Source organism: Methylobacterium sp. WL64, assembly GCF_008039945.1.
Classification (GTDB): domain Bacteria; phylum Pseudomonadota; class Alphaproteobacteria; order Rhizobiales; family Beijerinckiaceae; genus Methylobacterium.
In genome coordinates this window covers 1-55,363 of sequence record NZ_VRVA01000028.1, presented here as the reverse complement: position 1 = coordinate 55,363, position 55,363 = coordinate 1, and the positions used below count along the sequence as shown (strand labels likewise).

Below are 55,363 nucleotides of genomic sequence, written 5' to 3'. Positions count from 1 at the left end.
CCCGCCGGAGCGCCCTCGACGCCGAGACCGGGCTGATCCGCCTGGAAGCGCGGCTCGACGGCGTGCGGGCCGCCCAGGGCGCGCGCCTCGCCCAACTGGTCGAGCGGGCCGGCGACACGGTCCGGCGCCTGCGCGGACTGATCGGCCGCACCGGCCTCGATCCCGACCGTTTCGACCGCAGCGCGGCGGGCACCGGCGGCCCGCTCGTCCCCCTCGATGCCGGCGCCCTGGACGGCATCGCCTTCGAGACCGGCTTCGACACCCACTTCGACACCCGGTTGACCCTCGCCCGCCGGGCGCTCGACGACGGCGTGCGCCTACACCAGTTCGCCGCGACGCTGCCGCTCGGCCGGCCGATACGCGGCCAGCCAACGGTGTCGAGTCCGTTCGGCACCCGCCTCGATCCGTTCACCCGGGGCCTCGCGCTCCATACCGGGCTCGACCTCAAGGCCGAGTACGGCGAGCCCGCCCGCGCCACCGCGCCCGGACGGGTCAGCACCGCGGAATTCGCGGGCGGCTACGGCAACATGGTCGAGATCGATCACGGCCATGGCGTGGTCACCCGGTTCGGGCACCTCGCCCGCATCGCCGTGCGCCCCGGCCAGCGCGTCGCCGCCGGGGACGTGCTTGGCCTGGTCGGCTCGACCGGGCGCTCCACCGGGGCGCACCTGCACTACGAGACGCGGATCGACGGCGAGCCGGTCGATCCGCAGCGCTTCCTCGAGGCCGGCGCGGACCTCGCGGCCGCGCGCCCGACGGATTGAGCCGGCGCCGGCTTCTGCGATTCATGAGAGCGTCGCGCACATGCGCGTTGCCGAATACCGGCGCTGGGTGGAGCCGCGCCCGGACGAGGAGCGCTGGGAGCTGCGCGATGGCGGGCCCATGCTGATGGCGCCGCCGAGCGCCCGGCACCATGACCAACGACCGCGGCCGCAAGCGCGCCTTCTACGCCACCGTCCCGAGCCTCCAGACCCTGCTGGTCGTCTATCGGGACGAGGCCCGGATCGAGGTCTGGCGCCGGGATGCCGGCTGGACGATGCGGGTCGCCGGGCCGGACGCGTCGATTCTCTTGCCGGAACTCGGTGGCGGCCTGCCGGTGTCCGAGGTCTACGCCCGCGTGGCGTTCTGAACCACCGCTGTTGCGGCCGCGCCCGCGGGTGCTACCATCGCGCCTGGATCGGAGGGCGGCGATGGCTTTGGCCGCGAAGCGCGAAGCGCGCATGGATGTTGCCGAGTTCAGGCATTGGGCGGAGAGCCGCCCGGATGGGGAGCGCTGGGAGCTGCTCGACGGCGACCCCGTGCTCATGGCGCCGCCGCGCGAGCGGCACCAGCGCATCGTCATGAACTTGGCCGGACGCCTGGATGCGCTCGCCGAGCCGCGGGGCTGTCGCGCCATGCCGGGGCTCGGAATCCTCAGTGCGGTGCAGGACGACTTCGTGCCGATCCCCGCCGTGGTCGTGCGCTGCGGGCCATCGCTGCCGGACGGGTACGCCGAAGACCCGCTGCTCGTCGCCGAGGTGCTGTCGCCCTCGACCATGAGCCTGGACCGGGGCCGCAAGATCGATTTCTACCGGACGGTGCCGAGCCTGCAGGTCCTGCTGATCGTCTATTCCGACGAGGTCCGGGTTGAGGTCTGGCGGCGCCGGGGCGACGACTGGAGCGTGCAGGCGCTGGGTCCCGACGGCAGCGTCGCGTTGCCGGAACTGGACGGCGCCGTGCCCGTGCCCGACATCTACCGCGGTCTCGCATCCTGAGCGGCCGCACCCGATCTCAACCGGCCGGCTTCCCCGGCCCAGCAGAGCGTCAAGGCACCGACTTGCCCCACTTCGAAGATTTCTACGCGGCCAAGCTACGCGGCGCCCTCGGCGTGACGGATGCGGAATCGGTGCTCGACCTGCGCGGCACCAACCGGGCGACCGCCGAGGCGTCGCTCAAGGACATGCTGGAGCGCAGCCGCTTCGCCAAGGGCAAGACCGTGGCGATCCGCCTGGACCCGCCCCCGGAGGGCGGTGGCGAGACCCTGTTCCAGCCCGCGGGCCGCCTGCTCCTCGACGCGAAGCGCCGCGGGCTGATCGAGCGCCTGCATACCCTGCCGGCCCAGGACGGGCTCGGCTTCTACGTCGCCCTGGCCGGCCGGGCGGACCGGACGCCGATGTGATTGGGCCGCGTGAACCGGCCCTGTGATCCGGCGCCTGCTGTAGAGCCGGCAACGGATCGCGCGTGGGCATCCGGGCGTTGAACGATCCCACGCCATCGGATCCCGCCCATGCCGTATCTAGAACCCCGACTCGCCCGGTGCCGCGCATGAGGCCCGTCCCCGGTGGCCGCAACACGATCGAGCGCATCGCCCGCTTCGGCTACGGCGCCCGCGGGACCGTCTACGTCGTGGTCGGCGCCCTGGCGCTGCTCGCGGCGATCGGCCAGGGCGGCCGGGCCGGCGACAGCAAGGATGCCCTGCGCGCGGTGCTGGCCGGGCCGTTCGGCGCGGTGGTCGTCGGGCTGATCGCCCTGGGGCTTGCCGGCTTCGCGCTCTGGCGCTTCGTCGAGGGCGTGACCGATGCCGACCGGCGGGGCACGTCCGCCAAGGGGCTGGCGGTGCGCGGCGCCCACCTGGTCAGCGCGGCGATCTATATCGGCCTCGCCGTCAGCGCGGCCTCGCTCAGCCTCGGCCTCGGCATGAGCGGCGGCGACGGCATGCACGACGGCACCGCGTGGCTCCTGTCCAAGCCGTTCGGCCGCTGGCTCGTGGCCCTGGGCGGGCTCTGCGTGATCGGCGGCGGCTTCGGGTTCCTCGGCAAGGCCTGGCGGGGCGACGTCACCGACCGGCTCGCCCTCGACGCCGAGGCCCGCGAGCGCTGGGCCGGCCCGGTCGGCCGCTTCGGCTACGCGGCCCGGGGCATCGCCTTCCTGATCATCGGCGGCTTCCTGGTTGCGGCGGCCTGGCACCAGCGCTCGTCGGATGCGAAGGGACTGACCGAAGCCTTCGCGCTGCTGCGCGCGCAGCCCTATGGCTGGATCCTGCTCGGCCTGGTCGCGGCCGGCCACGCCGCCTTCGGGGCCTTCGGGCTGATCCAGGCCCGCTACCGGCACATCGACGCCCCCGACATCGACCGGGTGGACGATGCGGCCGGGGCGGCAGTCCGGGCTCTGTCGTGAAAGATAAGTCTTTGTAAATTGTCGCCCGTGCCCCATGTAGAGTTCACCCTCCGCGCAATTCCGTGCCCTGGGCGACGACGCGGAGGCGATAATGGCCCGGACTCTTATTACTGGTCGAGCACAAACGGTTACGACCGAGGATTTCAACGAGCGCGTCAGGATCCTGCTGGTCGACAAGATCTACCCGCTCAAGGGTCGGACCTACCAAAAGAACTTCAAGACCGGCTTCTCCGGCGCGATCGTCAAGTAGGCCGTTTCGCCGGCTGGATGCCCCCGAGGCGGCCGGCTGCGCGCTGATCGCTCGCGTTGACAGGGCGGGTGCCGCGGCGGATACCGCGCGGCACCCCATCCGGCCCCCGATGCAGCAGCGCTTCTACAAGATCGCGGTGATGGTGGCCCACGACCTCGCGGCGACCGCCGCCGCCGTGGTGCTCACCTTCCTGTTCCGCTTCCAGGGCGGCATGCTGGCCGAGCGCCTGCACGCCCTGCCGCTCCTGCTGCCGCCCTTCCTCCTCTTCGCCGGCCTGGTCTACGGCCGGTTCCGGCTGTACCGGACCAAGTGGCGCTTCGCCTCGCTGCAGGACCTCGCCGGGATCGTCCGGGCCGCCAGCGTCCTGGCGCTGGCCCTTCTGGTGATCGACTGGGTCCTGGTCTCGGCCGACCTGTACGGTTTCTACTTCTTCGGCAAGATCGCGATCCTTTTGTACTGGGTGCTGCAGATCTTTCTGCTCGGGGGCGCGCGCCTGGCGTTCCGGTACCTGAAGGACAGCCGCTCCCGGCAATCGAGCGCCCGGGCCGCCACTGTGCCGACGCTGCTGCTCGGGCGTGGCGCCGACATCGACGTGCTGATCCGCGCCATCGAGGCGGGCTCGGTGAAGAAGCTGGCGCCCCGGGGGATCCTGTCGCCCCGGGCGGACGAGACCGGGCAGTTCATGCGCGGCGTTCCGGTGCTCGGCGGCTTCTCGGACCTCGAGCGCGTGGTCGCCGACCTCGCGGCGGGCGGCGAGCCGGTGCGGCGGCTGGTGGCGGCCCCGAGCGCCCTCGTGCCGGAGGCCGCCCCCGACGACCTCATCGCCCGCGCCCGACGGCTCGGCCTTCCGCTCGCCCGGGTGGTCGGGCTCGGCGAGGGCGCGCAGGGTCCCGAGCTGGCGCCGCTCGAGATCGAGGACCTGCTCCTGCGCCCCACCGTGGCGATCGACCGGCCGCGGCTGGAGACGTTCCTGGCCGGCCGCCGGGTGGTGGTGACGGGCGGCGGCGGTTCGATCGGCTCCGAGATCTGCCTGCGGGCCGTGGCCTTCGGGGCCGCCGCGGTGCTGGTGCTCGAATCCTCGGAGCCGGCCCTGCACGACATCCTGAGCCACCCGGCGATCCTGTCCGCCCAGGCCACGGTGACCGGCGTCCTCGCCGACATCCGCGACCGGGAGCGGGTCCATCAGGTCATCGCGGCGTTCCGGCCCGAGTGCGTGGTCCACGCCGCCGCGCTCAAGCAGGTGCCCTACCTGGAGCGTGACTGGCAGGAGGGCATCAAGACCAACGTGTTCGGCTCGATCAACGTCGCAGACGCCGCGGTGGCGGCCGGCGCCCGGGCCCTCGTGATGGTCTCCACCGACAAGGCGATCGAGCCGGTGTCGCAGCTCGGCGTCACCAAGCGCTTCGCCGAGATGGTCGCCCAGGCGCTCGACGCCGAGCAGTCGGCCCGCCCAGGCCACCCCACGCGGCTGATCGCCGTGCGCTTCGGCAACGTGCTCGGCTCCGTCGGCTCGGTGGTGCCGGTGTTCAAGGCGCAGATCGCCCGCGGGGGGCCGGTCACGGTCACCGATCCCGACATGGTCCGCTACTTCATGACCGTGCGCGAGGCCTGCGACCTCGTGCTGACGGCCGCCTCGCACGCGGACGGCGAGGGCCGTGCCGCCCCGGAGGCGGATCGCGCCGCGGTCTACGTGCTCAAGATGGGCCAGCCGGTCCGGATCGCCGAACTCGCCGAGCGCATGATCCGGCTGGCCGGGTTCGAGCCGGGGGCGGAGATCGAGATTGCCTATACCGGCGCCCGGCCCGGCGAGCGCCTCAACGAGATCCTGTTCGCCCGGGAGGAGCCCCGGGTCACCCTGCCGGGCATCGACGGGGTGATGGCGGCCCGCCCGGTCTTCGCCGACCGGGCCCGGCTCGACGCCTGGGTGGCGCAGCTGCGGGCGGCCGTCGCGGCGGGTGACCGGGAAGCCGCGGAAGCCGTGTTCGAGGCGGCGGTGCCGCATTTCCGCGAACGCCATGCGCAACGGCCGGCCGGGCGGAATCCTGCCCCGGCCGGGGCGGCGGTCGAGGCCGGGCCTATGGCGGGTGCGGCGAGCGCTGCGATCGGCTGATCGGGCCGGCGGCTCCGACACGACGGAAAGTCCTGGCAGGCCGCCGCGCGATCAGCGCCCCACCTCCGTAAAGAGCTGGGGCAGCTCGGCGATCATCGCCACGCGCGCACGGATCCCGGCCGGCCCGGCCTCGCGCCGGTCGTCCTGGATGAGGCGCGCGAAGGCCACGGTCTGGGGACCGCGGCGTGCCAAGCCGACGAACCATCCATAGCCATGCGCTTCGTCGAGGGAGCTGTCCGGGTTGCGCGGGAACCCGGTGCCGGTTTTGCCGTGGATCTCCCAGCCATCCGAGGGGGCCTCGATCCGGGTAAGGGTTTCGGTCATCGCCAGAGCCGCGTCTGAGACGGGCAGGTCATGCCGGACGAGCCGGCTCAGGAAAGCGACCTGCTCCAGCGGGCTGATCGCCAGGGATGAACTCAGCCACGCTCGCGTCAAACCGTCCGCTTGGCCGGCATCGCCCGACACGTCCGCATTGCCGTACCTGAACCGGGTCACATAGGCTCGGAACCGATCCGCGCCGAGGGCGCGTGTGATCCGCTGCGAGTACCAGACCACCGAATCGCGGATCCAGCTCTCGGGATCGACGGTCTTCCGCCAAGCCGGATTCCAGGCGGCGTCGCCCTCGCGGAACGGGAGGGCCGGGTCGTGCACGTCCGCGAGGAAGCCGCCATCGAAGCCCATCAGACTGATGGCGATCTTGAACGTCGAAGCCGGCGTGACCCGCCGGCTGCAATCGCCGCGCTGGAGCAGGATGCGACCGTCCGTGGCATCGGCAAGCGCGGTACAGACAACGTCACTCGCATGCGTCGGGCCGGCGAGCGCGACAATGCCCAGGGCGAGAATTGCCGAAATCCGCATGTCGATCGTGCGCCTCGTCAGGACGTAGGGCGTGGGCTCGGGCAGGCTGCCGGCGGCGCTCAGCCCCCGTCCCGCGCCAGCCGGGCCAGCCCGTCCCGGGTCGGCGCGGCCGGGCGCCATCCCAGCGCCGCGAGGCCGTCGGCGCGGGCTTCCAGGCCCTCCGCGACGCGGGCGAACAGAGCCTCCCGGCCGGTCAGCCGGCAGGCGAGGCCGAGGAGCCCGGCCGGCACCGGGACCAGGCCGGGCTTGCGGCCGAGGCCGGTGCGCAGCGCCGCGATCATCTCGGCCAAGCTCAACGGGTCCGGGTCGGCGGCGATCAGCGCGGCGCGGAGTGTGTCGGGCGCCCGCAAAACCGCGTCCACGGCGCCCGACAGGCTCTCCAGGGAGATCAGCGAGCGCCGCGCCGCCAGCCCGCCGAGCGGCAGGGGGTAGGGGCTGCGGGCGAGCCGCAGCAGCGCGGCCATATTGCCCTTCACGCCGGTGCCGTAGACCAGGACCGGGCGGAGGGCGACCCAGTCGAGCCCGGTCTCGGCCAGCGCCCGCTCGGCCTCCAGCTTGGAGCGGCCGTAGGCATCGGTGGGCCGGGGCTCATCGCCCTCCCCGACCACGCCGGGCGCGCTGGCGCCGACCTGCGCGCGGATCGAGGACAGGAACACGAACCGGCGCACCCGCGCGCGGGACGCCGCCTCCGCGAGCTTGCGCGTCGCTTCGGTGTTGAGCGTCCGGTAATCGTCCTCGGGGGCCCCCGACAGGGACGTGGTGAGGTTGGCGTGGGCGAGGCCCGCCGAGTGCACCACCGCGTCGACGCCTGCGAGCGCCGCCGCCATGTTGATCGGGCGGGTCAGGTCGCCGACCACCGCGCTCGCGGCGCCCTCCGGCAGCGCGGTCGGCCGGCGCAGCAGCACCCGGACCCGGTAGCCGCGCGCGGTGAGGTCGGCGAGCAGGTGGCGGCCGATGAAGCCGGTGGCCCCGGTGAGCGCGATCAATCCGGTCACGGGCGTGCGGCACCTTCGGCTGGAGCCGGCGCGGGGGCGCGGGCGAAGCGGCGGAGCAGGGCCGCGACCAGGGCGAGCCCAGCCGCGAGCGCTCCGAGCGTGACCGGCCAGGACGGCCAAAGCAAGGTCGCGGCGGCGAGCCCGGCCAGCACGAGGTTGACCCCGAACAGCCGCGCCAGGACGCCGGGGACGGTCAGGCCGTGATCGGTGGCGCGCTGGTAATGATGGCCGCGATGCGCCTCCCAGACCCGCTCGCGCCGGGCCACCCGGGCGGCGAGCGTCAGGCTGGCATCGGCGAGGTAGGCGAGCGGCAGCAGCAGCGCCGCGGCGAGCCCCCCCGCCAGGGCGAGCTGGCACAGCAGCCAGGCGGTGACGAGCCCGACCGGCAGCGAGCCGACATCCCCGAGGAAGAGACTTGCCACCGGCCGGTTGAACGGCGCGAAGCCCAGCATCGACCCGAGCAGGCAGGCCGCCACCAGCGCCGGCAGCGCCGGCAGGTATCCGGCGAGCCCGAGCAGCAGCAGCGCGCCCGAGACCGGGACGATCTCGGCCACCGTCATCCAGTCGAGCCCGTCCATGAAGTTCGTCAGGTTGACGAACCAGATCCCGGCCAGCAGCGCGAGGCCGCGCTCGAGCCACAGGGGCGCCCCGGGCAGCAGACGGCCGTCGAGGTGCCAGACCAAAACGCCGACCACGCCCGCCTGAACGGCGAGCCGCAGGCCGGCCGGCAATGGCCGCAGGTCGTCCACGGCGCCGAGCAGCGCCAGGACCAGGGTGCCGCTCGCGAGCCGGACCCAGTCCGGCCGGCCGCCGATCTCCGGCGCCGCGATCAGCAGCCCCGAGATCGTCACGAGCGCGGTCACCACGGCGATCCCGCCCCCCTGGGGCGTCGGCACGGTGTGGCTCGACCGCGCGTTCGGCCGCGCCAGGGCGTAGCGCTGCAGCACCGGCCGCAACCGCAGGATCAACCCGGCCGACAGGGCGGCCGCGAGCGGGACGGCGAGGAGGAGGATCGTGTCGAGCGCGGACGGCATCGCGCCGTCCTACGCGATCCGGGGCGTGCCCGGGAAGGCGCGCCAGCCCGCCTCCCGGTCGGGATGCGCCTCAATAAACCTGCGCGCCCTCCCGCGGCGGTTCCGCCGGGCCCGACGCACGGTCCAGGCTCTTGTTCACCACCTTGGCCAAGCCGATCATGATCGCGTCGATGGCGTAGTCCTTGGGCGTGTAGACCGCGCGCACGCCCATGTTCTTCAGGACCAGCTCGTCCTCGGGCGAGATAATGCCGCCGACCACCACCGGGATGTGGTCCAGCCCCGCCTCGCGCATCTGGGCGCGGACCTCGCGCACCAGCGGCACGTGGCTGCCCGACAGGATCGACAGCCCGACCACGTGGGCGCCGGTCTCCTTGGCCTTCGCGACGATCTCGGCCGGGGTCTGCCGGATGCCGTCGTAGGTGACGTCGAAGCCGACGTCCCGGGCGCGCAGCGCGATCTGCTCGGCGCCGTTCGAGTGGCCGTCGAGGCCGGGCTTGCCGACCACCAGCCGCGGGGTCTCGCCCAGGCGCTCCCCGAGATCGGCGATCAGGAGCTTGGCCTCGTCGGCCGCCCCGGAGGAGACGGTCTCGGGGCTGACCCCGGTGGGCGCCCGGTACTCGCCGAACACCTGGCGCAGGCGCTCGCCCCACTCGCCCGTGGTGACCCCCGCCTTCGCGGCCTCGATCGAGACCGGCATGATGTTGGCGCCGGAGCGCGCGGCCTGCTCCAGGGCGTCGAGCGCCCGGCCGACCGCCTGGGCGTCGCGCTTGCCCCGCCAGTCGCGGATGCGCCCCTGCGCCTCCATCTCCACCGTCTCGGACACGGAGAAGATCGCGCCCTCCCCGGCGGTGAGCGGCGAGGGCTCGCCCTGCTGCCACTTGTTCACGCCGACGACGATCTGCTCGCCGGCCTCGATCGCCGAGATCCGCTTGGCGTTCGACTCGACCAGGGCGCGCTTCAGGGCGCCGGTCTCCACCGCGGCGACCGCGCCGCCGATGCCGCCGATCCGCTCCAGCTCGGCCCGGGTCTGCACCTTCAGCGCCTCGACCTTGGCCTCGATCACGTGGCTGCCGTCGAAGATGTCTTCGTATTCGAGCAGGTCGGTCTCGAAGGCCAGGATCTGCTGCATGCGCATGGACCATTGCTGGTCCCAGGGCCGTGGCAGGCCGAGCGCCTCGTTCCAGGCCGGCAACTGCACGGCCCGGGCGCGGGCGCGCTTCGAGAGCGTCACGGCCAGCATCTCGATCAGGATGCGGTGGACGTTGTTTTCCGGCTGCTGTTCCGTCAGCCCGAGGCTGTTGACCTGGACCCCGTAGCGAAAAATGCGCTTCTTCGGGTCGTCGATGCCGTAGCGCTCCTGGGCGATCTCGTCCCAGAGCTCGGCGAACGCCCGCATCTTGCAGATCTCGGTGACGAACCGCAGCCCGGCATTCACGAAGAACGAGATCCGGCCGAACACGTCGGAGAAGCTCTTTTCGTCGAATTCCGGGTCGTCTCGCACCGTGTCGAGCACCGCGATCGCGATGGCCAGCGCGTAGGACAGCTCCTGGACCGGCGTCGCCCCCGCCTCCTGCAGGTGGTAGGAGCAGACGTTCATCGGGTTCCACTTCGGCACGTTCTTGGTCGTGAATAGGATCACGTCCTTGGTGAGCCGGAGCGAGGGCGCGGGTGGGAACACGTAGGTCCCGCGCGACAGGTACTCCTTGATGATGTCGTTCTGGGTCGTGCCCTGGAGCGCGTCCAGCGGGGCGCCCTGCTCCTCGGCCACCGCCAGGTAGAGCGCCAACAGCCACGGAGCCGTGGCGTTGATGGTCATCGAAGTGTTCATCTGGGCGAGCGGGATGTCCTGGAACAGGGCCCGCATGTCGCCGAGATGCGCGATCGAGACGCCGACCTTGCCGACCTCGCCGCGCGATAGCTCGTGGTCCGGGTCGTAGCCGGTCTGGGTCGGCAGGTCGAAGGCCACCGACAGGCCGGTCTGGCCCTTGGCGAGGTTGCCCCGGTAGAGCTTGTTCGACTCCGCCGCGGTCGAGTGCCCGGCATAGGTGCGGATGATCCAGGGCTTGTCGCGGCTCGACGTGTCGCCCTTGGTCTCCGCGACGCTCGCGCCCATCGTGGCCTCCCTGTGGTCTTGTTCACTATCCGCGCCCGGGGCGCAGTCTTGGCCGCACCGTAGCGAAGGCAGCCGAGCGCGTCATCCGTGACAGACGGGCAAGACGGCCCGGGAGGGCTCGGAAAGACTTTAAAAAACTTGTGCGGGCCGGCAGCCGGATTTGAAGGGCCCGGCCGATCAGCGCGGCAGCATGAGCGCGCGCGGGGCGCCCTCCTTCGGGCCGTCGAAGAACACCAGCACCCGCTGCCCGTCCGAACGCTCGTCGAGGGGCAGCAGCGCCTCCGGCTTCTCCCGGTCCGGGTAGCCGGGCAGATCGAGGCGCTTGCGCAGCGCGCCCGTGCCGTCCCACGCGAACACCGTATAGTCGCCGGCCGCGACCGCCCCGCCCTCCGGGTCGTGCATCGGCCCCGCCAGGATCAGGAAGCCGTCCGGCACGGCCACGAGGTCGCGCACGCCCCGCTTCTGCCCGCGGCTGTCCGGGCCCAGCGCCACCGTGGCGAGGGTCCCGGCGGCCGGCTTGCCGTCGAACAGGCCGGCGAGGGGCACCGACACGACCGCGGCGCCGCCATCCGCCAGCACGGGGCCGCGCAGGCCGGCATGGAGCCGGCCGGCCCGCACCGCCACGCCCTCGATGGTGACGCCGCCCTCCTCCAGGGCCCTGTCGTGGAAGGGCGCCAGCGCCGGGATGTCGGCGATGATTCGCGCCAGCGCCGCCGTACCGGTGATCTCGGGCTCGGCGCGAAGCTGGCCGGTCTCCGGGTCCACGGCGTTGGGATCGAGGCGGATGCGGAACAGGTGCCGGGTCGCCTCGGCCCGCGCGTCGCCCTCGGCGTCCTGGCCGTGCTCGCGCCGGGGGCGGCCATGCGAGCCGATGACGTAGAAGGCGCCGTCCGCATAGGCCACGCCCTCGGCGTCGAGTTCCAGCGGCTTGCCGTTTCGGGTGGCGTCGATCAGCCGGATGAAGCGTCCGGCCACGAGGCTGCCGTCCCGCAGGATCGCCACCTGGGCGCCCTGCGACTCGTCGTCGGCCACGAGGCAGATCCGCGGGAAGCCGGTATCGGTGGCGCAGGCGATGCCGCTCACATCCCGGGCCTTCTCGCTCCGCTCCGCCTCGGCGGGATGTTTTGGGTCGGGCTCGCCGAGGAGCTTGCCGCTGACCTTCCACGGCTTGGACTGATCCTTTGCCGAGACTGTCACCGGCAGCGCCGCGAGCCCGCAAGCGAGCGCGATCCGGAGCAGACCCGTCTCGGCCGGGCGGCCGAGGATGGCGCTGACGTTGAGCATGGCGCGGCACATCCCCGGAGCGGAGTCTCGATCCGCTCGCGATAGTCCAAAGCCGCTCCCGACGCACCCGACGCGGCGTCGGTCGAGCGGATGCCCTGTGGCCGCAGCGCCGTGTCCGGGCTCATCGGTGGTATAAAGTCTACCGGACGGTCTGGCGTCCCGTTCCGGAAGGTCTCGGGTCCGGTCGGCGGTGAGCCCCCGCCGAATAATACTTGGTCGGTTCGCAAGCCGAATTTGAATACGTCGGCGCCGGCCTTGGGCAGGGCGCTTTTTCACGTTCGAAACCCTCCGATTTCGACTTTCGGCCCACTTGGACGCCTCCGACATCGCCGCTATAGCGCGGGAGAGAACCGCGGCCGTGAGAACAGCGCGGGATGAGAGGAGAGCGAGATGGCTGCGAGCGGTGCGGTCCGTCCGGCGGACGGTGAGGTCAAGGATCTCTACGAGATGGGCGAGATCCCGCCGCTGGGTCACGTGCCGGCCAAGATGTACGCCTGGGCGATCCGGCGCGAGCGTCATGGCCCCCCGGAGCAATCCCACCAGCTCGAAGTGCTGCCGGTGTGGGACATCGGCGACGACGAGGTGCTGGTCTACGTCATGGCCGCGGGCGTGAACTACAACGGCGTCTGGGCGGGCCTGGGCGAGCCGATCTCGCCCTTCGACGTGCACAAGGGCGAATACCACATCGCCGGCTCGGACGCCTCCGGCATCGTCTGGAAGGTCGGCGCCAAGGTGAAGCGCTGGAAGGTCGGCGACGAGGTCATCGTCCACTGCAACCAGGATGACGGCGACGACGAGGAGTGCAACGGCGGCGACCCGATGTTCTCGCCGAGCCAGCGCATCTGGGGCTACGAGACGGGCGACGGCTCGTTCGCGCAGTACTGCCGGGTGCAGTCGCGCCAGCTCATGCACCGGCCCAAGCACCTCACCTGGGAGGAGGCGGCCTGCTACACGCTGACCCTGGCTACCGCCTACCGCATGCTGTTCGGCCACGCGCCGCACACGGTCCGGCCCGGCCAGAACGTGCTGATCTGGGGCGCCTCCGGCGGTCTCGGCGTGTTCGGCGTGCAGCTCTGCGCGGCCTCGGGCGCCAACGCCATCGCGGTGATCTCGGACGATTCGAAGCGCGACTACGTGATGAGCCTCGGCGCCAAGGGCGTCATCAACCGCAAGGACTTCAACTGCTGGGGGCAGTTGCCCACGGTGAACTCGCCCGAGTTCCACGCCTGGACCAAGGAGGCGCGGAAGTTCGGCAAGGCGATCTGGAACATCACCGGCAAGCAGGATGTCGACATCGTCTTCGAGCATCCCGGCGAGGCGACCTTCCCGGTCTCGGCCCTGGTGGTGAAGCGCGGCGGCATGGTGGTGTTCTGCGCCGGCACCACCGGCTTCAACATCACCTTCGACGCCCGCTACGTCTGGATGCGCCAGAAGCGGATCCAGGGCTCGCACTTCGCCCACCTCAAGCAGGCCTCGGCGGCGAACCAGTTCGTGATGGACCGCCGGGTCGACCCGTGCATGAGCGAGGTGTTCCCCTGGGACAAGATCCCCCAGGCCCACACCAAGATGTGGAAGAACCAGCACCCGCCCGGCAACATGGCCTGCCTGGTCAACTCTCCGCGCGCCGGCCTGCGCACGGTCGAGGACGTGATCGAGGCCGGTCCGCTCAAGCGCTGACGCCCCCCCCGGCCTCCGCCCGCATGCGGAGGCCGGATCGCCGGCCCCGGCCACTGCTCGCCTCTTCCTCCCCCCTCTTGCCCCGGGCCCGGCCCGGCGCGAGAACGGCCGCGCTTGTTCCAGCACCCCCGCCGGGGCGATGACCGATTCGGCGTGAGGGGCGCGGACGCGCAGGGTGACGGGCGCAGCGCCCGGACCCGGCATCGGGGGTTATGGCATTGGCCGGCGACGAAGAATCCTACGTGTACGACGAGGCCACGGGCGAGTGGCTCCCGCCTGGCCAGGCCGCCGCGGCGCCGGCCCGGGCCGAGGCCCGCGACGCGGCCGGCAACGTCCTGGCCGACGGCGACGCGGTCACGCTGATCAAGGACCTCAAGGTCAAGGGCGCGAACCAGACCCTGAAGCAGGGCACGGTCATCCGGTCGATCCGGCTCACGGACGATCCCGAAGAGATCGATTGCCGCCACGACACGATCAAGGGGCTCGTCCTGCGCACCGAGTTCGTGCGCAAGCGCTGAGCCCATCCGGAGGAGACGGCGGCGGAGAAATTCTACCGCTTGCGCGTCTCTTCCTGCGGCAGGTGCCGCCCGTAGGTTTCCTGCTTCTCGGCCCGTTCCTGGATCAGGTTGGCATAGGCCTGCCGCATCTCCGGGGAGACGCTGACGCTCTTGCCCTTGGTGGGCTTGCGCTTGGGCGCCTTCTTGAAGGTGTTGCTCGTCTCGCTCATGCCGGGCTCCGCGTCGGACCATGGCGGCGGCGCGCGGCCGGCAGGAGGTCCGAGACGATTCGGAATCCGGGCCGGCCCGCGAGGCCGGACCCCTGCCCTCTAGCGCATCGCGCGGCCGCGTGCACGGGCCTGCGGGGCGGTTCGAACAGATTCCGCGCACGCGCCCGGTCTGGCGCGCGCGCGGAGGCTCTGCCAAGGTTGCCGCGGTGCAAGGTTACCGCGGTGTGTGTCGAGGGCGGCGATGGCTTCGCGCGGGGCAGGATACGATCCGGGTCCGGAGACGCCCCCGTGGGGCCGGTGGACGATGCCTCTGCTGGCGGCCCTGCTGCTCGCGGGCCTGACGGCGCCGGCGTTCGCCCAGGATCGCCCGGTGCCGACCCGGCCGGCCCAGCCCGTTCCGAAGGCTGCCCCCCCTGCCCGCCTGCCCGATCCCGCCTTCGAGGCGACCAGGGTCGCGTTCGAGGCGCTGCCCGAGGCGGAGCGCAAGGCGGTCCAGGACGCGCTGGTCTGGACCGGTGATTTCAACGCCGTGGTCTCGGGGGCGTTCGGGCGCCGGACCTTCGACGCGCTGACGGCCTACCGCGCCCGGGCCGGCGGGGCCGATCCCCTGGAGCCGCGCGGCCGGGCGGCGCTGCTGGCGGCGGGCGCGGCGGCCAAGGCGGCGGCGCGCTTCCGGGTCGCCGTCGATCCGGCGAGCGGTGCGATGATGGGCGTGCCCGAGCGCCTGTTCTCGAAGCGCACGGCCCTGCAGGCCGGCACCCGCTGGCAGAGCGCGGACGGGCGCGTGACCCTGGAATCCCGTGCCATCCCGCCCGGGGGCGAGACCCTGGACGGCCTGTTCGACCAGCTGACCGCGCCGCTGCCCGCCCGCAAGGTCACCTACAAGCTGCGCCGGCCGGACTCCCTGGTGGTCACCGCCGAGACCGGAACCGGCCTGTCCTACGTTCGGTACGATGCCGGGCCGCAGGGCGTGCGCGGCTTCCTGATCGGGTACGACCGGGCGCTCGCCGCGGAGGTCGGCCGTCTGGTGATCGCGGTGGCCAACGCCTTCGCGCCGTTCCCGACGGCTGCCGCCCCCGAGCCCGCGAAGGTCGCCGCGGACCTGCCGCCGGCATCCGCCGCGGCGGTGCCGCCCACGAGCGCCGCCGGCGCGGAGGCCGGGACCGGACTTGTGATCGCGCCGGGGCGCGTCCTCACCGCCGCTTCGGTGCTGGAGGGGTGCCCCGCGCCGCGCGTCGGGGCGGTACCCGCCCGGGTGATCGCGACCGACCCGGCCGGGCTCGCCCTGCTCGAGGCGGCGGGCATCCCGGTCCCGATCCGGGTGCCGGTCCGGACCGATACGCTCGCCGCCGAAGAGGTTCTGATCGCGTTGGCCCCGGGCTCGGACGGGGTTCTGGCCGCGCCAGCCACGGCCGTAGCCGGCGGCGTGATCGCGCCGCTCCAGCCGGGCTCCGCGGGAGCGCCTTTGCTCGACCGGTCGGGGCGGCTCGTCGGGCTCGTCGCCCGCTATCCGGCGGCGGTGCGGCGTGTCGCCGGCATCGTGCCGCCCGCGCGCCTGGCCCTGGTGCCGGCCCAAGCGATCGCGGCGTTCCTGGCCGGCCAGGGTGTGGCCGAGGCGAAGCCGGCCCCGAATTCCGGGCCCGGCGCGGTGGCCCCGGCCGTCGTCGGGATCAGCTGTCGATAGGGCCCGCCTCGCGGACCGGGGAACGTTCCCCGATCCATGAAGCGGGCACGCTGCTTCGGACGCGCCCGCCGAACCGGAGACGCTTCGGCGGGGCTGCGTCCGAGGGGCGCTTACAGGCGGCCGGTCACCAGCAGCACGATCAGCACGATGAGCAGGATGCCGCCGAGGCCGAAGCCGGGGCCGCGATAGGCGCCGCCGCCCAGGAAGCCGCCGCCGCCGAAGGCCAGGATGATCAGGATGATGAGGAGAATGGTAACGAGGGACATAAACAGGCTCTCCGGACGGTCGCTGTTGTTGCGAGCGTGACCGTTGAAACGCTGCGACAATCCGTTCCGTTCAACGCCGGACCGCACTTTTGCGGGGATATTCGCCGGCTGACGCAGTAGATCTCAGGCGTGCCAATCCGGCAACACATCCTGCGGTGCTGCGAGCCAGTCCGGGACCGGCAGGCCGCGCTCGGTCAGGAAGGCCGGATTGAACAATTTCGAGGCGTAGCGCGCCGCCCCGTCGCACAGGATCGTCGCCACCGTGTGGCCGGGACCGAGCTCCCGGGCCAGCCGGATCGCCCCGGCGACGTTGATGCCGGACGAGCCGCCGAGCGACAGCCCCTCCTCCCGCATCAGGCCGAAGACGATGTCCAGCGCCTCGCGGTCCGGGATCCGGAAGGCGTGGTCCGGGGTGAAGCCCTCGAGGTTGCGGGTGATGCGGCCCTGGCCGATCCCCTCGGTGATCGACGAGCCCTCCGCCTTCAGGGTGCCGGTGGTGTAGTGGGCGTAGAGGGCCGATCCCTCCGGGTCGGAGAGCGCGATGCGCACGCCCGGGTTCCGGGCCCGCAGGGCCGCCGCGGTGCCGGCCAGCGTCCCGCCGGTCCCGGCCGCGCAGACGAAGCCGTCGACCCGGCCGCCGGTCTGCTCCCAGATCTCGGGCCCGGTCCCGTCCACGTGGGCCTGCCGGTTGGCGACGTTGTCGAACTGGTCGGCGAAGAATGCCCCGTTCGGCTCCGTGGCGGCGAGTTGCTCCGCCAGCCGCCGGGCGACGTGAACGTAGTTGTTCGGGTTGGAAAACGGCACCGCCGGCACCTCGACCAGGCGGGCGCCGGCGAGCCGCAGGGTCTGCTTCTTCTCCTCGGACTGGGTGACCGGGATGACGATCAGCGTCCGGTAGCCGCGCACGGAGGCCACCAGGGCGAGGCCGATGCCGGTATTGCCTGCGGTGCCCTCCACAATGGTGCCGCCCGGCCGGATCAGCCCCTTCGCCTCGGCATCCTGCACGATGGACAGCGCCGCCCGGTCCTTCACCGACAGTCCGGGATTCAGGAACTCGGCCTTACCCAGGATCTCGCAGCCGGTCTCCTCGGACGCCCGGCGCAGGCGGATCAACGGCGTGCCGCCGACCGCGGAGAGGACATCGGACTGGGCGGTGCGATTCAGGGTCGTCATGGGCTGGAGCCTAGGTGGATGTGCAGCGTCTGCGAGGTTCACCCGAACACATGCCCCCCGTTGATCCGCAGGCCCACCGGGTGGCCGGCCGGATGGCGGATCCCGTCGAAATCCTCCACCGCGAGCACCCGCCCCTCGGTATCGACCACCTCGATGCGCTGGCGGCCCTGGCTGCGGTAGGAGCTGCGCACGGTGCCGGACAGGTGCGCCGCCTCGAACTCGGCGAGCTGCAACTGCCACGGCCGGACGTAGAGCTTGACCGGGCCGATGATCCCGGCCGGCGCGGCGACGGGCGTCTCGCGGCCACGCACCAGGACACGGCCGCCCTCCGCGAGGGCTTCCACCTCGACGTGATCGCCCAAAAACTTCATAACGGTCGCGGAGGCCGGGTGCTCCTGGACCTCGTCCGGGGTGCCGACCTGCTCGAGGCGGCCGCGGTCGAGCACGGCGACCCGGTCCGACAGCTCCAGGGCCTCGTCCTGGTCGTGAGTGACGAAGATCGTGGTCTGGCCGGTGCGGTCGTGGATCTCGCGCAGCCAGCGGCGCAGGTCCTTGCGGACCTGGGCATCCAGCGCGCCGAAGGGCTCGTCCAGCAGCAGGACCCGCGGCTCGACGGCGAGCGCGCGCGCGAGCGCCACCCGCTGGCGCTGGCCGCCGGAGAGTTGCGACGGGAAGCGGTCGCCGAAGCCCGAGAGCCGGATCAGGTCGAGCAGGTCGCCGACCCGGCGCTTGATCTCAGGCTTGGCCGGCCGCTCGGCCCGGCGCCGCGCGTTCAGCCCGTACGCGATGTTGTCGGCCACGCTCATGTGCTTGAACAGGGCGTAGTGCTGGAACACGAAGCCCACCGCCCGCTCCTGCACGGCAAGCCCCGTGGCGTCGTCGTCGCCGAACAGGATCCGGCCCCGGTCCGGCGCGTCGAGCCCGGCGATGATCCGCAGCAGGGTCGTCTTGCCCGAGCCCGAGGGGCCGAGCAGGCCGAGCAGCTCCCCCGCCCGCACGTCGATCGACAGGTCGTGCAGCACCGCGGCCGTGTCGAAGGTCTTCGAGACGTTCTCGACCCGGATCGCCGTCGAGGGACGGTCAGTGGGCGCGGCCGTGCGCAAGGTCGCCCGCGAAGCGCCATTCGAGGAAGGATTTGAGGACGAGGGTGATGAGGGCAAGGACGGCGAGGAGCGAAGCGACGGCGAAGGCGGCGACGAAGTTGTACTCATTGTAGAGGATCTCCACGTGGAGTGGGATGGTGTTGGTCAGGCCGCGGATGTGGCCGGACACCACCGACACCGCCCCGAATTCGCCCATCGCCCGGGCATTGCAGAGGAGCACGCTGTAGAGCAGGCCCCAGCGGATGTTGGGCAGCGTCACCGTGCGGAACGCGTGCAGGCCCGAGGCGCCGAGCGTCAGCGCGGCCTCCTCCTCCGCGGAACCCTGTTCCTGCATCAGCGGGATCAGCTCGCGGGCCACGAACGGGAAGGTGACGAACACCGTGGCGAGCACGATCCCCGGCAGGGCGAACAGCACCTGGAACCCGTGGTCCATGAGCCAGGTGCCGAACAGGCCCTGCGAGCCGAACAGCAGCACGTAGATCAGCCCAGAGACCACCGGCGAGACCGAGAACGGCAGGTCGATCAGGGTGATCAGCAGCGACTTGCCGGGGAACTCGAACTTGGCGATCGCCCAGGAGGCCGCCAGGCCGAACACCACGTTGAACGGCACCGCGATCGCCGCCACCGTCAGGGTCAGGCGGATCGCGCTCCAGGCATCCGGCTCCCGGAACGCCGCCAGGAAGGCATCGAGCCCCTTCGAGAGCGCCTGGGTGAACACCGCGAGCAGCGGCAGCACCAGGAACAGCGCCGGGAAGGTGATCGCGATCCCGATCAGGACGAGCCGGGTTCCGGCGCCCTCCGAGGCGACGGGCTCCGCCCGCGTGGCCGGCGCGACGGTCGGGGAGAAGATCTCAGACATAGCCGAAGCGCCTCCGGCTCCAGGCCTGGATCAGGTTGATGGCGAGCAGGGTCAGGAACGAGATGCCCAGCATGATCGTGGCGATGGCCGCCGCGCCGCCGTAGTCGAACTCGGACAGCTTGATCACGATCAGCAGCGGCGCGATCTCCGAGACGTAGGGCAGGTTGCCGGCGATGAAGATGATCGAGCCGTATTCGCCGACCCCCCGGGCGAAGGCCAGGGCGAACCCGGTGAGCACAGCCGGGATCAGCGGCGGCAGCACCACCCGGGTCAGGGTCCCGAGCCGGGTGGCGCCCAGGGTGGCGGAGGCCTCCTCGATCTCCTTGTCGATCTCGGCGATCAGCGGCTGCACGGTCCGCACCGCGAAGGGCAGCCCGATGAACACCATGGCGATGAAGATCCCCACCGGCGTGTAGGCCGCCTGGATGCCGAGACGGGCGAGCGGCGCGCCGAGCAGCCCGTCCGGCGCGTAGAGCGCGGCGAGCGCGATGCCGGCCACGGCGGTCGGCAGGGCGAAGGGCAGGTCGACCGCCGCGTCGACGATCTTCCGGCCCGGGAAGCGGTAGCGGGTCAGGACCCAGGCGACCAGGAAGCCGAACACCGAGGCGGTGAGCGCCGCGACCGCGGAGACGCCGAAGCTGAGCTTCAGGGCGCTGGCCACCCGCGGATCGGTGGCCACGTACCAGATCCCCGAGAGCCCGAGGCCGGACGCCTTGGCCACGAGCCCGGCGAGCGGCAGCAGCACGACGAGCCCGAGGCAGGTCAGCGTGTAGCCAAAGCTGAGCCCGAAGCCCGGGATCACGCTGGGACGGCGGAAGGTCCGTTTGCGACGCGGTGTCTCGACCATGGTTCCCGCCTCAGCGGCCGGCCCGGCTCAACCGGTCGAACAGGCCGCCGGCGTCGAAGTTCCGCTTCTGGATCTCGTCCCAGGACCCCTGCATGTCCTCGATCTTGAACAGCTTGATTTCGGGGAGCTGGGCGAGGTCGGCCGGCGCCGCCGCCTCGCGGCGGATCGGGCGGTAATGGTGCTTGGCGAAGATCGCCTGCGCGCGGTCGCTGTAGAGGAAATCGAGATAGGCCTGGGCGGCCTTGGTGGTGCCCTTGCGCTCGGCGTTCACCGCCACGAGGGCCACCGGCGGCTCGGCGTAGATCGAGGTCGGTGGCGAGACGATGTCGAACTTGTCGGCGCCGAACTCCTGCAGCACCAAGTAGGCCTCGTTCTCCCAGGTCGGCAGCACGTCGCCGAGCCCGCGCTGCGCGAAGGTTACGGTCGAGCCGCGCGCCCCGGTGTCGAGCACGGGCACGTTCTTGTAGATCTGGCCCACGAAGGCATCCGCCTTGGCGGTGTCCTTGTCCTGGCCGTAGGCGTAGCCCCAGGCGGCCAGGAAGTTCCAGCGTCCGCCGGCCGAGGTCTTCGGGTTGGGGGTGATCACCTTCACGTCGGGCTTGGTCAGGTCGGCCCAGTCCTTCACGCCCTTCGGGTTGCCCTTGCGGACCAGGAACACCACCGTCGAGGTGTAGGGCACGGCCTCGTTGGGAAGCTTGCTGCGCCAGTCGTCGGGGATCTTGCGGGTGAGCTTGGCGATGGCGTCGATATCCGACGGGATGCCCAGCGTGACCACGTCGGCGTCGACGCCGTCGATCACAGTCCGGGCCTGTGCACCCGAGCCGCCATGCGAGGCGCGCACGGTGATCGCCTCGCCGGTCTTGGCCTTCCACGCCTCGGCGAAGACCGCGTTGATCTCGCGATAGAGTTCCCGGGTCGGGTCGTAGGAGACGTTCAGCAGTGCGGTCTCGGCGTTTGCCGGCAGGAGCCCGCTCAGCAGGCCGGCGCCGACCAGCATCGAGAGGCCGAGCGCCCCCACAACCCGGTTCCGTGCCGCACCGTTCTTCGTCACGTCGATTCTCCCCGCCGGCCACGGTTGCGCTGCAAAGAGGCGCACGCCAGGGACCCTGGATCGTTCGTTTTACCGAACGAAGTCAAGCCAGGCGGCGGCTCTCGCATCGTCGTGCGCTTGAAGCAGGATCGGCGGAATTCCCGGAAACACAAGCGTGTCCGAGTTCGCCGCTCGGCGGAGCACATGGATCTTCTCCCGCAGAATGCGCAGGGAGAAGAATGTCGCCACAGGAGCGAGTTTCATAGAAAGAACGACTTGGTGTGCGCTGACGCACCTGCCGCGTGATGCCGTCTGGGCCCGCGCGCTTCCGCGATCTTCAGAGGGGCGCGGCTTACGGCTTCGCTTTACCGAGCTGCTTCACCAGGGCTTCGAGGCGCTGGTCGATCGGCGCAGCGAACGTGTCGGCGTAGACCGAGCGCAGGTTCTGCCCGAGATGCCGCCGCACGCTCGGGCTGAGCGGGGCCACGGTCGAGGAGGCGGTCTCTTCGGAGGGGCGCTCCGGATACGACTTCGTCATGATCCCGAGGCTCCCGTGTGTCCCGCCCTGAGAATGGCAAAGCTTGGTTAAGAGACCGTCACGGATGGCCGATGTCCGCGCTCGGAACTGGCCACGCCGGGGGCACGTTGCCGGCCATGACCCCTCGCGCAGATCGGATTCACCCTTTGTCCCGCTCGATGTCCCTGACCCTCTCGGCATTCCTGATGGTGGCCGCGACGGCTGCGCCTGCCCTGGCCCAGACCAAGCCCGGCGAGATCAAGGGCATCGACGCCATGGGCGACAAGTCGCGCAGCGCCCAGGATGGCTGGAGCCAGGCCCCCGTTCCCCGCGAGCAGTCGGCCGCCAAGGACGCGCCGAACCCGGGTGGCCACTCCATCGACGAGAACGCCAAGCGGCCCGTCCCCGGCGCCAACACCGGCGGGTCTTCGGCGACGGAGCCGCAGGCACCGCTGGACCACCGCACCGGCGGCCCCTCCGGCACGAACCCGGCCGCGCCCTCGAAGTGAGAAAGGCCAACGCGCTCAAGGCGATGGTGCCGAATCCAAGGGGCCGATCAACTTAAAACATCAGCGGGCTGTGTGTCACGCAACCACACTTGCCTCGTGCACGCTTTTTTGGGACACACTGGAATTATACCAGATCGCCTTTAAGGAGCGGAGATGACGGTCCAGGTCTCTAGGCGTGGCCTGCTCAAAGGGGCCGGCGCCGGCCTCGCGGGCGGCTCGCTCGGCGCACTCGGCTTCGGCGGCCTTCAGCCGGCCATGGCCGCCGCAGTGCGGCCGTTCAAGCTCGCGCAGATGCGCGAGACCCGCAACACGTGCCCGTACTGCTCGGTGGCGTGCGGCGTCATCCTGTACAGCCTCGGCGACCGCTCGAAGAACGCGCGCTCCTCGGTGATGCATGTCGAGGGTGACCCCGATCACCCGGTCAACCGCGGCACCCTCTGCCCGAAGGGCTCGGCGCTGCTCGACTTCGTGCATTCGGAGACCCGCACGAAGTACCCGCTCTACCGCGCCCCGGGCACGTCCGCGTTCAAGCGCGTCTCCTGGGACTTCGCCCTCGACCGGATCGCCACCCTCCTCAAGGAGGATCGGGACAAGAACTTCCTGGCCAAGAACGAAGAGCTCACGGTCAACCGCTGGACCACGACGGGCTTCCTCGGCGCCTCGGCCACCACCAACGAGACGGCCTGGCTGACCTACAAGACAGTCCGCAGCATGGGTGCCCTGGTCTTCGATAATCAGGCCAGAGTTTGACACGGTCCGTCGGTCGCCAGTTTGGCGCCCTCCTTCGGACGCGGTGCGATGACCAACCTCTGGATGGACATCAAGCACGCGGACGTGATTACCGTGATGGGCGGCAATGCCGCCGAAGCGCATCCGTGCGGATTCAAGTGGGTCGTCGAGGCGAAGGCCCATAACAACGCCAAGCTCATCGTCGTCGACCCGCGCTTCACCCGCACGGCGTCGGTGGCCGACCTGTACTGCCCGATCCGGCAGGGGACTGACATCGCGTTCCTGTCCGGCGTCGCGAAGTACCTGATCGACAACGACAAGCTGCAGCACCGCTACGTCGCGGCCTATTCCAACGCGGGCTACGTCGTCCGAGAGGGCTACGATTTCAGCGAGGGCCTGTTCGCCGGCTACGACGCCGACAAGCGCGACTACGACAAGACCACCTGGGACTACGAGATCGGTCCCGATGGCTACGCCGTGGTCGACGAGACGATGCAGCATCCGCGCTGCGTCATGCAGCTCCTGAAGAAGCACATCGCCATCTACACGCCCGAGATGGTGGAGCGGATCTGCGGCTCGCCGAAGGAGACCTTCCTGAAGGTCTGCGAGCTGATGGCGACCACGTCGTCCCCTGAGCGGACGATGGCCTCGCTCTACGCGCTCGGCTGGACGCACCACTCCAAGGGCTCGCAGAACATCCGCTCGATGTGCATCGTCCAGACGTTGCTCGGCAACATCGGCATGCTCGGCGGCGGGATGCAGGCGTTGCGCGGTCACTCCAACATCCAGGGGCTGACCGATCTCGGGCTGATGTCGAACCTCATCCCGGGTTATCTCAACCTGCCCGTGGAGAAGGAGCCGGACTACGCGAGCTACATGGCCAAGCGGCAGTTCAAGCCGCTGCGCCCGGGGCAGACCAGCTACTGGCAGAACTACAACAAGTTCTTCGTCTCGTTCCAGAAGATGATGTGGGGCGATAAGGCGACGAAGGAGAACGACTGGGCCTACGATTACCTGCCCAAGCTCGACGTGCCGACCTACGACGTGATCCGTGGGTTCGAGCTCGCCAAGCAGGGCAAGATGACGGGCTACATCATCCAGGGCTTCAACCCCCTGCTGTCGTTCCCGAACCGCGCCAAGATGACGGAAGCCTTCTCCAAGATGAAGTTCATCGTGGTGATGGATCCGCTCAAGACGGAGACCGCCCGGTTCTGGGAGAACCACGGCGAGTACAACGACGTCGACCCGACCAGGATCCAGACCGAGGTATTCGAGCTGCCGACCACCCTGTTCGCGGAGGAGGAGGGCTCGCTGTCGAACTCCAGCCGCTGGCTGCAGTGGCACTGGCAGGCCCAGGAGGCTCCGGGCGAGTGCCGCTCGGACATCGAGATCATGTCGGAGATCTTCCTCCGCGTGAAGGCGGCCTACAAGAAGGACGGCGGCGCGTTCCCGGACCCGATCGTCAACCTGAAATGGGACTACGCCATCGCCGAGTCGCCGACGCCGACCGAGCTCGCCCGCGAGCTCAACGGCTACACGGTGGCGCCGACGCCCGACCTCAACGGGACCGTCATGCCGGCGGGCCGGCAACTCGACGGCTTCGCCCAGCTCAAGGACGACGGCACGACCGCCTGCGGGTGCTGGATCTACTCGGGCTGCTACACCGAGAAGGGCAACACCATGGCCCGCCGGGACAACACCGATCCCGGCGACCGCGGCATCGCGCCGAACTGGGCCTTCGCGTGGCCGGCCAACCGGCGCGTGCTCTACAACCGGGCGTCCTGCGACCCGGAGGGCAAGCCCTGGTCGGAGAAGAAGAAGCTCATCGAGTGGAACGGCAAGCAGTGGATCGGCTTCGACGTCCCGGATTACGGCGTCACCGTCGCCCCCGATAAGGGCGTCGGCCCGTTCATCCTGAACCAGGAGGGCGTCGCCCGCCTGTGGACCCGGGGGCTCATGCGCGACGGGCCGTTCCCGACGCACTACGAGCCGTTCGAGTCGCCGATGGCCAACATCCCGTTCCCGAAGATCAAGGGCGCCCCGGCGGCCCGGATCTTCAAGGACGACCTGGCCGATCTCGGCGACGCGACCGAGTTCCCCTACGCGGCGACCAGCTACCGACTGACCGAGCACTTCCACGGCTGGACCAAGCACGCCCGGATCAACGCGATCCTCCAGCCCGAGGCCTTCGTGGAGATCTCGGAGGAGCTCGCGAAGGAGAAGGGCATCGCCAAGGGCGGCTGGGTCCGCGTCTGGTCGAAGCGCGGCTCGCTCAAGGCCAAGGCGGTGGTGACGAAGCGGATCAAGCCGCTGATCTGCGACGGCAAGCCCGTCCACGTCGTCGGCATCCCGCAGCACTGGGGCTTCATGGGCCTGACGAAGAAAGGATGGCACCCGAACTCGCTGACGCCCGTGGTGGGTGACGCGAACACCGAGACGCCGGAGTTCAAGGCCTGGCTCGTGAATATCGAGCCGACCACGCCGCCGTCCGACGCGGTCGCCTGAGGGGAGCTGACAGCATGGCCGATTACAGCTCCCTCGATATCCGCCAGCGCTCCGCCTCCACGGAGACGCCGCCGGATATCCGCCGCCAGGTGGAGGTCGCCAAGCTCATCGACGTGTCGAAATGCATCGGCTGCAAGGCCTGCCAATCGGCTTGCGAGGAGTGGAACGACCTGCGCGACGACATCGGGATCAACCGCGGTGTCTATGACAACCCCCACGACCTCACCCCGAAGTCGTGGACCCTCATGCGGTTCACCGAGTACGAGAACCCGGAGACCCAGAACCTCGAATGGCTGATCCGCAAGGACGGCTGCATGCACTGCACCGAGCCGGGCTGCCTCAAGGCCTGCCCGTCCCCCGGGGCGATCGTGCAGTACTCCAACGGCATCGTCGACTTCATCGAGGAGAACTGCATCGGCTGCGGCTACTGCGTGAAGGGATGCCCGTTCAACATCCCGCGCATCAGCCAGACCGACCACAAGGCGTACAAGTGCACCTTGTGCTCGGACCGGGTCGCGGTGGGTCAGGCCCCGGCCTGCGCCAAGGCGTGCCCGACCGGCTCGATCATGTTCGGCACCAAGCAGGCGATGATCGAGCAGGCCGAGAGCCGCGTCGAGGACCTGAAGTCGCGCGGCTTCGAGCATGCCGGCCTCTACGACCCGGCCGGCGTTGGCGGCACGCACGTCATGTACGTGCTGCACCACGCCGACCAGCCGAGCCTCTATGCCGGCCTGCCGAACGACCCGAAGATCTCGCCGCTGGTGGCCTTCTGGAAGGGCGGCGCCAAGGTGTTCGGGCTCGCCGCGATGGGCTTTGCCGCGGTCGCGGGCTTCTTCCACTACGTGACGGCCGGCCCGAACGAAGTCGTGCCGGAAGAAGAGGAAGAGGCGGTCGAGTACGACGAGGCCAAGCGCCGCGGCGAGACCGGCGGCGGCGAGGCGCGGCCGCACTAGACGCGACGGTCTCCCTCCCCCCCCTGCGGGGGAGGGTGGCCCCCGAAAGGGGGTCGGGAGAGGGGAGCGACGGTGCAGGATGGGCGTTGCCCGTCATGCCGGTCGCATCCTTTCCTGAGCCCGGGTTCCCCTCTCCCGACTCCTGCTGACGCAGGGGCCACCCTCCCCCGCAGAGGGGGAGGGAGAGCTGCGCGGATCCGGAATCGACAGGGTGGCACCGTCGAGGTCATGCCGCCCTACATTAAGTTTCCGGGTCGATCCGTGCCGCGGAGCCGGCCCCGTCACGCGCGAGAAGGCCGATGACGAGCCAGAACGAGATCCGGGACGGCGATTCCCGCCCCCTCCACCACGCCAAGTCCGAGGCGCCGGAGGTGATGTACGTCCCCCGCTACACCGGGGTGCAACGCGTGAACCACTGGATCACCGCGATCCTGTTCACGCTGCTGACCCTGTCCGGGCTGGCGATGTTCACGCCCTACCTGTTCTCGCTGACCGGCCTGTTCGGCGGCGGGCAGGCGACGCGCGCGATCCATCCGTGGTTCGGCGTCGCCCTGGCGGTGAGCTTCTTCTTCCTGTTCGTGCGCTTCTGGAAGCTCAACATTCCCAACAAGGACGATGTCGCGTGGTCCATGAAGATCGGCGACGTCGTCACCAACCGGGAGGATCGCCTGCCCGAGCTCGGCAAGTACAATGCCGGCCAGAAGGGCGTGTTCTGGGGCCAGACCGCGCTGATCGGCGTGATGTTCGTCACCGGCCTGATGATCTGGAACACCTATTTCGGCGGGTTGACGACCATCGAGACCCAGCGCTGGGCGCTGCTCGCCCACTCGCTCGCGGCCGTGATCGCCATCGCGATCATCGTGGTCCACATCTACGCCGGCATCTGGGTGCGCGGCACCGGCCGGGCGATGGTGCGCGGCACGGTGACGGGTGGCTGGGCCTACCGGCATCACCGCAAGTGGTTCCGGCAGATCGCCGGATCCAAGGCGCGCCGGGGCTCGGTGGACAAGCGCGGATCCTGAGGCGTGGCCAACTTCTTCAGGCGCAAGCCAACGGTACCGGCCGGGACGACGCCCGCCGGGTCCGAGCCCAAACCCCAGCGGCGGGATTTCAGTGAGCTGAAGCCCGATCCCGACAAGATCGGGATCTCGGGCTCGGTCCCGTTCGTGCGGCTGCCCGATCCCGGGACGCTGTTCGCCGACCGGGCCGCGCGCCTGATTGCGGCGGCACCGGGACATCCGATGGAGGCCTATCTCCGGTTCGTCGCCGAGGTGGCCCGGGCGCAGGCGTCCGTGCAGGCGGCGTTTCCACCCGCCGAGGCCCCGGCTGCCTCCGACATGGCCCTGCGGACCGAGCACGGGATGCCGTCCCTGTCGCGCCAGCGGCTCGAGGCGGATGCCGGCTTCGACGGTTGCCTCACCGCACTGTTGGACCAGCTCGACCTGTCGGTGTCCCCGGAGGCTTCCCAGGCCGCCCGCGCGAGCCTGCTCGCGGCCTCCCCGGCGGACCGGCTGGATCTCGCCGTACAGGTCGTGGAAGGCGCGCTTCCGGTGGAGCGGATCGCCGAATGCGTGTTTGTGGCGGCCGCCCTCCAGGTCCGGTTCGCCCAGGATGCGGCGCGTCTCGACGCCTCGGCGCTGAAGCCCGTGGCCGACGGCGTTTGCCCGTGCTGCGGCGGCGCGCCGGTGGCGAGCGTGGTGGTGAGCTGGACTCCGGCCGACAAGGCCCGGTACCTGAGCTGCTCGGTTTGCAGCACCCTGTGGAACCACGTCCGGATCCGCTGCACCGCCTGCGGCTTCGGCGAAGGCATCAGCTATTACGGGCTCGACGAGGTCTCGAAGGACGTCCAGGTCGAGACCTGCACGACCTGCCACAGCTACATCAAGCACCTGCACCAGCACCGGGCGCCGACCCTCGACCCGGTGGCGGACGATATCGCGTCCTACGGCCTCGACCTGAAGATCGCCGAGGACGGATTCCGCCGCGCGGGCTTGAACTTGCTGTTCATCGTTTAACTCCCGGATCAACCTGGTCCGGGACCGCGTGAAGGGGCAGAGCCGAGCCCTGCCCGATCCCGCGCGCTCAGCGATACCCGTACCGGCTCTTGGCGGCGGCCAGCAGGTGGAGCGCCGGGCCGGACTTGCCGGCGGCGCATTCCGCGGCGGCCTGGCTGAGGTCGGCGTTGAACTGGTCGCCCACCGGCTTGTTGAGGTTGCCGGTGGCCACGTCGCTGTCCACGATGGCCTTGGTGCGCGCGATCTCCGGGCCGCAGCCGCTGCCGGCGGGCAGGAATAACGGCGCCGGAACGATGGGCGAGGGCTCGGAGACCTTGGGCGCGGCGGCGCGCTGCTGGCAGGCACCGAGCGTCGCGGCGGCGAGAACCACGAGGCTGAGGCGCATCGGAAGACGTGACGCGGGCACGGCGATCATCCTGTTGCGGCGCACGGGCTGCGCCGCCAGGGTTTTGGGCCGAGCTTGGCAGTGGGTCAATCGCCCGGGCGGCATACCCGCACGCTGTGATGATCACACATGGGGTTCCGGGTGGTCTAAGGCTCGATCAGGTGCCCGATCCTGAACCGGGACGCGCCCGTCCTCCCCGCAAACGGGGAGGATGGGCGCCCTCCCTGGACGGCACGTTCCGTTGACCGTGTACACCGTCCCGATCCGCAGATCCGCCGGCCCGGGCGTCGGCGCGCCCTATTTGGCCTTGTCGGACAGCGCCTTCAGGCCGGATTCGTAGATCCCCTGGATGGCGTCGACCGCCACGGTGTCGGGGGCGCCCTTGGCGTTGAAGGTCCCGCTCCAGGTCACCTTGGAGCCCGTGCCCTCGGGGGCGACGGCCAGCGTCGACTTGTAGTCGGCGACCGGCAGCGGGCCCTCCAGGATCGTGTAGGTGTAGCTCATCACCTTGTCGTCGCGGGAGACCTGCTCCTCCTTGAGGGTGCCGCCGCCCTTCAGGCTCAGCGTGCGGACCTTCAGGCCGTCCTTGTCGGACAGGACGCACTTCTCGATGGCCGGGTGCCAATCGCCGATGCCGCAGAACTCGCCGATCGTCTGCCAGACCTTGGCCGGCGGCGCGGCGATGTCGGCCGAGCGCGTCACCTCCAGGGCGTGGCCCGCGACGGTGGAAGCGGCCAGCGCCAAGGCGGCAAGCGGCAGGGGCCGGCTGAAAGCGAAGGGCATCGGGGGGTCTCCATCCATATCGATCGCGGCGGGCGCCGCGCAGGCTCTGGGGCCGCGCAGGAGCTAAGCCGCGAGACCCGCCGGGGCAATGGGCCGGCCTGACGGACGGCGGCTTCCGCGCCCAGACGACGCGGCGGGCGGACAGGGCGTCCCGGTCGAAGCCCCTACCCTACCACCCCTCCCCCAAGTCGCCCTCGACCGGGTCGCCATATCCCTGCACCGGCGCGTAGGCCGGGCGCACGGCGGTTCGGGCGTACGAGGCCGGGAGCGTGCGCCGGCCCATCTGGTCCAGGTCGGCCAGGGTGTCGTCCGGGGCATAGGGATCGCGGCTCCGGGCGAGCCGGCGGGTGCGCGTGCCGCGCTCGGCCACCAGGGCATCGGTGCCCTCGATCTGGACGCGAGTCCGGCTCGCCCCCTGGGCCTTCACGAGGTTGAACAAGGTCGCGGCGTTGCGCACCGACAGCCGCACGCAGCCGTGCGAGGCCGCGCGCCCGAGGCTGCGGACGTGGTTGGTGCCGTGGATCGCGTGGCCCTGGTTCGTGAAGAACATCGCGAACGGCATGGGCGCATCGTCCCACTCCTTCGAGAAGTGGGTGCGCTCCATCCGGAACGGCCGATAGGAACCGGACGGCGTGTCGTAGGCCTCGACCCCGGTGGAGACCGGCCAGGTGTAGCGCGGCTGCCCATCGACCGTGACCTCCATGCGCTGGGAGGATTTGTCGACGGTGATGAGCACATCCGCCCGGGCCGCCGGGGACGCGGCGCCCCACAGGAGCAGTCCGGACAGGACCGAGACCAGACCAATACGCATGAATGACCTCGATGGAGGGGGAAACCGCTTCGAGATAGGCTAAGCCCTTGCTAACGCCAAGGTTCCTGGGCGGGATCCTGCCGCCGCGGGGTTCGACTGCGCAGGCGCTGCGACGGCCGAGGGGCCGCCCGGATCCGGCCGCCTGCATCGTCGTCGCGGGCGGTCCCGAACCCACCCGGTGGAGCGCTTGCACGCGGAACTTGGCTTGGTCCTTGGCCGCTTCCCCAGGCGGGCGGCCCGGCTTCGGCACGGAAGATGCCCCCCGGAAGTTGCGCCCGTTGACACCCGCCCGCCGCCGGGCGCCTCCTACCCCATCCCAGATCCGGAGATCTTATGGCCCTCGACCCCGCCCTCGCCGCCGAGATCGAAGCGTCCGTGGCCGAAGGCTTCGCCGACCAGGTCGCGCACACGCAGGCGCTGGTCCGGTTCGCCTCGCTGCGGGGCGCGGAGCATGCCTGCCAGGATTACGTGTTCGGGACGTTCCGGTCCCGGGGCTACGCCACCGAGCGCTTCGCCATGGACCGCGCCGCCATCGCGGCCCATCCGGGCGGCTCGAAGATCGACGAGCGCCACTCGGACGCCCCGATCGTCGTCTGCCACCACCGCCCGCAGACCGAGACCGGGCGCTCGCTGATCCTGCAGGCCCATGTCGACGTGGTGCCGGAAGGGCCCCGCGACCTGTGGACTCACCCGCCCTTCGATCCGGTGATCGAGGGCGACTGGCTCTACGGCCGCGGCGGCGGCGACATGAAGGCCGGGCACGCCGCCAACCTGTTCGCCCTCGATGCGCTGGCCCGCCTCGGCCTCCAGCCCGCCGCCGCGGTGACGATCCAGTCAGTGGTCGAGGAGGAATCCACCGGCAACGGCGCGCTCGCGACCCATCTGCGCGGCTACCGGGCCGACGCCGTGCTGATCCCGGAGCCCGAGGACGAGAAACTGGTGCGCGCCAACACCGGCGTGCTGTGGTTCACCGTCGAGGTCCGGGGCGTGCCCGTCCACGTGCGCGAGATGGGCGCCGGCGCCAACGCGATCGACGCGACCTATCGGGTCATCGCCGCCCTGCGGGAGCTCGAGGCGCGCTGGAACGCCGAGAAGGGCGCGCACCGCCACTTCGAGGCCGAGGACCACCCGATCAACCTCAATATCGGCCGGATCGAGGGCGGCGACTGGGCCTCCTCGGTGCCGGCCTGGTGCCGGATCGACTGCCGGGTGGCGCTTTATCCGGGCATGGAAGCGGCCCGGGCCGCCGCCGAGATCGAGGCCGCGGTCTCGGATTTCGCCCGCTCGGATTCCTTCCTGGCCAACAACCCGCCGCGCGTCGCCTTCAACGGGTTCTTCGCCGAAGGCTACGTGCTGGCGGAGGGCTCCGAGGCGGAAGCCGTCCTCGGTCGCGCCCACGAGCGGGCGATGGGCGCCAAGCTGCAGAGCTTCATGTCGCCGAGCTACCTGGATACGCGGGTCTACGCCCTCTACGACCGGGTGCCGGCCCTGTGCTACGGGCCGATCGCCCAGAACGTCCACGGCTTCGACGAGCGCGTCAGCCTCGCCTCGGTCAAGCGCTGCACCACCGCGATGGCGCTGTTCGTGGCCGAGTGGTGCGGGACGGAGCGGCAGGCGGGCTGAAGCACGGGCTCCACGCGAGCGGTTCGCTACGACCTGCCTGCCCGATGTGAGCGCCCGCGATCCCCCTCTCTCAGGGGATAAGCCGGTCCGCCCGGAGCCGGGTGAACAGGTCGTAGAACGCGTCGTCGGTGGGCTGATACGCCGTAAAGCCCAGCCGGCGGCTCTTGCTCATGTCGGTGACGACCTCGATCGGCCGGCCGAGATCGGCATCGGTGTGCCAGGGGGAGGCGAGCTTCGCGAGGTCCGTCTCGGCCAGGCCGTGGCGCTCGGCGAGCTCGGCCCAGGCCGGCCCGTCCTGCGCCATCCTGTCCTCCAGCGGCCGGACCGTACCATCGAACGGCACCGCCTCGATCCCGAACCAGTCGGCGATCCGGCCCCACATCCAGCTCCAGCGGAAGACGTCGCCGTCGACCACGTTGAACGCCTCGTTGGCGGCCTTCGGCTCGGTGGAGGCCCAGAGCAGCTGGCGGGCGAGCAGCCTCGCGTCGGTCATGTCGGTGAGCCCGTTCCACTGGGCGGCCGAGCCCGGGAATGTGAAGGGGCGCCCCAGCTCCCGGCACAGGGTGGCGTAGCAGGCCAGCGTCGTGCCCATGTTCATGGCATTGCCGACCGCCTTGCCGATGATCGTGTGCGGGCGGTGCACGCTCCAGGTGAAGCCGTCGCGGGCGCTGGCCGCGAACACCGCGTCCTCCTGGGCGTAGTAGAAGTTCTCGATGTCGAGCCGGCCCTGGTCCTCGCGGAACGGCGTCTGCGGCAGGGTGCCTTTGCCGTATGCCTCGAACGGGCCGAGATAGTGCTTCAGCCCGGTCACCAGGGCGACGTGGCGGACGCTCTTCTGGGGGCGTAGGGCATCAAGCAGGTTCTCGATCATGGCCCGGTTGACCCGGATCATCTCCGCCTCGGTCGGACGCCGCTGCCAGGTCGCCAGGAACACGTGGCTCGGTGCGAGGCCGGCGAGCGCCTTGTCGAGGGAGTCCGGGTCCTGAAGGTCGGCGACGACCGGCTCGACCCCCGCCATCGCCACAGGCTTGCGGGCGAGCCCCGCGACCCGCCAGCCCTCCTCGGCCAGCAGCGCCCCGGTGGCGCTCCCCACGATCCCGCTGGCGCCGACGATCAGGGCCGTGTTCGACATGCACATCCTCTCCGCCCGGCTCAAATCCAGGTTGAGCGGCAGATGCGGCCGACCCCCACAGGCTTCAAGGCCGCCCGACGCCGCCCTCCCCCGCGTCGCGGGTATTGGCGGAGGCGCTTGGTAGACAGGCGTTCTCGTCGCTGGCCGCTTTCAGGATGGGACCGATCGTGCTCGTGGAGGACTCGGGCGCGGAGAGCTATTTCCTCTTTGAAGGATGCGGGCATTGCACCGCCGTCCGAACATCCTCCTTGTCATTCCGGGGCGCCGAAGGCGAACCCGGAATGACAAAGCGGTTTATTGTGCCGCCAGAGCATCATCATCGATCGGTGTCGTGATGCGCGGCCGCCGCTCCCCGCTCCTCACGCCACCCGGTCGATCGCCGCGCCCAGCACCTCGACGATCTCGCCGATCTGGCCGTGTTCGATGATCAGCGGCGGCGACAGGGCGATGATGTCGCCGGTGACGCGGGTGAGCAGGCCGCGCGCGAAGCAATCCACGAACAGGTCGTAGGCGCGCTTGCCGGGGGCGTCGGGCCGGGGCGCCAGCTCGATGCCGGCAATCAGCCCGATGGTGCGGATGTCGATGACGTTCTTGCGCCCGCGCAGGTCGTGCATCGCCGTGGCCCAGTCGTCCGCGAGGTCGGCGGCGCGGGTGAGCAGCCCCTCCTCCCGGTAGATGTCGAGCGTGGCGAGGCCGGCCGCGCACGCCACCGGGTGCCCGGAATAGGTGTAGCCGTGGAACAGCTCGATCCCGACCGGGCCGTTCATCAGCGCGTCGTGCACCGCGCGGCTCGCGAACACCGCGCCCATCGGCACCGTGCCGTTGGTCAGGCCCTTGGCGCTGGTCACGAGATCGGGCACCACGCCGAAATAATCGGTGGCGAAGGGCGCGCCGAGGCGGCCGAAGCCGGAGATGACCTCGTCGAAGATCAGCAGGATGCCGTGCTTGGTGCAGAGCGCGCGCAGGCGTTCGAGATAGCCCTTCGGCGGGATCAGCACGCCGGTGGAGCCCGCCACCGGCTCCACGATGCAGGCCGCGATGGTCTCGGCCCCATGGAGCGCCACCAGCCGCTCCAGGTCGTCGGCCAGCTCCGCCCCGTGCTCGGGCTGGCCCTTCACGAAGGCGTTGCGGGCCGGATCGTGGGTATGGCGCAGGTGATCGGTACCGTTGAGCTGCGGGAAGACCCGGCGGTTCGACACGATGCCGCCCACCGACAGGCCGCCGAAGCCGACGCCGTGATACCCGCGCTCGCGGCCGATCAGCCGGGTGCGGGTGCCCTGCCCGATCGCCCGCTGGTAGGCGAGCGCGATCTTGAGGGCGGTGTCGACCGATTCGGAGCCGGAATTGGTGAAGAACACCCGGTCGAGGCGGTTGTCGGGGCCGCCCGGGGCGATCTCGGCGAGCCGCTCGGCGAACTCGAACGCGATCGGGTGGCCCATCTGGAAGGTCGGGGCGAAGTCCAGCGTCGCGAGCTGGCGCTCTACCGCGGCGGAGATCCCCCGGCGCCCGTGCCCGGCATTGACGCACCAGAGCCCGGCGGTGCCGTCCAGCACCGTGCGGCCGTCATCGGCCGTGTAGTGCATGCCCTCGGCGGCCACCAGCATCCGCGGCGCCGCCTTGAACTGGCGGTTGGCGGTGAACGGCATCCAGAAGGCGTCGAGCGACGGCGTGTTGCGCAGGGGATGGTCGGTCATGGGTCGGCTCTCCGGGGCGACGTCCAGTCCAGGGGACACCCTGGCGGATCGGGCAACAAGTCCTTTTCTGATCGCCGCCAAGCCCTTGCAGAATCGGGGCCGCGGACGGCACCGTTGCGGGATCCTCAACACCTGAAACGGGGCCGGGACGGATGAGCATCGATGTCGGCGCGCGCCTGCGCTTCGTGCGGGCCCGCCACGGCCTGTCGCAGCGGGCGCTGGCCAAGCGCGCCGGGGTGACGAACTCGGCGATCTCGCTGATCGAGGCGAACCGGGTGAACCCCTCGGTGGGTGCCCTCAAGCGCATCCTCGACGGGGTGCCGATCGGCATGTCCGAGTTCTTCGCGCTCGAACCGGAGCCGGAGCGCAAGGCGTTCTTCGCGGCACACGAGCTGACCGAGATCGGCCGCAAGGCGACCAAGGGGGCGATCTCGTTCCTGCAGGTCGGCGACAGCCTGTTCGGGCGCAAGCTCCAACTCCTGAAGGAGCGCTACGAGCCCGGGGCCGATACCGGCCGGGTGCCGCTCTCCCACGAGGGCGAGGAGGGCGGCATCGTGCTGTCCGGCCGCCTCGAGGTCACGGTCGGCGAGGAGCGGCGCATCCTCGGCCCCGGCGATGCCTACAGCTTCGACAGCCGCCGCCCGCACCGGTTCCGCTGCGTCGGCCCCAACCCGTGCGAGCTGGTCAGCGCCTGCACGCCGCCGAGTTTTTAGAGCCGGATGCCGGGCGACAGCGTCATCCTCCTCCACGGTCTCGGGCGGACGTCCGCCTCGCTCGCGCGGATGCGGGCGGCGCTGACCGCCTCGGGCTACCGAGCGGTGGCGCTCGACTATCACTCGACCCGCCACGCCCTGCCGGACCTCACGGCCTCACTCGGCCCCCGCATCGCCGAGATCGCGCACGGGACCCCGGGGGATCTGCACTTCGTCGGGCACTCGATGGGCGGGCTCCTCGCCCGGGCCCTGATCGCCCAGGCGCGGCCGGAGCGGCTCGGCCGGCTGGTCATGCTCGGGCCGCCCAATCGCGGCAGCGAGATCGCGGACCGGCTGGGTCATCTCGGGCTCTACCGCCGGGTCTTCGGGCCGGCGGGTCTCACGCTCGGGACCCGCAGCGTCCCGGTCTGGCCCGATCCGGATTACCCGGTCGGCGTTATCGCCGGCACCCGCACCGTCGATCCGATCGGCTGGCTGATGCTGCCCCGGCCCAATGACGGCCGGGTCAGCGTGGCCGCGACCCGGATCGCGGGTCTGCAGGGTCATCTGGTCCTGCCGGTGAGCCACGCGCTGATGATGCATCATCCCACCGTCATCGCGCAGACTTTGCGGTTCCTGGCGGGCGGCGGATTCGGTACTGGCAGGTGAATGCAGAATGCCACCGCGAGCGCGCGAGGATCGATGGCCGTCACGCAGGAAGCCCCGGGATCGGCACCCGGGAAGAGCCAGTCGACGCGGGCGGCGGTGGCGGCCTTCGTGGGCACCACCATCGAGTGGTACGATTTCTTCATCTACGGCACCGCGGCGGCCCTGGTGTTCGGGCCGCTCTTCTTCACGGCGGAATCGCCCTACATCGCGACGCTTGCGGCCTTCGGCACGTTCGCGGTCGGCTTCCTGGCCCGGCCCCTCGGCGGGGTGATCTTCGGGCATCTCGGCGACCGCTTCGGGCGCAAGCGCGCCCTGGTGGCGACCCTGGTGATGATGGGCATCGCCACGTCCGGGATCGGGCTGCTGCCAACCTACGCGTCGGTCGGCCTGTGGGCGCCGGTGCTGTTGGTCGTGCTGCGGCTGGTGCAGGGTATCGCGGTCGGCGGCGAGTGGGGCGGGGCCGTGCTTATGGCCGCTGAGCACGCGCCGGCCGGGCGCAACACCTTCTTCGCCTCGTTCGCGCAGCTCGGCAGCCCCGCCGGGCAGATCCTGTCGCTCCTGGCCTTCCGGCTCGCCAGCCTGCTGGACAAGGAGACCTTCCTGGCCTGGGGCTGGCGCCTGCCGTTCCTGGTGAGCGTTCTGCTGCTCGGCGTCGGCCTCGCGATCCGGCTCGGCGTCGCCGAATCGCCCGCCTTCGAGAAGACCCGGGCCGCGGGCGGGCCGCCGCAGGCCCCCGTGCGCGAGGTGCTGTCGTCCTTCCTCAAGCCGGTGCTGCTGGCGGCCGGCGCCAACACCTTCGCGATCGCCTCGGTCTACCTGTTCAACACCTTCATGATCGCGTTCACGACGCAGTATCTCGGGATCGCCCGCGCGACGATCCTGGACGCGCTGCTGATCGCGGCCGTGGTGCAGCTGGTGATGACCCCGGTGGGCGCCCGTATCGCGGAGCTCATCCGCAACGAGCGGCTGTTCCTGCAGGGCGCGCTGGTCTGGGCGATGCTGGCCCCCTACCCGCTGTTCTGGCTGGTCGAGACCCGGTCGGTGAGCTTGATCATCCTCGGGCTCGCCCTGAACGTCGTCGGCACCGCGACCTTCTACGCGGTGATCGCCGGCTACCTCGCGGGCGCCTTCCCGGCCCGGGTGCGCTATACGGCGATCTCGATCGCCTACCAGTTCTGCGGGGCGCTGGCCGGTGGCCTGACACCGATCGTCGGCACGGTGCTGGCCGAGCGCTTCCAGGGGCATTGGTGGCCGATCGCCGTGTTCGGGACGGTCCTTGCCGGGATCTCCTTCCTCTGCGTGACGCTGATCGGCGGCTACCGGGCGCGCCAGCGCGGCTTTCAGGACGACTGAGGGTCCCGGGTTTTCACTCAAAGGCGGCGGATCCGGCTAACGCGGGATTCAAGGGCTCGCGTTAGAACGGTCGCATGAGCACCCTCGCCGCCACGGCCAGCCAGATGCTGGCGACGTCCCAGAACCAGGCGATCGGCACCGCGGTGGCGCGCCAGCAGATCGCCGCCGAGAAGGCGGTGGCCGGCCTGGTGGCGGAGACCGCCCAGGGCGGCGCCGCATCCGGGCCGCCGGCGCCTCCCGGCCAGGGCCAGCGCCTCGACCTACGGGTCTGAAATCGCCTACCCGAAGCCGTAGAGCCGGCGCGGGTTGTCGACGAAGAGCCGGCGGCGCCTGTCCGCGTCCGGCACCCACTCGGCCATCAGGTCGAGGAGGTCGGACAGGCGCGGCGGGCCGTCCCAGGCGGCGACGTGCGGCCAGTCCGAGCCCCAGACGCAGCGCTCGGGGGCGGCCTCGTTGAGGGCGCGGGCGAACGGAATCGTATCGGCATAGGGCGGCCCGGCCACCGAGTCCCGGAAGGCGCCCGACAGCTTCACCCAATGGCCGTCGCGCACGAGGCCGAGCAGGGTCTGGAAGCCTGGATGCTCCACCCCGGCCGAGGCCGGCATGTGGCCCATATGGTCGAACACCAGGGGCACCGGCAGCCGCGACAGGCGGCTCGCAATCGGCGGCAGGTCGCGGGCGTCGAGCAGGAACTGGAGGTGCCAGCCCATCTCGCGGGCCAGCGCCCCGTAGGCCTCCACCGCATCGAGGCCGATGCCGCCGCCGAACAGCACGTTGAGGCGCAGGCCCACCACCCCGGCCTTCTTCAGGGCGGCGAGGTCCGCATCGGGGAGGCCCAGCGGGATCACCGCGATGCCGCGCAGGCGCTGCCGGTTCGCCCGGAGCGTCTCCATCATCAACCGGTTGTCGGTGCCGTGGACGCTGACCTGGACCAGCACGCCGTTGGCCATGCCGGTGGCGTCGAGCATCGCGAGGTACCGGTCCGCGGGGGCGGCCGGGGGCGTGTAGCTGCGGTCGGCCACGAGCGGATAGGCCGGTGGCAGGCCGATCACGTGGGCATGGGTGTCGACCGCGCCCTCCGGCACCCGGTAGCGCGTCGGGCCGCCGGGGTGCGGATCGGGGGCCGGGCAGTCTCTGATCTCCGCCATGATCAGGTATCCGCGTGCAGGACCCGGCCGCGGGTCTCGGGCAGCGCGAAGGCCGCCAGGAAGAAGATCCCGTAGGCGATGGCCGCGAAGATCGCGATGGCCGAGGCGAGGCCGGCGCGCTCAGCGAGGTAGCCGACGAGCGCTGGGAACAGGGCGCCGATGCCCCGGCCGAAATTGTAGCAGAACCCCTGCCCCGAGCCGCGCAAACGGGTCGGGTAGAGTTCGGTCAGGAACGCGCCCATTCCGGAGAAGTAACCGGAGGCGAAGAAGCCGAGCGGGAAGCCCAGCACCCAGAGCACGCCGTTGGAGAGCGGGATCTGCGTGTAGGCGACGATCACCGCGATGGCGCCGAGCGAGAAGATCAGGAACAGCGGCCGGCGCCCGAGCCGGTCGGCCAGCCACGCGCCCACGAGATAGCCGGCGAACGAGCCGACGATCAGGGCCGCGAGGTAGCCCGTGGAGGACACCACCGACAAGCCGCGCTCCGTGGTCAGGAAGCGCGGCACCCAGGTGGTGATCGCGTAGTAGCCGCCCTGGCATCCGGCCGCCGCCAGCGAGGCGAGCAGGGTGGTCTTGAGGATCGGCCCGGAGAAGATCTCCCAGATCTTCGGCCGGTCGCCGGTCGCGATGGCCCGGGCACGAGTCTCGGCGGCGACCTGCGGTTCCTGGACGTAGCGGCGCAGGTAGAAGATCAGCAGGGCCGGAAGCGCGCCGATCGCGAACATCCAGCGCCAGGCGATCTCGGGGGGCAGCAGCGAGAAGGTCACGGCCTGTGCGAGCACCGCCATGCCCCAGCCGATCGCCCAGCCGGACTGGACCGAGCCGACCGCGCGGCCGCGATATTCGGCCCGGATGGTCTCGCCGATCAGCACGGCGCCGGCCGCCCACTCGCCACCGAAGCCGAGCCCCAGGATCGCCCGGGCGATGAGCAGCTGCTCGAAGTTCTGCACGAAGGCGCAGAGCAACGAGAACACCGAGAACCACAGGATGGTGATCTGGAGGGTGAGCACCCGGCCGATCCGGTCGGCGACGAAGCCCGCGAGCCAACCGCCCAGCGCCGAGGCCAGCAGCGTCACCGTGGCGGCGAGGCCGGCCGTGCCGGAATCGACATGCCAGAGGGCCATGATCGTCCCGATCACCAGCGGGTAGATCATGAAGTCCATGCCGTCGAGGCACCACCCGGCAGCGCAGGCCCAGAAGGTGTGCCGCTCCGTCGACGTCATGGAGCGGTAGAAGGCCATCAGGCTGGCATCGCGGATTTCCACCGCCTCCACGCCCGGATGTCCCGGCCCTGCTTCCGTCCGCATCACACTCTCCCGTCAGCGGATACCAATATCGGCGCCAATAGCCGAGCTGTGCAACCGTGGGGAGGTGCTACGCAAGGAAAAGGCCGCCCTGAGGCGGCCTTTCCCGAGACGTTCCGGTTCAGGCGTCGCTCAGTAGCAGCGCTCCACCAGGACCCGGCGGTAGCCGTAGGGGGTCCAGCGCACCCGCGGGACCGTGTAGCAGCCGCCGCCGTAACCGTAGTCGCCGGCGAAGCCGACCGGGGCGTAGCCGCCGCCATAGCCGTAGCCCGGATAGCCGTAGCCGCCGCCGTAACCGCCGTAGCCACCATAGAGGCCGCCGGCCGCCAAACCCAGGCCGACGCCGAGACCCAGGCCGCCGAGCCCGTAGCCGTAGCCGCCGCGATAGCCGTAGCCGCGGCCGTAGAAGCCCCGGCCGTAGCCACCGCGGAAGCCGGCGCCGCGGAACCCGCCGTAGCCGCCCCGGAACCCGCCGAAGCCACCGCCGCGGAAGCCGCCGAATCCGCCGCCTCGAAACCCGCCGCCGAATCCACCACCGTGGAACCCGCCGCCGTGGAAGCCGCCTCCGCCGAAGCCACGCGCGTCGGCGCTGGCCGGCATCACGACCAGGGCACCCGCCGCCAGCATGGCCGAGCCAAGCACTGCACCCTTCATCATGTATCTCCGTGGATCTAGACCGCCCTCGTGGCTAAGAAACGCCGAGTACTGAAAACAGTTCAGCCGCCCCCCGCGGCGCGCCGCCGCTCCCGCAAGGCGCAAGCCCGGCGCCATCCTGACCGTGGACGGTGCGGTTCCGGACACCAAAATCGCCGTTTTCCCAGGTGAGAGCCCCTGCGTCGGCCCGCGTCTCCGCCTGTGGGCATCACGGAACCCTCGATGACGACGCGCCCGGTTCACGCCTTCTTGATCGCGCTCCTGGCGCTGGTCGCCCTCGGCCGCGGAGCCGCGGCGGCGCCGGCCGCCCCGGACCTCTGCCGCGCCGTCCAGGCGCAGGGCGAGAGCTTCACGGTCTGCACCGTCGACCTGCGGCGCCAGCGGGTGCGGCTGTTCTGGCTTCAGGAGGACGGCCGGCCCTACGGTGCCCTGGGGACCCTCGCCGAGAAGCAGGGCGGCCGCCTCGGCTTCGCGATGAATGCCGGCATGTACGACAAGGAGCAGGCGCCGGTGGGCCTCTACGTCGAGGACGGGCGCGAGATGAAGCACGTCTCGACCGCGGACGGGCCGGGCAACTTCCACCTCAAGCCCAACGGCGTGTTCTGGCTGAAGGGCGACAAGGCCGGCGTGCTCGACACCGGACATTATCTCCGGGCGAAGATCCGGCCCGACTTCGCGACCCAATCCGGCCCGATGCTGGTGATCGACGGCCAGATCCACCCGAAAATCTCGGCGGACGGGCCTAGCCAGAAGATCCGCAACGGCGTCGGGGTACAGGAGGACGGCCGCGTGGCGGTGTTCGCCATCTCCGAGCGCCCGGTGACGTTCGGGGCCTTCGCCCGCTTGTTCCGGGACGACCTCGGCTGCCGCAACGCCCTGTTCCTCGACGGAACGGTGTCCAGCCTCTACGCGCCGAATCTCGGCCGCTCCGACATCAGCCGGCCGCTGGGGCCGCTGGTCGGGGCGATGGCGCGCTGACGGCGCGCGCTCGGCATCCTGCGTCACCGCGGATCCGATCCCGGACCACATCACGGTACGCCCACGAGGCCCCACGTGGCCGGACACCGGCAGGCATGCGAGCCGGGGCCGTGAGGTCGATTGCCCGGCGGTCCGGAACCGCCGTCAGCGCTTGAACGCGCGCCCAACCCCGATATACTCAGACAAAATAAAGGGGGGCAACATGAGTCGGTCGAGGCTTTTCGGCAGCGTCGCAGCTGTGCTGATCGCGACGAGCTCGGCGGGGGCGCAAGTCCCGCAAACGATCCTGTACGGCGCGGCCTATTACGATGAGTATACGCCGGTGGATCGGGTCGACGAAGACGCCAGGCTGATGAAGGCGGCGGGCATCACCGTCGTCCGGATCGCCGAATCCACGTGGGGCACGTTGGAGCCTCAGCCAAACGTTTTCAATTTCACCCCGATCGACAGGACCCTCGCGGCGATGAACCGTGAAGGCATCAAGGTCATCATCGGCACGCCGACCTATGCCGTGCCGACGTGGTTGGCGCGTCAGCACCCCGACATCCTGCTGCAGCCGGGCGCCTACGGTCCGCGGCAGAATATGGACATCACCAATCCCCATTGTCGCGCAGCCGCCGAGCGCGTCATTGCGGCCCTGATCGCCCACGTGAAGGACGATCCGGCGGTCATCGGCTACCAGGTCGACAACGAGACCAAGTCGTTCGGAACCAGCGGCCCCAACGTCCAGGCCGCCTTCGTTGCGGCCCTGAAAAGAAAGTGGTCGAGCCTCGACGAGCTCAACAAGGCTTGGGGGCTCGACTACTGGAGCAACCGGATCAACAGCTGGGACGATTTCCCGTCGGTCAACGCGTCGATCAACGCCAGTTTGACGAACGCCTTCCAGGCTTTCCAGCGGGGGCTCGTGACCGACTTCCTCGCGTGGCAGGCTGATCTGGTCCGTCGTCACGCCCGTCCCGGCCAGTTCGTCACCCAGAATTTCGACCTCGACTGGCGCGGCTATTCCTACGGCATCCAGCCGGACGTCAACCATTGGGAAGCCGCCAAGGCGCTCGATGTGGCCGGCATCGACATCTATCATCCCAGCCAGGAGAAGCTGACCGGGACCGAGATCGCCTTCGGCGGCGACGTGGCCCGCTCGCTGCGCGGCGGCGAGAATTACCTGGTGATCGAGACTCAGGCGCAGGGATTCCCGGAATGGACGCCCTTTCCTGGCCAGCTTCGCCTGCAGGCCTTCAGCCACCTCGCCTCGGGTGCGAAGATGGTCGAGTACTGGCACTGGGCCACGACCACGAACGCGTTCGAGACCTACTGGCGCGGGCTGCTGACGCAGGACTACAAGCCCAACCCGGTCTACGACGAGGCGAAGACGATCGGCGCCGATCTCAAGCGGCTCGGGCCGAAGCTCGCCGACATGAAGAAGAAGAACCGCGTCGCCCTCTACGTCAGCAACGCCGCGTTGAGCGCCTTCGATTCGTTCAAGATCAACACGCACGACTTCAAGGCCAATGCCGATCGGAAGCCCGTCACCTACAACGAGGTGGTGCGAGGATTCTACGATGCGCTTTACCGGCAGAACATCGAGGTGGATCTGATCTCTCCGTCCTCCACGGTACCGCTCGATCAATACAAGCTGATCGTGGTGCCGGCGCTCTACGCGGCGAGCGATGCTGAGATCGCCAAGCTCAATGAATGCGCCAAGGCGGGCGCCCACGTGCTCTACAGCTTCAAGAACGGCTTCTCCGACGAGAACACGAAGGTGCGCTTCGCGGCGCAGCCGGGCGGGATCGCGCAGGCGGCAGGGGTGACCTATCAGCTGTTCACGGTTCCCGAGGGCGTATCCCTCGCCGGCGACCCGTTCGGCGTCGGCGCTGTCGACAACAAGGCCCGCTGGTGGATGGAGATGTTGACCCCGACCACGGCAACGGTGGTGGCGCGCTACCAGAGCCCGTCCTGGCCCGCCGCCGCCGCGGTGACGCGCAACAGCTGGGGCGCGGGCGAGGTCACCTATGTGGGCTTCATGCCGACAGATGCCCTGGCGGAGAAAATCCTGGCGGATGCGGCCACGCGCGCCGGGATCGACGTTCCCGCGGCGCACTGGCCGATCGTCGTTCGCGGGGGCACCCTGTCGAACGGGCATCCGGTTCGCTACGTGTTGAACTACTCCGCGGCGGCACGGGCCACGCCCGCGATGATGAACGGCACCGAACTCCTCGGCGGTCGGGCGGTCACGCGCGGCAAGCCGATCGACCTGCTGGCTTGGGGCGTCGCGATCCTCGAAGGCGAGTCCGCGGCGCCCTGATCGACCCGCGCTCGGCTTCGGAGCCGGGCGCGGTCTGATCGGGAGCGGCGCCAGAGCCGCTCCCGATCGCGCTGCAATCCGGGACGGCTCTCAGTCCTCGATGCAACGCGATCGCTTGCGCCGAACCGGTAACTACGTCAGCTGCGCGCGCTCTAGCGCTGCCCGAACGCCGTATCCTTGAACAGGTCCTTGTATTCCCGCGGCTGCGAGCGCCAGTACTGCTTCGGGGCGTGCACCTTGGCGCCGAGCTCGGCCGCCGCGTGCCAGGGCCAGCGAGGGTCGTACATTATGGCCCGGGCCAGCGAGATCGCGTCGGCCTTGCCCTCGGCCAGGATCGTCTCGGCCTGCTGCGCCTCAGTGATGAGGCCGACCGCGATGGTGGTCAGCCCGGTCTCGACCTTGATCCGCTCGGCATAGGGCACTTGGTAGCCCGGCCCGAGCTTGATCGCCTGCTTCGGCGAGACGCCACCCGTCGAGACGTGGAGCGCGGGTGAGCCGGCGCGCTTGAGCGCCTGTCCCAGGGCCACGGTCTCGTCGAGGTCCCAGCCGTCCTCGACCCAGTCGGTGGCCGAGACCCGCAGCCAGACCGGGCTGCCCGCCGGGACGACGTCGCGCACGGCATCGTAGACTTCGAGGGGGAAGCGCATCCGGTTCTCGAGGCTGCCGCCATAGGCATCGGTGCGCTTGTTGGCGATCGGCGACAGGAATTGGTGCAGCAGGTAGCCGTGGGCGCCGTGCAGCTCCACGGCCTCGATGCCCAGGCGCACGGCGCGCTTGGCGGTAGCCACGAACTGCTCGCGGACGCGCTTCAGGTCGGCGGCGTCGAGGGCGTGGGGCGGGACCTCGGCCTCGCCGTGCGCGACCGCCGAGGGCGCCTCCGTGCGCCAGCCATAGGCCTGCTCGGGCGGGATCTGCTGGCCGCCGGCCCAGGGCGCCTCGCTCGATGCCTTGCGGCCGGCATGGGCGATCTGGATGCAGATCGGGATCGGGGCGTATTCGCGCACCGCCTCGAGCACCCGGCCGAGCGCCCGCTCGCAGCCGTCATTGTAGAGGCCGAGGTCCCAGGCGGTGATCCGGGCCTCGGGCGAGACTGCGGTGGCCTCCAGGGTCAGCAGGCCGGCCCCCGACATCGCCAGCTGGCCGAGATGCATCATGTGCCAGTCTGTGGCCTCGCCGTCCCGGGCCGAATACTGGCACATCGGTGCGATCAGGATGCGGTTCTCGAGCGTGAGGGCGTCGAGGGTGAGCGGTTCGAACAGGCGGGCGGTCATGGGCGGCTCCGTTACGCGCCGGACCTATGTGGCGCAGGCGCGCGGCCGAGGCCAGCATCGGCATGTGCGCAAGCCCACTCGCCATGCGGCCACGGCACGGCCGCAAGGGAACCGACCACGCGTTCGGTAACTTCTGGCTGAATGACGGTCTGATACCGCCGATGCGAACCGCCTGAGGGGGCGAGATCGCGCGAGGTCCACGCCATGTTGCTCCCGAACCGTTCCACCCGATTTGCCGCCCTGGCCGCGGCTCCGTTCGCCCTGGCGGCGTTCCTGGCCGTCCCCGCCGATGCCCAGCCGGCGGCGTTCGGTAGCCCGAAGATCTTGATTCACGGCAACTATTGCGGCCCCGGCAACAACGCGCCGCTGCCGCCGATCGATGCCCTCGACGCCGCCTGCGCCCGCCACGACGCCTGCACGCCGGCAGGCGGTCTGCCGTCGCAGGCCTGCAACCTGCGCCTGCAGCACGACGCGGCGCTCGTCTCACGCGACCCGCGCCAGCCCGAGGATCTGCGGGCGCTGGCGGGCTTCGTCGCGGCAAGCGCGACGCTGATCCCCGCCGAGCCGGGCCCACGGCGCCTACCCGCCTCGGTCACGACCGCCACGATGCCGGGGGCCTATGCGCCGGCCCTGTCGCGGCCGGTCCCCTCGGCCGACCTCTCGGACGAGGCACCCGAGGGGGGTGAGGCCGACTGAACCTCGTCCCGCCCGGACGGTCAGGCTCGGCCACCCGCCTTGCGCGCATGGCCGAGGAAGAACCGGACCATCTCGGCGCTCGCATCCGGCCCGCGAGGCTCGGTGAACGAGCCGTCCGGGCTGCCGCCCGACCAAGCATGCCCGGCCCCGTGCAAGATCCAGTATTCCAGCTGGGTCCCGCCGGCGGCGTCCTTGCGGACCGTTCGGGTGTAGGCGACGCCCCCCGGGCTCGTGCCCCGGTCGACCGTCTCGGCGAGGCCCGTGGGCGCCATGGCCTGGGCGACCACCTGATCGCCGTTGGCCGGGTGCACGGTGCGATCGATGTCGCCGTGGAACACGATGGTCGGGACCGCCTGCCGGTTGCGGCCCGGGGCGCTGCCCTGCCCCTTCATGGCGGCGAAGGCCGAGGGAACGTCCCGGGCCGCGCCGCAGGCCAGGCCCGAATGGACGCCCACCGCCGCGAACAGGTCCGGATAGGTCGCCGCCAGGATCGCCGCCGTAGCGCCCCCGGCCGAGAGACCCGCAGCGTAGACCCGGTTCGGGTCGGCCGAGAACTCCTCCACCACCGCCCGGGCGATGCCGGCGAGCAGGGCCGGCTCTCCGGCGTCGCGGGTCTGGTCGCTGGTGGCGTACCAGTTCCAGCAGCGCTGCATGTTTGCCGACTGGGGTTGCTCCGGATAGGCGACCAGGAAGGTCTGCGCCTCGGCGAGGCGGTTCATCCGCGTCCCGGCGGCGAAGTCGTCCGGGTTCTGGGTGCAGCCGTGCAGCATCAGGAGGACGGGCAGCGCCTGGCCGGTGTAGCCGCTCGGCACGAACACCTTGTAGCGGCGGCTGCCCGCGGCGGCCGTGAAGGTTCTGTCCTCGAACCGGGCGCCGGCCGGCACGGTCGCGGTGGCGGGCCGTCCGGGCTGCACGGGGGCTCCCGCGAAGCCCTCCGCGAAACCGCCGGTGGGGAGTCCGCTCCGCGCGAGGCCGTCGCGCACGGTCCGCATCACCGCCGCGGCGATGTCGGCGGCGTGTGGGGGGACGTGTGGGGCGGCGTGGTCCGGCTCGGCACTCGGCTTGGGGGCCGTCCAGGCGTCGCCGGGGGCCTGCGGCGCCTCCATGTCGATGATCGGGGCGCCCCCGGTCGTCTCGGCCGGGCGCTCGCGCGCCTCGGCCCAGCGGGCGAAGGCGTCGGCCTGCTGGCTCTGGAACCGGCCCATGGCGGCCGTCATCCGGGCGGCTCGGGCCGCGCGCTTGCCCTCGGCCTCGGCCGAGCCGGGGGCTCCGAACCCGCCGAGCTTCATCTTGGACAGGTCGAAGTTCAAAAAGTCCAGCTTGGGGAAGTGCTTCATCGGGCCGTTCCTTGCGGGCGGGGTTCGGACACGGCCGGCGGCTGCGCCCGGCTGTGCGGTCGGGAAATTCTTCAGGCGATCCGGTCGGCCAGGGCGGCCTTGACCGCGGGGCTGGCCTGGAACGCCCCCAGCACCTCCACGGAGGCGATGGCGGCGCGCGCCAATTCGGGTGTGACGTCCGTCGCCACCGTGGCGAGGCCGAGGACCTGGATGTGCAGGGGCACGCCGGCATCCCGGGCGGCCTCCAGGGCGGCGCGGGAATAGTGTGAGACGCCCAGGCGCAGCTGGCGGCGGGCCACGGATTGGCGCACCGCCTCCTCCTGCCGGTCCAGCTGGTTGCGCACCGCGGTGCGGATGAAGTCGGCGCGGTTGGCGTAGAACCCATCGCGGACCATCAGGTCGACCCGGCCGAGATCGACGAAGCCCAGGTTGATCGTGATCTTCTCGCTATCCGGCACCTTGGGCCGGAGTTCCGGTACGGTGTCTGCCATCGCTTCGCCCTCTCCAGCCCATCCGGTTGGATGGTCTAGAGATGGTGAGCGGATGCCGCAGCGCAAGATACGGTCGCGACGCGTCTCGAAACGGTCGCGGTTTCAAAGGGTCGGCGGCCCGTTGCGTGTCCGGGGCGGAGCCCTGGTGTCCGGCTTCGCCCGAGTTCGGGGCTGCGCCCCCCGAACCCCGCCGAAGGGCCTCGGGCCCTTCGGGAGCCCGTATCGCGACGCATCATCAGTCCGCGCCGATCCCCCGTCCCTTCAGGCTGGCGCCGATCTCGTCGAGGACGGAGGCGTCGTCGATGGTCGCCGGCATCGTCCAGGGCTCGTGGTCGGCGATGCGCTTCATGGTGGCGCGCAGGATCTTGCCGGACCGGGTTTTCGGCAGGCGCGGCACGGTGAGCGCCAGCTTGAACGCAGCCACGGGCCCGATCTCGTCGCGCACCTTGGCGACCAACTCGCGCTCGATGTCCTCGGGCGCGCGGTCGACCCGGGCCTTGAGCACCACGAAGCCGCAGGGCACCTCGCCCTTCAGCGCGTCGCGGATGCCGATCACCGCGCATTCGGCGACATCGGGGTGGCCGGCCAGCACCGCCTCCATGCCGCCGGTGGACAGGCGATGGCCCGCGACGTTGATGATGTCGTCGGTCCGCCCGAGCACGGTGATGTAGCCGTCGGCGTCGATCACCCCGGCATCCGAGGTGTCGTAGTAGCCCGGGAAGGTGGCGAGGTAGCTCGACCGCATCCGCGCGTCCGAGCCCCACAGGGTCGGCAGGCAGCCGGGCGGCAGGGGCAGCCGGATCGCGATGGTGCCCATCGTGCCGGGCGGGACCGGCTTGCCGCCCTCGTCCAGGACCGCGACCGCGTAGCCCGGCATCGGCACGCAGGTGCTGCCGTGCTTCACCGGCAGGAGGCCGAGGCCCAGCGGATTGCCGGCGATCGGCCAGCCGGTCTCGGTCTGCCACCAATGGTCGATGACCGGGCGATCCAGCGCCCGCTCGGCCCAGGCGACCGAATCCGGGTCGGCCCGCTCCCCGGCCAGGAACAGGCTGCGGAAGGCGGACAGGTCGTAGTCGCCCACCAGCGCCCCGGCCGGATCCTCCTTCTTGATCGCGCGCAGGGCCGTCGGCGCCGTGAACAGACAGACTACGCCGTGCTCGGCGACCACCCGCCAGAACGCCCCGGCATCGGGCGTGCCCACCGGCTTGCCCTCGTACAGGACCGTGGTGCAGCCGTGCAGCAGCGGCGCGTAGACGATGTAGGAATGGCCGACCACCCAGCCGATGTCCGAGGCGCAGAAATAGGTCTCGCCGGGCCGGACGCCGTAGAGGTTCGGCATCGACCAGGCGAGCGCCACGAGGTAGCCGCCGGTATCCCGAACCACGCCCTTCGGCTTGCCGGTCGTCCCGGAGGTGTAGAGGACGTAGAGCGGGTCGGTGGCGGCCACCGGCACGCAGGCGGCGCGCTTGCCCGCCGCCTCGGCGGCCGCGACGGCCTCGGCCCAATCGTGGTCGCGGCCCGCGACGAGCGTCGCGGCGCATTGAGGACGCTGCAGGATCAGGCAGGCCTCGGGCTTGTGCCGGGAGGTGGCGATCGCGAGGTCCAGCAGCGGCTTGTAGGCGACCACCCGGTTCGGCTCCAGGCCGCAGGAGGCTGCCAGCACCACCTTGGGGGCCGCATCCTCGATCCGCACCGCCAGCTCGTTGGCCGCGAAGCCGCCGAACACCACCGAGTGCACGGCGCCCAGCCGGGCACAGGCCAGCATGCCGAACAGGGCCTCGGGCACCATCGGCATGTACAGGATCACCCGGTCGCCCTTGCCGACGCCGAGATCGGCCAGGACGGCCGCGAGCGTCGCCACCGCATCGCGCAACTCCCGGTAGCTGATGCTGCGCTTCGTGCCGGTGACGGGGGAATCGTACAGGATCGCCGCCTGCTCGGCCCGCGCCCCGTCGGCGTGGCGGTCCACCGCGTTGTGGCAGGCGTTGAGCGTCCCGTCCGGGAACCAGCGGCCGTAGGGCCCGGCGTCCGGCGCGAAGATCTGCTCGGGCGCGCGCGACCAGTCGAGCGCCCGGGCCGCCTCGCGCCAGAACGCCTCCGGGTCGCGGCGCGCCGCGTCATAGATCTCGGGATAGCGGCCCGGCAGGCTGGCGGTGGTCATGGGCGCGGCGTGTCCTCGGAGCCGCTCTCCGGCGGCATCCCGGGGAGATTAGCCGATTCTGATTTTTTTGCGCGCGCGAGCGGTCGTCCAAGTGGATGATAACGCGCTTATGGATCGCTACCGGGCTCCGCCGAAGAGCCGGTTCCTTACACCCAGGCCCCTGATCCTGATGTTCCGGAGCGAAGCGGAGGCCTCGAAGGAGGGTTCCAGGGATCGCGGCTGCATCTGGAGGGCGCCTTCGAGGCTCAGTGGCGCGGGCGCCTCGCGACGGGGTCTCGGTCGGAAGAGCGTAAAACACGCGTGCAGAGAACCGCCGCACCGGGCGGACCGATACGGCGGTTCTCATCTTGAAAGTATGTTCGTGGGACAGTCAGGCGTCGCTCAGTGCAACGTATCGTTGCCGGCTTGCAGCCTTTTGATCTCGTCTTTGAGAAGAAGTTTCCGTCGCTTCAGTTCGGCAATGTGGAGGTCGTTCGCAGAAGGCCTGTGGATCGCCTCGTGAATCTCGCGCTCGAGGGCTTCGTGCTTCCGGGCGAGTTGGCTCAAATGCGTCTGCAGCGACATGAGTCGAATCTCCTGTCATTGTTCCGACACATGGAGACTGGCACAGGATGCCGCACCTGTCGAAGCCTTTTCTCCGGCCAAGCCTCACGAATGCTTGCACGGCCGGCTTGTCCCGCGGCGGGGCGTAACGCATGCTCTTCGATCTGGAACGGTCTTCGATCCCGCGGGTGATGATGGCGGACGAGTCGGGTGAGAGCGCGCAGTCGGACCTCGAGGCCGAGCTGAGTCGGCTGCGCGAGGAGCACCGGGGCCTCGACGGCGCCATCGAGGCGCTGGAGCGCAGCGTCGCCGGGGATCAGCTTCAGATCCAGCGCTTGAAGAAGCGCAAGCTGACCCTGCGCGACCGGATCTACCATATCGAGGATGCCCTCACCCCCGATATCATCGCTTAGAGCGCGCCGCCGAAGTGGATGCCGGTTCGGGGTGAGCGAGCGCAGCGCGTCGCCCCGGAAGCCGGAAACCATCTTTCGGGACGGTCCACCGATGCCGGTGGACGCACTGGCCCGCCGCCTTGCCGCCGGGCCGCCTCGCCTGTAAGCGGCCTCTTTTGCCGGGACATACGATGGCGTCGCCTCCCGTCGCGATCATCATGGGCAGTCAGTCCGACTGGGCGACCATGCGGCACGCCGCCGAGACGCTCGATGCGCTCGCGGTGCCGTACGACGCCCGGATCGTGTCGGCCCACCGCACCCCGGACCGGCTCGTGGCCTTCGCCAAGGGCGCGGTGGCGGACGGGTTCAAGGTCGTGATCGCCGGTGCCGGCGGGGCCGCGCACCTGCCCGGCATGGCGGCCGCGATGACCCGCCTGCCGGTCTTCGGCGTTCCTGTGGAATCGAAGGCCCTGTCCGGCCAGGACAGCCTGCTGTCGATCGTCCAGATGCCGGCCGGCATTCCCGTCGGGACGCTGGCGATCGGCCGGGCGGGCGCGGTCAACGCGGCGCTGCTGGCGGCCGCGGTGCTGGCGCTCGGCGATCCGGGCCTGGCGGAGCGGCTCGAGGCGTGGCGCGCGGCCCAGACCGCGTCGGTGGCCGAGCGGCCGGTGACGGAAACGCATTCGTGACGGACACACCCCTGAAGCCCGGCTCCACCCTCGGCATCGTCGGCGGCGGACAGCTCGGGCGCATGATCGCGCTCGCGGCGGCCGCTTACGGCCTGAAGGTGCACGTCTACGCGCCCGATCAGGACAGCCCCGCCTTCGACGTCTGCGCCCGGACGACCTGCGCGGCCTACGACGACCCGCAAGCGCTCGCCGCCTTCGCGCGCAGCGTCGACGCGGTGACCTACGAGTTCGAGAACATCCCGCGCGCCACCGCCGACATCCTGGCTCGGCACGCACCCCTGCACCCGAACGCCGAAGCTTTGGCTACAACCCAGGATCGCCTCAGCGAAAAGGAATTCATCAACCGGCTCGGAATTCCGACCGCCCCGTTCCAGGCGGTCGACACGCCCGATGACCTCGACCGGGCGATCGCGGCGCTCGGCCTTCCGGCGGTGCTCAAGACCCGCCGGTTCGGCTACGACGGCAAGGGTCAGCGCATCCTGCGCGAGCGCGCCGAGGGCGACCGCAACGCGCTGTTCGCCGAGTTCGGCGGCGCGCCGCTGATCCTGGAGGGCTTCGTGCCGTTCGAGCGCGAGGTCTCGGTGGTCGCCGCCCGCGGCCGTGACGGCGGCTTCGCGGCCTTCGACCTGTGCGAGAACGAGCACCGCGACCACATCCTGGCGCTGACCCGGGTGCCGGCCCCCGGCCTGACGCCCGAGACCGCCCGCGCCGCCCTCGACATCGCCAAGCGGATCGCCGATGCGCTGGACTATGTCGGCGTGCTCGCCGTCGAGATGTTCCTGGTGCGCCAGGACGGAGCCGAGCGGCTGGTGGTCAACGAGATCGCGCCGCGGGTCCACAATTCCGGGCACTGGACCATCGAGGGGGCGACGACCTCGCAATTCGCCCAGCATGTCCGCGCGGTGTGCGGCTGGCCGCTCGGCGACTCGGCCCGGATCGGCGGGTTGCCGGTGGAGATGCGCAACCTGATCGGCGCCCAGGCCGACGATTGGTCGGGCCTGCTGGCCGAGCCCGGCGCCCACCTGCACCTCTACGGCAAGGGCGAGGCCCGGCCCGGCCGCAAGATGGGCCACGTCACCCGGCTGGGATCCGTTCCGATCCCCTGATCGAGCCCGGTTCTGCGGCTTCGGGAACACACCGGACCGGCCGCACGCGTGCCGGAGGCCGCCCCCGGACGCCTGCGCGCCGTCGAGCCATACCTTCGCCACATCCCGCCGCTTCCACCACATCGTGGGCGGTCACGGAACCGCGCGCCTTTAAGCCGGCATTCACCGCGATGCGCGACGGTGCCTCGGAGACGAGGGGCGCGGCGCGGGCCGGGCGACGGGACAATCGGGGGCGGGGTGCGCGCGCGAAGGCGGGCCGCGCCCCGGGGAGAGTGGGGCGATGATCGTACGCAACGGGCTGGCACACAAGATCGCGCTGATCGGCGCGGCCACGCTCTCGGCCGCGGCCCTTGCGGGCTGTGAAACCGTCGGCAGCGCCGCCGGCCCGCGGCAATACGCGGTGGTGGAGACCGACACCACCGGCGCCACCAACGTCAACATCGCGTCGCTGACCGAGGTGATCCAGCGCAACCCGAACGACGCTGCCGCCTACAACACCCGCGGCGCCGCCTATGCCCGGGCCGGCCAGTTCAACGACGCCATCGCCGACTTCACAAAGGCGATCCAGATCGACCCGAATTCGGGTTCGGCCTACAACAACCGCGCGCTGGCCGAGCGTCAGGTCGGCCGCGACGCCGCCGCGCTGCAGGATTTCAGCAAGGCGATCAGCATCGACCCGAATTACGGGCCGGCCTATATCGGCCGCGCCAACGTCGAGCGCGCCCAGGGCAACGTCGACCAGGCCCTGTCCGACCTCAACGTCGCGATCCGGCTGATGCCCGAATCGGCCGAGGCCTACCATGCCCGCGGCCTGGTCCGGCAGAAGCAGGGACAGGACACCCAGGCGATCGCCGACTTCGACGCCGCGATCGACCGCAACCCGTTCGTGTCCGCGCCGTACGCGGCCCGCGGCCAGAGCCTGATCGCCACCAACCAGTACCCGAAGGCGATCGAGGACTACAACGCGGCGCTCAACGTCAACAACAAGGACGCCACCTCCTGGGCCTATCGCGGCCTCGCCTACGAGAAGTCGGGCCAGCGCAAGGAGGCGCTCGAGAATTACCAGCGCGCCGCCGTGATCGAACCCAACAACGCCGTCGCCCGCGCCGGCCTCGGCCGCGTGCAGGGCGGCGTGGGCTCGCTGTTCAACTGATCTCGCAGACGACCGAGACGGTCCAGGCCGGCGCCCTCCCCTCGGCATGAGCGGAGGGCGTTCGTGTATGGCGTGGCGCGCGCCGGAACGTTCGAGCGCATGAGCCTCTCTGGCTCCACGGTCATTCCGGGGCCGCGAAGCGGAACCCGGAACCCGGAAACTCGACTCGAGCAGGACCCGGCACTGTCGGCGGCTCTCGATTGCCGCCGCGGGCGGCCCCTTCGGGTCCAGGCTCCCCTGCGGCGCCCCGGAATGACGGTGTACGTCCGTTTCTCACGCCGCCAGCAGGCCGTTCTCCCCTTGCGTGATCCGGCGCAGGTGGTGGGCGGTGTCGCCGAGCTGGTACTCGATCATGGCGAGCCGCTTGAAGTGGTGGGCGCCGATATACTCGAGCGTCATGCCGATGCCGCCGTGGAGCTGCACCGCCTCCTGGCCGACGAACCGGCAGGCCTTGTTGATCTGCACCTTCACGGCCGCCAGCGCCGCCGCGCGCGCGGCCGGATCCTCCGCCTCCACCATCATGGCGGCGTAGAGGGCCATCGAGCGCGCCTGTTCGAGCTGGATCAGCATGTCCACGGCCCGGTGCTGGAGGGCCTGGAACGAGCCGACGCTGACCCCGAACTGCGTGCGGGTCTTGAGATACGCCACCGTGAGCTTGTGGAGCGCGTCCATCGATCCGACCGCCTCGGCGGCGAGCGCCGCGATCCCGTGCTCGGCCACCCGTTCCAGCAGCGGCAGGCCGCCCTCGGGATCGCCGAGCGCAGCGTCGGCCGGCAGCGCGACGTCCGAGAACGACACCTCCGCGGCCCGGCCGCCATCCTGGGTCGGGTAGGCCTCGATCGCGACCCCCGGGGCGTCCGCCGGCACCAGGAACAGGCCGATCCCATGCGGGTCGCGCCGCTCCCCGGAGACCCGGGCCGACACCACCATCAGCCCGGCCGCGTCGGCGTTGGGCACCACGCTCTTGGCCCCGCTCAGGACGAAGTTTTCGCCCGAGCGACGGGCCGTGGTCGCCACGTCGTGGAGGTCGTAGCGTGACTGGCGCTCGGTGTGGGCCAGGGTCAGCCGCAGGCTGCCGTCGATCACGTCGGGCAGGATCCTCTCCTTCTGCGCCGCGCTTCCGCCGAGCCGGAGCGCCGTCGCGCCGAGCACGAGGCTCGCGAACAGCGGCTCGACCACGAGGTTGCGCCCCACCGCCTCCATGACCAGCATGGTTTCGACCGGGCCGCCGGCCAGCCCGCCCTCATCCTCGGAGAAGGGCAGGCCGGTGACGCCGAGTTCGGTAAACGCCGCCCAGCCCGCCTCGGGGAAGCCCAGGGGCGCCTTCAGCCGGGCCTGCCGGCTCTCCAGCGACGGATACAGGTCCGCCGCCATCCGCTCGACGCTGTCGCGCAGGAGCGACTGGTCCTCGTTCAGGTCGAAATCCATGGTGGTGTCCTCTCGCGGAAGGTCACGGGCGCCGCGTTCATCCCACCCACACCCTCATCCTGAAGTGCCAGAGCGCAGCGGAGGCCTCGAAGGAGCCCTCCAGCCAGCCCCGCGACCCCTGGAGTTCTCCTTCGAGGCGGCTTCGCCGCACCTCAGGATGAGGGGGTCGGGTGG

General features: G+C 70.7%; 53 protein-coding genes and 1 pseudogene. 27 read left to right on the top strand and 27 right to left on the bottom strand.

All coding sequences use genetic code 11. The features are described 5' to 3' along the window. The 7 genes and pseudogenes from FV242_RS14655 to FV242_RS14630 all read left to right on the top strand — a co-directional run. Window positions 1-764: M23 family metallopeptidase (locus FV242_RS14655; RefSeq protein ID WP_147939423.1), on the top strand; the 764-nt coding region annotated here is incomplete at its 5' end. A 40-nt stretch (window positions 765-804) separates the two neighbouring features. Next, a pseudogene (locus tag FV242_RS14650) lies at window positions 805-1,129 on the top strand (hypothetical protein). 61 nt (window positions 1,130-1,190) lie between these two features. Then, window positions 1,191-1,754, top strand: coding sequence for a Uma2 family endonuclease (locus FV242_RS14645; RefSeq protein ID WP_147939422.1), 564 nt, complete (start codon window positions 1,191-1,193; stop codon window positions 1,752-1,754). A gap of 62 nt (window positions 1,755-1,816) precedes the next feature. Continuing rightward, window positions 1,817-2,158 carry a hypothetical protein gene (locus tag FV242_RS14640; protein WP_147910761.1) on the top strand — a complete coding sequence of 114 codons (342 nt, stop codon included), beginning with the start codon at window positions 1,817-1,819 and terminating at the stop codon, window positions 2,156-2,158. Window positions 2,159-2,304: 146 nt separating this feature from the next. Continuing rightward, window positions 2,305-3,156, top strand: coding sequence for a DUF1206 domain-containing protein (locus tag FV242_RS14635; RefSeq protein WP_147910760.1), 852 nt, complete (start codon window positions 2,305-2,307; stop codon window positions 3,154-3,156). A gap of 91 nt (window positions 3,157-3,247) precedes the next feature. Further along, window positions 3,248-3,406 (top strand): hypothetical protein, encoded by a 159-nt coding sequence (locus tag FV242_RS34550; protein WP_187193597.1) that lies wholly within the window; start codon window positions 3,248-3,250, stop codon window positions 3,404-3,406. 109 nt (window positions 3,407-3,515) lie between these two features. Next, the gene (locus tag FV242_RS14630) at window positions 3,516-5,516 is read left to right on the top strand and encodes an SDR family NAD(P)-dependent oxidoreductase (RefSeq protein ID WP_147939421.1); all 2,001 of its coding nucleotides are present in this window, start codon (window positions 3,516-3,518) and stop codon (window positions 5,514-5,516) included. Between the two features lie 51 nt (window positions 5,517-5,567). Here the strand turns inward: FV242_RS14630 and blaOXA are convergent, their stop codons facing one another. The 5 genes from blaOXA to FV242_RS14605 all read right to left on the bottom strand — a co-directional run bounded on the left by blaOXA (window position 5,568) and on the right by FV242_RS14605 (window position 11,800). Beyond that, window positions 5,568-6,374, bottom strand: coding sequence for a class D beta-lactamase (gene blaOXA, locus FV242_RS14625; RefSeq protein ID WP_147910758.1), 807 nt, complete (start codon window positions 6,372-6,374; stop codon window positions 5,568-5,570). Between the two features lie 59 nt (window positions 6,375-6,433). Then, window positions 6,434-7,369: an NAD-dependent epimerase/dehydratase family protein gene (locus FV242_RS14620; RefSeq protein WP_147939420.1), complete on the bottom strand. Its 936-nt coding sequence runs from the start codon at window positions 7,367-7,369 to the stop codon at window positions 6,434-6,436. After that, the gene (locus FV242_RS14615) at window positions 7,366-8,403 is read right to left on the bottom strand and encodes a glycosyl transferase (RefSeq protein ID WP_147939419.1); all 1,038 of its coding nucleotides are present in this window, start codon (window positions 8,401-8,403) and stop codon (window positions 7,366-7,368) included. Before FV242_RS14615 ends, FV242_RS14620 begins: the two co-directional genes overlap by 4 nt. 70 nt (window positions 8,404-8,473) lie before the next feature. Beyond that, complete coding sequence (locus tag FV242_RS14610; RefSeq protein WP_147910612.1) at window positions 8,474-10,516, bottom strand: protein meaA; 2,043 nt, start codon at window positions 10,514-10,516, stop codon at window positions 8,474-8,476. Window positions 10,517-10,693: 177 nt separating this feature from the next. Further along, window positions 10,694-11,800, bottom strand: a complete 1,107-nt coding sequence (locus tag FV242_RS14605; RefSeq protein WP_187278424.1) for a DUF3616 domain-containing protein — start codon at window positions 11,798-11,800, stop codon at window positions 10,694-10,696. Between the two features lie 390 nt (window positions 11,801-12,190). Here FV242_RS14605 and ccrA point away from each other — a divergent pair, with 390 nt between their 5' ends. Beyond that, complete coding sequence (ccrA, locus tag FV242_RS14600) at window positions 12,191-13,477, top strand: crotonyl-CoA carboxylase/reductase (RefSeq protein ID WP_147939417.1); 1,287 nt, start codon at window positions 12,191-12,193, stop codon at window positions 13,475-13,477. Between the two features lie 218 nt (window positions 13,478-13,695). Continuing rightward, window positions 13,696-13,995 carry an alkylphosphonate utilization protein gene (locus FV242_RS14595; RefSeq protein WP_147939416.1) on the top strand — a complete coding sequence of 100 codons (300 nt, stop codon included), beginning with the start codon at window positions 13,696-13,698 and terminating at the stop codon, window positions 13,993-13,995. 32 nt (window positions 13,996-14,027) lie between these two features. On the opposite strand, the gene FV242_RS34545 is transcribed toward FV242_RS14595, so the two are convergent. Beyond that, complete coding sequence (locus tag FV242_RS34545; RefSeq protein WP_187193595.1) at window positions 14,028-14,204, bottom strand: hypothetical protein; 177 nt, start codon at window positions 14,202-14,204, stop codon at window positions 14,028-14,030. 304 nt (window positions 14,205-14,508) lie between these two features. Between FV242_RS34545 and FV242_RS14590 the strand changes: the two genes are divergently transcribed. Next, window positions 14,509-15,888, top strand: coding sequence for a serine protease (locus FV242_RS14590; RefSeq protein WP_246692709.1), 1,380 nt, complete (start codon window positions 14,509-14,511; stop codon window positions 15,886-15,888). A 110-nt stretch (window positions 15,889-15,998) separates the two neighbouring features. Here the strand turns inward: FV242_RS14590 and FV242_RS14585 are convergent, their stop codons facing one another. The 7 genes from FV242_RS14585 to FV242_RS14555 all read right to left on the bottom strand — a co-directional run bounded on the left by FV242_RS14585 (window position 15,999) and on the right by FV242_RS14555 (window position 21,704). Next, window positions 15,999-16,154: a hypothetical protein gene (locus FV242_RS14585; RefSeq protein ID WP_007563230.1), complete on the bottom strand. Its 156-nt coding sequence runs from the start codon at window positions 16,152-16,154 to the stop codon at window positions 15,999-16,001. Between the two features lie 123 nt (window positions 16,155-16,277). Beyond that, on the bottom strand, window positions 16,278-17,327 hold the full coding sequence (locus FV242_RS14580; RefSeq protein WP_147939414.1) for a cysteine synthase A: 1,050 nt from the start codon (window positions 17,325-17,327) through the stop codon (window positions 16,278-16,280). A 38-nt stretch (window positions 17,328-17,365) separates the two neighbouring features. Next, window positions 17,366-18,391 (bottom strand): sulfate/molybdate ABC transporter ATP-binding protein, encoded by a 1,026-nt coding sequence (locus FV242_RS14575; RefSeq protein WP_147939426.1) that lies wholly within the window; start codon window positions 18,389-18,391, stop codon window positions 17,366-17,368. A 16-nt stretch (window positions 18,392-18,407) separates the two neighbouring features. Next, window positions 18,408-19,289 carry a sulfate ABC transporter permease subunit CysW gene (gene cysW, locus FV242_RS14570; RefSeq protein ID WP_147939413.1) on the bottom strand — a complete coding sequence of 294 codons (882 nt, stop codon included), beginning with the start codon at window positions 19,287-19,289 and terminating at the stop codon, window positions 18,408-18,410. Next, window positions 19,282-20,136 carry a sulfate ABC transporter permease subunit CysT gene (cysT, locus tag FV242_RS14565; protein ID WP_147939412.1) on the bottom strand — a complete coding sequence of 285 codons (855 nt, stop codon included), beginning with the start codon at window positions 20,134-20,136 and terminating at the stop codon, window positions 19,282-19,284. Before cysT ends, cysW begins: the two co-directional genes overlap by 8 nt. Before the next feature lie 10 nt (window positions 20,137-20,146). Continuing rightward, a complete protein-coding gene (locus tag FV242_RS14560; protein WP_147908886.1) occupies window positions 20,147-21,133 on the bottom strand; it encodes a sulfate ABC transporter substrate-binding protein in 987 nt (328 codons plus the stop codon). Window positions 21,134-21,518: 385 nt separating this feature from the next. Next, window positions 21,519-21,704 carry a hypothetical protein gene (locus tag FV242_RS14555; protein WP_147939411.1) on the bottom strand — a complete coding sequence of 62 codons (186 nt, stop codon included), beginning with the start codon at window positions 21,702-21,704 and terminating at the stop codon, window positions 21,519-21,521. Window positions 21,705-21,850: 146 nt separating this feature from the next. Here FV242_RS14555 and FV242_RS14550 point away from each other — a divergent pair, with 146 nt between their 5' ends. The 5 genes from FV242_RS14550 to fdhE all read left to right on the top strand — a co-directional run bounded on the left by FV242_RS14550 (window position 21,851) and on the right by fdhE (window position 28,394). Further along, window positions 21,851-22,192: a hypothetical protein gene (locus FV242_RS14550; protein ID WP_147908862.1), complete on the top strand. Its 342-nt coding sequence runs from the start codon at window positions 21,851-21,853 to the stop codon at window positions 22,190-22,192. Between the two features lie 153 nt (window positions 22,193-22,345). Further along, window positions 22,346-25,426 (top strand): formate dehydrogenase-N subunit alpha, encoded by a 3,081-nt coding sequence (gene fdnG / locus FV242_RS14545; protein ID WP_147939410.1) that lies wholly within the window; start codon window positions 22,346-22,348, stop codon window positions 25,424-25,426. A gap of 14 nt (window positions 25,427-25,440) precedes the next feature. Next, window positions 25,441-26,379, top strand: coding sequence for a formate dehydrogenase subunit beta (gene fdxH, locus FV242_RS14540; RefSeq protein WP_147908864.1), 939 nt, complete (start codon window positions 25,441-25,443; stop codon window positions 26,377-26,379). Window positions 26,380-26,678: 299 nt separating this feature from the next. Beyond that, window positions 26,679-27,401 carry a formate dehydrogenase subunit gamma gene (locus FV242_RS14535; protein WP_147939409.1) on the top strand — a complete coding sequence of 241 codons (723 nt, stop codon included), beginning with the start codon at window positions 26,679-26,681 and terminating at the stop codon, window positions 27,399-27,401. A 3-nt stretch (window positions 27,402-27,404) separates the two neighbouring features. Continuing rightward, window positions 27,405-28,394: a formate dehydrogenase accessory protein FdhE gene (gene fdhE / locus FV242_RS14530; RefSeq protein WP_147939408.1), complete on the top strand. Its 990-nt coding sequence runs from the start codon at window positions 27,405-27,407 to the stop codon at window positions 28,392-28,394. A gap of 67 nt (window positions 28,395-28,461) precedes the next feature. Here fdhE and FV242_RS14525 read toward each other — a convergent pair whose 3' ends face one another. The 3 genes from FV242_RS14525 to FV242_RS14515 all read right to left on the bottom strand — a co-directional run bounded on the left by FV242_RS14525 (window position 28,462) and on the right by FV242_RS14515 (window position 30,373). Next, entirely contained in the window at window positions 28,462-28,809 is a 348-nt protein-coding gene (locus FV242_RS14525; protein WP_147939425.1) for a hypothetical protein, read from the bottom strand. Window positions 28,810-29,076: 267 nt separating this feature from the next. Next, on the bottom strand, window positions 29,077-29,562 hold the full coding sequence (locus tag FV242_RS14520; protein ID WP_147857467.1) for an SRPBCC family protein: 486 nt from the start codon (window positions 29,560-29,562) through the stop codon (window positions 29,077-29,079). 169 nt (window positions 29,563-29,731) lie between these two features. Beyond that, complete coding sequence (locus tag FV242_RS14515; RefSeq protein ID WP_147939407.1) at window positions 29,732-30,373, bottom strand: L,D-transpeptidase; 642 nt, start codon at window positions 30,371-30,373, stop codon at window positions 29,732-29,734. A 333-nt stretch (window positions 30,374-30,706) separates the two neighbouring features. On the opposite strand from FV242_RS14515, the gene FV242_RS14510 reads away from it, so the two are divergent. Then, a complete protein-coding gene (locus tag FV242_RS14510) occupies window positions 30,707-31,996 on the top strand; it encodes an ArgE/DapE family deacylase (RefSeq protein ID WP_147939406.1) in 1,290 nt (429 codons plus the stop codon). Window positions 31,997-32,066: 70 nt separating this feature from the next. Here the strand turns inward: FV242_RS14510 and FV242_RS14505 are convergent, their stop codons facing one another. Beyond that, window positions 32,067-33,128, bottom strand: a complete 1,062-nt coding sequence (locus FV242_RS14505; protein ID WP_147939405.1) for an SDR family oxidoreductase — start codon at window positions 33,126-33,128, stop codon at window positions 32,067-32,069. A gap of 359 nt (window positions 33,129-33,487) precedes the next feature. Next, window positions 33,488-34,822: an aspartate aminotransferase family protein gene (locus tag FV242_RS14500; protein ID WP_147939404.1), complete on the bottom strand. Its 1,335-nt coding sequence runs from the start codon at window positions 34,820-34,822 to the stop codon at window positions 33,488-33,490. A 152-nt stretch (window positions 34,823-34,974) separates the two neighbouring features. Between FV242_RS14500 and FV242_RS14495 the strand changes: the two genes are divergently transcribed. The 4 genes from FV242_RS14495 (at window position 34,975) to FV242_RS14480 (ending at window position 37,808) form a co-directional block, all read left to right on the top strand. Further along, complete coding sequence (locus FV242_RS14495) at window positions 34,975-35,535, top strand: cupin domain-containing protein (protein ID WP_147939403.1); 561 nt, start codon at window positions 34,975-34,977, stop codon at window positions 35,533-35,535. Between the two features lie 6 nt (window positions 35,536-35,541). Then, window positions 35,542-36,183 carry an alpha/beta fold hydrolase gene (locus FV242_RS14490; protein WP_147939402.1) on the top strand — a complete coding sequence of 214 codons (642 nt, stop codon included), beginning with the start codon at window positions 35,542-35,544 and terminating at the stop codon, window positions 36,181-36,183. A gap of 33 nt (window positions 36,184-36,216) precedes the next feature. After that, window positions 36,217-37,536 carry an MFS transporter gene (locus tag FV242_RS14485; RefSeq protein ID WP_147939401.1) on the top strand — a complete coding sequence of 440 codons (1,320 nt, stop codon included), beginning with the start codon at window positions 36,217-36,219 and terminating at the stop codon, window positions 37,534-37,536. A 74-nt stretch (window positions 37,537-37,610) separates the two neighbouring features. Then, entirely contained in the window at window positions 37,611-37,808 is a 198-nt protein-coding gene (locus tag FV242_RS14480; protein WP_147908875.1) for a hypothetical protein, read from the top strand. Between the two features lie 6 nt (window positions 37,809-37,814). On the opposite strand, the gene FV242_RS14475 is transcribed toward FV242_RS14480, so the two are convergent. The 3 genes from FV242_RS14475 to FV242_RS14465 all read right to left on the bottom strand — a co-directional run bounded on the left by FV242_RS14475 (window position 37,815) and on the right by FV242_RS14465 (window position 40,642). Continuing rightward, window positions 37,815-38,684, bottom strand: coding sequence for an amidohydrolase (locus tag FV242_RS14475; RefSeq protein WP_147939400.1), 870 nt, complete (start codon window positions 38,682-38,684; stop codon window positions 37,815-37,817). A 2-nt stretch (window positions 38,685-38,686) separates the two neighbouring features. Beyond that, the gene (locus FV242_RS14470) at window positions 38,687-39,991 is read right to left on the bottom strand and encodes an MFS transporter (RefSeq protein WP_147908877.1); all 1,305 of its coding nucleotides are present in this window, start codon (window positions 39,989-39,991) and stop codon (window positions 38,687-38,689) included. Window positions 39,992-40,120: 129 nt separating this feature from the next. Beyond that, window positions 40,121-40,642 (bottom strand): hypothetical protein, encoded by a 522-nt coding sequence (locus tag FV242_RS14465; RefSeq protein ID WP_147908888.1) that lies wholly within the window; start codon window positions 40,640-40,642, stop codon window positions 40,121-40,123. Window positions 40,643-40,864: 222 nt separating this feature from the next. Between FV242_RS14465 and FV242_RS14460 the strand changes: the two genes are divergently transcribed. Both FV242_RS14460 and FV242_RS14455 read left to right on the top strand, forming a co-directional pair. Then, on the top strand, window positions 40,865-41,620 hold the full coding sequence (locus FV242_RS14460) for a phosphodiester glycosidase family protein (protein WP_147908878.1): 756 nt from the start codon (window positions 40,865-40,867) through the stop codon (window positions 41,618-41,620). A gap of 202 nt (window positions 41,621-41,822) precedes the next feature. Further along, the gene (locus tag FV242_RS14455) at window positions 41,823-43,922 is read left to right on the top strand and encodes a beta-galactosidase (protein ID WP_147939399.1); all 2,100 of its coding nucleotides are present in this window, start codon (window positions 41,823-41,825) and stop codon (window positions 43,920-43,922) included. A gap of 152 nt (window positions 43,923-44,074) precedes the next feature. Here FV242_RS14455 and FV242_RS14450 read toward each other — a convergent pair whose 3' ends face one another. After that, window positions 44,075-45,193: an NADH:flavin oxidoreductase/NADH oxidase gene (locus FV242_RS14450; RefSeq protein ID WP_147939398.1), complete on the bottom strand. Its 1,119-nt coding sequence runs from the start codon at window positions 45,191-45,193 to the stop codon at window positions 44,075-44,077. Window positions 45,194-45,397: 204 nt separating this feature from the next. On the opposite strand from FV242_RS14450, the gene FV242_RS14445 reads away from it, so the two are divergent. Next, complete coding sequence (locus FV242_RS14445; RefSeq protein WP_147939397.1) at window positions 45,398-45,889, top strand: hypothetical protein; 492 nt, start codon at window positions 45,398-45,400, stop codon at window positions 45,887-45,889. A 20-nt stretch (window positions 45,890-45,909) separates the two neighbouring features. Here the strand turns inward: FV242_RS14445 and FV242_RS14440 are convergent, their stop codons facing one another. From FV242_RS14440 to FV242_RS14425, 4 genes are all read right to left on the bottom strand, one after another. Next, on the bottom strand, window positions 45,910-47,226 hold the full coding sequence (locus tag FV242_RS14440; RefSeq protein WP_246692707.1) for a PHB depolymerase family esterase: 1,317 nt from the start codon (window positions 47,224-47,226) through the stop codon (window positions 45,910-45,912). A 71-nt stretch (window positions 47,227-47,297) separates the two neighbouring features. Further along, complete coding sequence (locus FV242_RS14435) at window positions 47,298-47,717, bottom strand: CopG family transcriptional regulator (RefSeq protein WP_147908882.1); 420 nt, start codon at window positions 47,715-47,717, stop codon at window positions 47,298-47,300. A 235-nt stretch (window positions 47,718-47,952) separates the two neighbouring features. Next, complete coding sequence (locus FV242_RS14430) at window positions 47,953-49,878, bottom strand: propionyl-CoA synthetase (protein ID WP_147939396.1); 1,926 nt, start codon at window positions 49,876-49,878, stop codon at window positions 47,953-47,955. Between the two features lie 381 nt (window positions 49,879-50,259). Continuing rightward, on the bottom strand, window positions 50,260-50,442 hold the full coding sequence (locus FV242_RS14425; RefSeq protein WP_058190671.1) for a YdcH family protein: 183 nt from the start codon (window positions 50,440-50,442) through the stop codon (window positions 50,260-50,262). 131 nt (window positions 50,443-50,573) lie between these two features. Between FV242_RS14425 and FV242_RS14420 the strand changes: the two genes are divergently transcribed. From FV242_RS14420 to FV242_RS14405, 4 genes are all read left to right on the top strand, one after another. Continuing rightward, window positions 50,574-50,834, top strand: coding sequence for a YdcH family protein (locus tag FV242_RS14420; RefSeq protein WP_246692274.1), 261 nt, complete (start codon window positions 50,574-50,576; stop codon window positions 50,832-50,834). Window positions 50,835-51,004: 170 nt separating this feature from the next. Continuing rightward, the gene (purE, locus tag FV242_RS14415; RefSeq protein ID WP_147908884.1) at window positions 51,005-51,502 is read left to right on the top strand and encodes a 5-(carboxyamino)imidazole ribonucleotide mutase; all 498 of its coding nucleotides are present in this window, start codon (window positions 51,005-51,007) and stop codon (window positions 51,500-51,502) included. Continuing rightward, window positions 51,499-52,608: a 5-(carboxyamino)imidazole ribonucleotide synthase gene (locus tag FV242_RS14410; protein ID WP_147908885.1), complete on the top strand. Its 1,110-nt coding sequence runs from the start codon at window positions 51,499-51,501 to the stop codon at window positions 52,606-52,608. Before purE ends, FV242_RS14410 begins: the two co-directional genes overlap by 4 nt. 280 nt (window positions 52,609-52,888) lie before the next feature. Next, window positions 52,889-53,761 carry a tetratricopeptide repeat protein gene (locus FV242_RS14405; protein ID WP_147939395.1) on the top strand — a complete coding sequence of 291 codons (873 nt, stop codon included), beginning with the start codon at window positions 52,889-52,891 and terminating at the stop codon, window positions 53,759-53,761. 273 nt (window positions 53,762-54,034) lie between these two features. Here FV242_RS14405 and FV242_RS14400 read toward each other — a convergent pair whose 3' ends face one another. Next, entirely contained in the window at window positions 54,035-55,189 is a 1,155-nt protein-coding gene (locus FV242_RS14400; RefSeq protein ID WP_147939394.1) for an acyl-CoA dehydrogenase family protein, read from the bottom strand. Window positions 55,190-55,363 lie beyond the last annotated feature (174 nt).

Excerpts from the sequence above, each read along its gene's own strand:
- FV242_RS14645 (WP_147939422.1), top strand. The coding sequence starts at position 1,191 with ATGGCTTTGGCCGCGAAGCGCGAAGCGCGCATGGATGTTGCCGAGTTC.
- FV242_RS14635 (WP_147910760.1), top strand. The coding sequence starts at position 2,305 with ATGAGGCCCGTCCCCGGTGGCCGCAACACGATCGAGCGCATCGCCCGC.
- FV242_RS34550 (WP_187193597.1), top strand. The coding sequence starts at position 3,248 with ATGGCCCGGACTCTTATTACTGGTCGAGCACAAACGGTTACGACCGAG.
- FV242_RS14630 (WP_147939421.1), top strand. The coding sequence starts at position 3,516 with ATGCAGCAGCGCTTCTACAAGATCGCGGTGATGGTGGCCCACGACCTC.
- blaOXA (WP_147910758.1), bottom strand. The coding sequence starts at position 6,374 with ATGCGGATTTCGGCAATTCTCGCCCTGGGCATTGTCGCGCTCGCCGGC.
- FV242_RS14615 (WP_147939419.1), bottom strand. The coding sequence starts at position 8,403 with ATGCCGTCCGCGCTCGACACGATCCTCCTCCTCGCCGTCCCGCTCGCG.
- FV242_RS14610 (WP_147910612.1), bottom strand. The coding sequence starts at position 10,516 with ATGGGCGCGAGCGTCGCGGAGACCAAGGGCGACACGTCGAGCCGCGAC.
- FV242_RS14605 (WP_187278424.1), bottom strand. The coding sequence starts at position 11,800 with ATGCTCAACGTCAGCGCCATCCTCGGCCGCCCGGCCGAGACGGGTCTG.
- ccrA (WP_147939417.1), top strand. The coding sequence starts at position 12,191 with ATGGCTGCGAGCGGTGCGGTCCGTCCGGCGGACGGTGAGGTCAAGGAT.
- FV242_RS34545 (WP_187193595.1), bottom strand. The coding sequence starts at position 14,204 with ATGAGCGAGACGAGCAACACCTTCAAGAAGGCGCCCAAGCGCAAGCCC.
- FV242_RS14590 (WP_246692709.1), top strand. The coding sequence starts at position 14,509 with ATGCCTCTGCTGGCGGCCCTGCTGCTCGCGGGCCTGACGGCGCCGGCG.
- FV242_RS14585 (WP_007563230.1), bottom strand. The coding sequence starts at position 16,154 with ATGTCCCTCGTTACCATTCTCCTCATCATCCTGATCATCCTGGCCTTC.
- FV242_RS14580 (WP_147939414.1), bottom strand. The coding sequence starts at position 17,327 with ATGACGACCCTGAATCGCACCGCCCAGTCCGATGTCCTCTCCGCGGTC.
- cysW (WP_147939413.1), bottom strand. The coding sequence starts at position 19,289 with ATGTCTGAGATCTTCTCCCCGACCGTCGCGCCGGCCACGCGGGCGGAG.
- cysT (WP_147939412.1), bottom strand. The coding sequence starts at position 20,136 with ATGGTCGAGACACCGCGTCGCAAACGGACCTTCCGCCGTCCCAGCGTG.
- FV242_RS14560 (WP_147908886.1), bottom strand. The coding sequence starts at position 21,133 with ATGCTGGTCGGCGCCGGCCTGCTGAGCGGGCTCCTGCCGGCAAACGCC.
- FV242_RS14555 (WP_147939411.1), bottom strand. The coding sequence starts at position 21,704 with ATGACGAAGTCGTATCCGGAGCGCCCCTCCGAAGAGACCGCCTCCTCG.
- fdxH (WP_147908864.1), top strand. The coding sequence starts at position 25,441 with ATGGCCGATTACAGCTCCCTCGATATCCGCCAGCGCTCCGCCTCCACG.
- FV242_RS14535 (WP_147939409.1), top strand. The coding sequence starts at position 26,679 with ATGACGAGCCAGAACGAGATCCGGGACGGCGATTCCCGCCCCCTCCAC.
- FV242_RS14525 (WP_147939425.1), bottom strand. The coding sequence starts at position 28,809 with ATGATCGCCGTGCCCGCGTCACGTCTTCCGATGCGCCTCAGCCTCGTG.
- FV242_RS14520 (WP_147857467.1), bottom strand. The coding sequence starts at position 29,562 with ATGCCCTTCGCTTTCAGCCGGCCCCTGCCGCTTGCCGCCTTGGCGCTG.
- FV242_RS14515 (WP_147939407.1), bottom strand. The coding sequence starts at position 30,373 with ATGCGTATTGGTCTGGTCTCGGTCCTGTCCGGACTGCTCCTGTGGGGC.
- FV242_RS14510 (WP_147939406.1), top strand. The coding sequence starts at position 30,707 with ATGGCCCTCGACCCCGCCCTCGCCGCCGAGATCGAAGCGTCCGTGGCC.
- FV242_RS14505 (WP_147939405.1), bottom strand. The coding sequence starts at position 33,128 with ATGTCGAACACGGCCCTGATCGTCGGCGCCAGCGGGATCGTGGGGAGC.
- FV242_RS14500 (WP_147939404.1), bottom strand. The coding sequence starts at position 34,822 with ATGACCGACCATCCCCTGCGCAACACGCCGTCGCTCGACGCCTTCTGG.
- FV242_RS14495 (WP_147939403.1), top strand. The coding sequence starts at position 34,975 with ATGAGCATCGATGTCGGCGCGCGCCTGCGCTTCGTGCGGGCCCGCCAC.
- FV242_RS14490 (WP_147939402.1), top strand. The coding sequence starts at position 35,542 with ATGCCGGGCGACAGCGTCATCCTCCTCCACGGTCTCGGGCGGACGTCC.
- FV242_RS14485 (WP_147939401.1), top strand. The coding sequence starts at position 36,217 with ATGGCCGTCACGCAGGAAGCCCCGGGATCGGCACCCGGGAAGAGCCAG.
- FV242_RS14480 (WP_147908875.1), top strand. The coding sequence starts at position 37,611 with ATGAGCACCCTCGCCGCCACGGCCAGCCAGATGCTGGCGACGTCCCAG.
- FV242_RS14475 (WP_147939400.1), bottom strand. The coding sequence starts at position 38,684 with ATGGCGGAGATCAGAGACTGCCCGGCCCCCGATCCGCACCCCGGCGGC.
- FV242_RS14470 (WP_147908877.1), bottom strand. The coding sequence starts at position 39,991 with ATGCGGACGGAAGCAGGGCCGGGACATCCGGGCGTGGAGGCGGTGGAA.
- FV242_RS14465 (WP_147908888.1), bottom strand. The coding sequence starts at position 40,642 with ATGAAGGGTGCAGTGCTTGGCTCGGCCATGCTGGCGGCGGGTGCCCTG.
- FV242_RS14460 (WP_147908878.1), top strand. The coding sequence starts at position 40,865 with ATGACGACGCGCCCGGTTCACGCCTTCTTGATCGCGCTCCTGGCGCTG.
- FV242_RS14455 (WP_147939399.1), top strand. The coding sequence starts at position 41,823 with ATGAGTCGGTCGAGGCTTTTCGGCAGCGTCGCAGCTGTGCTGATCGCG.
- FV242_RS14450 (WP_147939398.1), bottom strand. The coding sequence starts at position 45,193 with ATGACCGCCCGCCTGTTCGAACCGCTCACCCTCGACGCCCTCACGCTC.
- FV242_RS14445 (WP_147939397.1), top strand. The coding sequence starts at position 45,398 with ATGTTGCTCCCGAACCGTTCCACCCGATTTGCCGCCCTGGCCGCGGCT.
- FV242_RS14440 (WP_246692707.1), bottom strand. The coding sequence starts at position 47,226 with ATGAAGCACTTCCCCAAGCTGGACTTTTTGAACTTCGACCTGTCCAAG.
- FV242_RS14435 (WP_147908882.1), bottom strand. The coding sequence starts at position 47,717 with ATGGCAGACACCGTACCGGAACTCCGGCCCAAGGTGCCGGATAGCGAG.
- FV242_RS14430 (WP_147939396.1), bottom strand. The coding sequence starts at position 49,878 with ATGACCACCGCCAGCCTGCCGGGCCGCTATCCCGAGATCTATGACGCG.
- FV242_RS14425 (WP_058190671.1), bottom strand. The coding sequence starts at position 50,442 with ATGTCGCTGCAGACGCATTTGAGCCAACTCGCCCGGAAGCACGAAGCC.
- FV242_RS14420 (WP_246692274.1), top strand. The coding sequence starts at position 50,574 with ATGCTCTTCGATCTGGAACGGTCTTCGATCCCGCGGGTGATGATGGCG.
- purE (WP_147908884.1), top strand. The coding sequence starts at position 51,005 with ATGGCGTCGCCTCCCGTCGCGATCATCATGGGCAGTCAGTCCGACTGG.
- FV242_RS14405 (WP_147939395.1), top strand. The coding sequence starts at position 52,889 with ATGATCGTACGCAACGGGCTGGCACACAAGATCGCGCTGATCGGCGCG.
- FV242_RS14400 (WP_147939394.1), bottom strand. The coding sequence starts at position 55,189 with ATGGATTTCGACCTGAACGAGGACCAGTCGCTCCTGCGCGACAGCGTC.